Raw genomic sequence first — 52415 nt, 5'->3', positions numbered from 1 at the left:
TTAACCTGAACTCGGTTTAAGAGATAGCTAACAAATTGAAATATCGATAAAATTTTTTATAATATATCTCTAGCTTGATAGTTTTTCTTAATTCAAGGCAAATTTCGCGTCAATAGCTGGTCTATTGCAAGTAAATTTAACGCAGAAGTAAGGAAAAATAGCTGCTAGAGAAGCATTTGTTAAGCCGAGCTCAGGTTACTTAGCTTCTAGCGCTTGCTCAGCTAATGCTAGTTTTTCTCGCTCTGCTTTAGAAATGTAACGAGGCTTGTTACTTGTATGTAATTTAGCGTTCGCTTTTTTTTGTTTCTTTTTTAAAGTGTCGTTAATTTTCTTTTTACGGTTCATTATTTATTCTTTAAGTGGGTAGCTGTTAATTAGGTCAAGTAAATTAAACCCTGTTGATTAAATGGCTGTAAAGCAAGTTTGCTGCTATTATGCGCTCATTCACTTTCCCTTGAAAGTTTTTACTTTAATTAAAACCTAACGGTAAGTATTACATCTAACTTGAACACTACAGAGGCACTATCTTGAGCGTAACAACTAATAATGGCAAATCTCCATTAGCTTTTTCTTCATTAAACTTACATAAAGATTTGTTGAAAAACTTAACATCGCTTGGCTATCAAGAAATGACCCCAATTCAAGCGCAAAGCTTACCAGAAATGCTGGTAGGAAAAGACGTCATTGCACAAGCCAAAACTGGCTCAGGAAAAACCGCCGCTTTTGGCTTAGCACTGTTAGAAAAATTGCAAGTAAAGCGCTTTAGAATTCAGTCAATGGTGCTATGTCCAACGCGTGAATTAGCTGATCAAGTGGCAACAGAAATTCGTAAATTGGCTCGTGCGGTACATAACATTAAAGTGCTAGCGCTTTGTGGCGGCACACCATTTGGCCCACAAATTGGCTCATTAGAGCATGGTGCTCATATTATTGTGGGTACTCCCGGCAGAATTGAAGAACATGTAATTAAAGGCACATTGAAATTAGACGACTTAAACTTACTGGTACTTGATGAAGCAGACCGTATGTTAGAAATGGGTTTTGAGGCTGCATTAGACAACATTATTGAGCGCACACCACTTGACCGCCAAACACTATTATTTAGCGCTACTTTTCCAAAGCAAATACAAGCGATCAGTGAAAGCATCATGACAGACCCAGTGATGGTGCAAGTCAGTGCAAGTGAAGATCAGTCTAATATCAGCCAACAGTTTTATGCCATTGAAAATGAAATAGAAAGATTTGAAGCACTCCGTTTACTCTTGTTAACAAACCCTGTTGAATCAACAGTGATATTTTGTAACACTAAAAAAGAAACCCAAGCCGTATGCAATAATTTGCATGATGACGGTTTTAGCGTATTAGCCCTTCATGGTGATTTAGAGCAGAGAGACAGAGATCAAACCCTATTACGTTTTGCCAATAAAAGCGCAGCTATTCTTGTTGCAACAGACGTTGCTGCCCGTGGGTTAGATATTGACTCTTTAGACTTAGTAGTGAACTACCATATTGCCCACGACAGTGAGGTGCATATTCATCGTATTGGTCGTACTGGGCGTGCAGGAGCGCAAGGAAAAGCCATTTCTTTATTTAGTGATAAAGAACGCTACAAAGTAGGGTTAATTGAAGATACGCTTGACCAAGTTATTAAGCCTCAATTATTACCTTCAACAGAGGTGTTGAATAATGCTAGAACACAAGCCAAAATGTCGACTATTCAAATTGATGGCGGCAAAAAGCAGAAAGTTAGACCAGGTGATATTTTGGGAGCATTAACATCAAAAAGTACTGACCCTAAAAATGGCGGAGCTGAGGTGCAAGGAAAAGAGGTAGGCAAAATTAATGTGCTAGACAATAAATCGTATGTTGCTGTAAATAAAAAAGTATTAAAAGCCGCATTAAAAAAATTATCAACAGGTAAAATGAAAGGGCGTACATATAAAGTACGTCACCTAACTGTTTAAGTACATACCAAGACAAGTAATGAGACAAATAGTCGAATAATAAGTTATATATTTTGCGCAAACATTACCAACAACTACTAAAACAAAAAGTGCTTTGTGAAGACAAAGCACAATCTATTGCTGTTGACGAACTAGACAAGCTAGCAACGCAGTTAATTGCCACACAAAATAATGCTCAAACCCCATCCGCTAATGTGTTCACTCAATATCTATCACAAAAAGTGCAGGACAAAAGCAACTCGATACTTAAAGGTTTATATTTTTATGGCAGAGTAGGGCGCGGCAAAACCATGTTGATGGACTTATTTTATCAAAATATTCCAATAAAACAGAAAAAACGAATACACTTTCATCGCTTTATGGAAAGCGTGCACCAACAGTTAAACGAACTGTCTATGCAACGGTCGTCTATGCAACAGTCAGCACAAGGGGAACGCCTGAATAACAATCCATTAACTCACATAGCGAGTACGTGGGCGGCTAACCTTAAATTGTTATGTTTCGATGAGTTTTTTGTTAATGATATTGGTGATGCAATGCTGCTTGCAGGCTTGTTTGAAACCTTATTTTCGCAAGGCGTAATTTTAGTTTTTACTTCTAACTGCCAACCTGAACAGCTTTACCGTAATGGTTTGCAACGTGAACGATTTGTACCAACCATCGCCTTGATAAATCACTATTGCCAAGTAATTTCGGTTGACGGTGATACAGACCATCGGTTAACAAATATTGCTGACCAAGCCTATAAAAACTATTATTTTACTCAACAAAATGGTGAAAAATTATTAACTGATCGATTTCAAGCCTTACGCGAAAGCGCCACACCGCATTTAGTTGAAGAAAAATCAAACTGTATTGTGGTGAATAATAGAGAACTGAGTTATTTAGCAAAAACCCCTAGGCATATTTGGTTTGATTTTTATGCACTGTGTTCTGGGCCAAGAAGCCAACGCGACTATATCCACATTGCAGATAAGTTTGACACCGTACTGATAAGCAATGTGCCGCAGTTTTCTGGAAATTTGATACCCGCTGTGTTTTCAGGCATTGAAGATGGCTACCAACGCAGCGGTGTTTTAATGGGCGAATTACGACATTTAGACGATGAAGCGCGTCGTTTTATTGCCTTGGTTGATGAATTTTATGATAGAAAAATACAATTGATTATCAGCGCAGATGTTGATATTACGCAACTGTACCAAGGAAAACAGTTAAGTTTTGAATTTCAGCGCTGTCAGTCTCGATTGTTCGAGATGCAAAGTTTTTAATGCATGCTCACCAATAATTGGTTTTTTACACTAAATAGTAGGTTTTTGATAAGCAATAGTTGTTGAGCGTTTAGTATCCTATTGATAAATAAGGTATTAAAAGTGGCATTGTATTTGTAGTAGCTTATTCAATTAACATTTTCAGCAAACATTTATAAAAGGTTGCCACCATGAAACATAAAGCTAAATTAACATTACTTCCCAATACGCTAATAGCGGCATCTTTGTTCTCGCTATTTTCAACTACAGTGGTATATGCCAACAACACGTGTGATGTTGACCTAAAAGCAGGTATGACGGTTGATGAATCAAAATTAGTATTCTTTGAATCTAAAAATAAGCAAAACACGCTTTATAGCATCGACAATAACGATAAGTTAACAGTACGTGGTAAAACTATTACGTTAAACTCAACTCAGCAAGCGTTAGTAAAGCAATATACGAGTCGAATTCGCACTACAATACCACAAGCAAGGCAAGTAGCTATTGAAGGTGTTGATATCGCAATAGAGGGCGTTAACCTAGCTTTTAATGAATTATTAGGTGAAGGCAATGATGCAAGTGTTGGTTTAACTGAAGAATTATCGGCAATAAAGAGTGAATTAGCAGAAAAATTCACCATAAAACACGGTTTTACTCTAGGAGAAAATGGCTTAGAAGATAAAGAGCTACTGGGCGATGATTTTGAACAACGTATTCAAACAGCGGTAGAAAAAGCCGTGGTAAATTCAATGGGTATGTTAATGATGTCATTAGGACAACAAATGTTTTCAGGTGGTGACACCCAGGATTTTGAAACCCGTATGGAAAACTTTGGTGAAAATGTTGAACGTGAAATGGAATTAAGAACTAAAAAAATAGAAGAAAAAGCTAACAGTTTATGTGCTGCTGTAGTTGACATTGACCAACTTGAAGAACAGTTAAAATCGAGCGTTTCCCCTTTAGCTGATATTAATGTTATAACGGTTAAGCAATTTAGCGAAAGTAATTTACATAATAAAAAATTAATGTAATTAACCTGATGTGATGGTTAATTAGCATGACATAAGCGATAAAGGCTCAGTAATGTTATCATTAACGAGCCTTTTTATTTTCCTACTTTTACTCGGTCAAACATGCACGCTGTTCACCAATTACATCAATTTAGAAAAAGCCTTAGTACAACAACCTATAAAGCGAGAGGCCAACGTGTAAAACGTTGTGACTTATGTCGTTTAGCTAAACAATATTGTATTTGCGCTATTGCACCTCAACATAATACGGTAAAAACTAATGCAGGTTTTCTTCTGTTAATGTATGACACTGAAGTATTAAAACCCAGTAATACAGGTAAATTAATAGCAGATCTAATTCCCGACACTTTTGCCTTTTTATGGTCTAGAACAACCAAAAATGAAGAATTACTCACATTACTGAATGATGAAAAATGGCAGCCATTTGTTGTATTTCCGCAAGAATATGCAGACAACCAACGGCAAGTTTTTACCCAAGAGGTAGTTTGTACTCAGGGCAAAAGGCCGTTATTTATTATGCTTGATGGTAGCTGGCGTGAAGCAAAAAAAATGTTTCGTAAAAGTCCTTATCTAGATAAATTTCCTCTTGTTTCTTTTGATCCTAAAAAGTCATTGCACAGCAAAGAATTGATGAATTATGAACGCTGTTCGCCTGTGGGGCAAGACTCACGTTATACCGTTAGAAAAACCGCGTTAGAACATCAGTTTTCTACGGCTGAAGTTGCAGCAAGAGTGCTTGAAATGTCGGGAGAACAGAGTAATGGTCATTTACTCGATTTATGGTTTGACGTTTTTAATTACCAATACCAAAAAAGTGTTTGCCAGCGCAATAAAGGTAATGAAAATGCGGTTGAAAATTATGAAAGATTTTTAAGAGAAAAAGGGTTTTAATTTGGCGTTATGAATTGCTTTGTATAACTCAATCTAGGTTAGAATTTACTCTGACACAGCGCAATAAATTACGCCCTACAAAGGTAGGTTAGAATTTATTCTGACACAGCGCAATAAATTACGCCCTACATTTTTGTATGAACCAATGTAGGTTAGAATTTATTCTGACACAGCGCAATAAATTACGCTCTACATTTTTGTATGAACCAATGTAGGTTAGAATTTATTCTGACACAGCGCAATAAATTACGCCCTACATTTTTGTATGAACCAATGTAGGTTAGAATTTATTCTGACATGGCGCAATGAATTACGCCCTACATTTTTGTATGAACCAATGTAGGTTAGAATTTATTCTGACATGGCGCAATGAATTACGCCCTACAAAGGTAGGTTAGAATTTATTCTGACACAGCGCAATAAATTACGCCCTACATTGGTTGATCTTATAAATTATGCCTTAATTCACACTATTTCATACTAATCGTTGTATGAATATCTGTACCGTCTTGGTGATCAGGTTCAAACCAACGTGCAGTCACTGATTTAGTATAAGTCCAAAAACTAATTACTTGCTTACCGTTAGGCCCTAAATCACCTAATTTAGAACCACGAGAGCCAGTGAAACTAAAGAACGCAACAGGTACAGGAATAGGTACATTAATACCTACTTGCCCTACATCAATATCATTCTCAAATTTTCTAGCGTTCCAACCAGAAGAGGTAAATAATGAGGTACCATTACCATTAGGATTAGCATTAATTATGTCAATTGCTTCATCCAGCGTTTCTGCTTCAAGCACACATAAAGCAGGGCCAAAAATTTCTTGCGTATAAATATCCATATCAGTCGTTACATCAGTAAACAAAGTAGGACCAACAAAATTACCGTTTGGATATCCATCTACTTGGCAATCTCTACCATCAACCAACAAGGTTGCACCTTGTTTAACGCCAGAGTCTAACAAACTAATAATACGCGCTTTAGCTTGAGGAGATACCACTGGGCCTAAATCAGCATCGCGCTGCGTACCAGGGCCAACTTTCATTTGTTTGGCACGCTCTACAATTTCAGGTAACCAGTTACGGCTTTCACCTACTAAAATAGTGACAGGGTTTGCCATACAACGCTGTCCTGCAGCACCAAAAGCAGAACCCAGTAAATCATTTATAGCACGGTCTTTATTAGCATCAGGCATAATAACCATATGGTTTTTAGCACCCATCATAGACTGTGCGCGTTTACCAAACTTGCTTGCATGGTTATATACATGCGTACCAACGTTTGTTGAACCAATAAAAGAAACCGCTTTAACTTCATCTGCTTCTATTAACTGATTAACCACATCAGGGCCACCGTGCACAACGTTCAATACGCCAGCAGGAATACCCGCTTTAAGCGCTAGCTCAACCAGTAAAATAGTTGACGAAGGATCTTGCTCTGATGGTTTTAAAACAAAAGTATTACCACAAGCAATGGCAGGCGGAAACATAAAAGACGGTAACATTAACGGAAAGTTAAAAGCGGTAATACCAACACCCACACCAAGTGGTTTATTCAACGTATAAGTATCTACACCTGTTGCCGCATTGTTTGCCATTTCACCTAATTGTAAACGTGTAATTGAACAAGCATTTTCAATGGCTTCTAAAGAACGTCCCACTTCGCCTTCTGCATCGGGAAGTGTTTTACCGTGCTCTAAAGTAACTAATTCAGCTAACTCTTGGGTATGCTCTCTAACGAGTTGTTGAAAGTTAAGCATAATACGCATACGGTTTGTTAAAGAAACCTTAGACCACGTTTTAAACGCTTCTGCAGCACTAGCAACAGCAGACGCCACCTCTTCTTTTGTTGCCATAGGCACACGCGCTACAACTTCTTGTGTTGCAGGGTTTAAAACATCCAACCAAGTATCGGTAGTTGAGCGAATTTTTTCACCATTGATGATTAATGGAATTTCTTTAACAGACATGACAGACCCTTTGTATAAGTAATATATTTAATTTATAAAGTTAAGACTAAAATAGTCCTTTAGTTTTGATTGAGCAATACGCATAAATGCAACGCACATTGCATTTATGCAAAATTAATAATGTGTGCTATGCTAAAGCCATGAACTGGGATGATATTAAATTATTTTTAGAAGTGGCGCGTAGCGAGCGTTTATCTATTGCTGCAAAACGCTTAATGATAGATGCTTCAACACTATCTCGTCGTTTACATAAACTAGAAGAAAGTTTAGCAACTAAGCTTTTTGAGCGCACCATCGATGGTCATGTTCTCACGCATGATGGTACAAAATTGTTACAATTTGCACGACGAATGGAACTTGACGCAGGGCAAGCATTTGATGAAATTAAAGAGCATAAATATTTAAATAGTGGCCGAGTACGAATTGGCGTAACTGAAGCTTTTGGTAGTTTTTTTATTGCACCGCATTTAACTGATCTCAAACAAAACTACCCAAATATTCAAATAGAGCTAGTGCATTTTGCTCGTGACGTAAAAATAAGTCGCAATGAGGCTGATATTGCTATAGCGGTTGAAAAACCAAAAAACACCTCAACTATTATTGCTAAATTGTGCGACTACCAATTGCAATTATATGGGCATGCAAATTATCTTCAACAAATAAAAAATGAAGTAAATATTAGAGACTTGTCAAAGTATCAGTGGGTTAGTTATGTAGACAATTTACTATTTACTGAGCAACTATCTTATTTAAAAGAATTAAATGCCGATATTAAACCCAGTTTTCAAAGTACAAGTATTACTAGCCAATTTAGCGCCATAAAAAGTGGCTTAGGTATTGGAATTTTACCTTGCTTTTTGGCCGAGCAAGATGCTAGCTTAGTAAAGCTTTGTAAGAATGAAATCAAACTGGTGCGTAGCTTTTATTTAGTAACGCACCCTGAAAGCAAACGTATATCTCAAGTAGAAACCGTTTGGCAATATTTAAAGGTATTAGCATCTCAGAAAAAACAACTGCTTATGCCCAAATGATGAATTATTAGTGAAAAATAAATTAGCACAGGTGAATATGAACAACTTAAATCAACCATTAAATGACACAGAAAACAAAACGGTAAATAAAGCCATATGGCCTCTTGTTATTGTTATTATTTTATTGGTAATTGCTATAGTTGTTGCATGGCAATTTACTGGCGAAAAGGCCAAGCCTGTGGTTATTAACGAACCTAAGACAGTAGAGGTGATTGAACCAGAGCCTGAAAAAGTGGTTGAAGTTTCAGAACCTGAAATTGAAGAAGCGCCAATAGCAGAAATTATTGAGGAAGAAGTGCTTCCACCAAAAGAGCCATTACCCACATTAGATGAAAGCGATGCTTGGTTAAAAATAAAACTTCCTGAACTTACTTGGCGAAAAGAGTTACTCGCTCTGATTATTGACGATGACATGATCCGCCGTTTTGTTGTGTTCACCGATAACTTTTCTCAGGGAACAGTTGCCTACGAACATAGCCCATTTGTTCTCCCCAGTATTAAGTTTACACCTCAAAAAGGAGATACAACACAGGCAGAAACACAAAAGGTTTTACAGTGGAACGAAGAGTCGAGCAAACGTTTCAGCTTGTATATAGACCTACTGCGCTCCATGGACAGCGACAGCTTAGTTCAATGGTATTTAGAGGTAAAACCATTGATTGACGAAGCTTATAGTGAGCTAGGTTACGATGATGATTTTACTAACACATTACAAAGTGCCATTACGCGGGTTTTAGATATGGAACTGCCAAAATCGTCAATGGAACTTGTACAACCCAGTGTTATGTATAAATTTGCTAACCCTCAGCTTGAAGCGTTGCCTGATTCAGACAAGTTATTATTGCGTTTAGGCAAAGATAATTTATTAGTAATAAAGTCTATTTTATTAGAGCTACATGAAAAATTAGCCAAACAAAAAAATGGGATTAATTAACTAAATAAAAACGGGCAATAAATTACCCCCTACACCTTATCGTTGTGTGTGAAAGCAAATGTAGGTTGGACTTCAGTCGGGCAATAAATTACCCCCCTACATTGGGGTGAGAGTCAATGTAGGTTGGACTTCAGTCCGACAAAAAATACCCCCTACACCTTACCGTTGTGTGTGAAAGTAAAATGTAGGTTGGACTTCAGTCCGACAAAAATTCCCCCTACACCCTACCGTTGTGTGTGAGAGCAAAATGTAGGTTGGACTTCAGTCCGACAAAAATCCCCTCTACACCCTATCGTTGTGTGTGAAAGCAAAATGTAGGTTGGACTTCAGTCCGACAAAAATTCCCCCTACACCCTACCGTTGGGGGTGAAAGCAAATGTAGCTTGGACTTCAGTCCGACAAAAAATCCCCTCTACACCTTACCGTTGGGGGTGAAAGCAAAATGTAGGTTAGACTTCAGTCCGACAAAAAAGGCTTTAAAATATTTTGCTTTTTGTATGAAAAATACCCATACAGTAGAGCGCTTGTGTAAAATTGCCAACTAGTACTTGCATACCTAGCGTTGATTAGCGATAATTCGCGCCAATTGAGCAGCAAACATATTGCCTCGTTGTTCAATTCATTATGGTGACCCTTTTGGTCCCCTCGCAATGATACTCTGTGAACTCGGCCAGGTCCGGAAGGAAGCAACCGCAGCAGACGACTCATGTGCCGAGGTGTGGCTATCAGGGTTGCCACCCAATCTTTATTATCTTAAACCAAACCACCATTTGCTCTTAATGTTTGCCCATTGATCCATCCACCTTCTTTGCTGGTAAGAAAAGCAACCGTATTGGCAATATCTCCTGGTTCAGCTAAACGTTCTAATGGGCTCATTTTAGCTAATTGTTCAATTTGCTCGTTTGATTTTCCTACAAAAAATAAATCAGTTGCGGTTGGACCCGGTGCAACCGCATTAACTGTAATAGACCGACCACGTAATTCTTTTGCAAAAATAGCTGTCATTGCCTCAACTGCCGCTTTTGTTGCAGCATAAATGGCATAGGTTGGTAAGTTAATACCAAGTACGGAAGTAGAAAAATTAACAATACGCCCACCTTCTTTTAACCGATTAGAGGCTTCTCGTAAGGTATTAAATGTACCTTGAAAGTTAACAGCAACTGTTTTTTCAAAGGTGTTGTCGCTGCATTGCGCTATTGACGACAAAAGCATGATACCTGCAGAATTAACCAATACATCAGGTGAACCAAAGGTAGACTCTGTTAGATCAAAAAGCCTCGTAACATCAAGCGCTTTTGACACATCTGCTTTAATCGCTACTGCTTTTCCTCCTGCCTGTTTAATTTGTTCCACCACATTTAATGCAGCTTTGTCATTATTAGAAAAATTAACTACCACTGAAAAACCATCGGTAGCTAAACGCATTGCAACGGCTGCGCCAATTCCTCTAGAAGCGCCAGTTACAATTGCAATAGGTTGAATAGTTAACATAATGTATTTCATGATTTGATAATGATAAATAATATCTTATACCTACAGCGTTTATTTGTTACTACACAAGCCTTTACAATTATTGCCTAATTCTATAGTTATATAAATTTAACTTACAACTAGCTTCTAGATTAATGTACATTAACACCCATATTTTATAAGGGGTCTATTGATGAATAATAACAAATCTTATAATGAACTAGCCCAATTAATTAACAAATACTCTCAATGTGATGGCATACATACAACTAAGATAGAAGGGTTACACTGCTATAAAATGTCAGCACCCAATAATAGGTTACCTGTGGTATATAAACCCTCTATTTATGTGGTTGCCCAAGGGAATAAACAGGTATTACTCAACCAAGAAGTATTTCAATATACTCAGGGCAACTACTTGGCCGTATCTGTTGATCTACCCTTAATAGGTGAGGTAACCAAAGCAAGCATAAGTAAACCTTACTTATGCGCACAAATTGATATTGACATGCAAATAATGACCGAACTCGCCCTAAAACTACAAGCAAAAGATGAATTACCCTATAAAACTGAAAAAGGTATTTTTGTAGGAAGTATTAATGAAAGGCTAATTAATTGTATTATGCGTTTAGTGCAGTTATTAGACACCCCCAAAGATATTCCTTATTTGTCATCTATTATTAAACAAGAAATACATTATCACCTGCTTAGTGGCCCCCATGGTTCATCAATTATTCAAACATACTTGCACGGTAGCAATATGCATCGCATAGCAAAAATAATTGACATAATGAAGTCAGATATTGCTAAACCAATTAGCGTAGAAGCACTAGCAACAATAATTAACATGAGTACATCAAATTTTTATAATCAATTTAAAAAAGCAACAGGCTTTAGTCCATTGCAATACTTAAAGCGTTTACGGTTAACCCAAGCACGACAAATAATGTTGTTTAATAATACCGATGCCACAAACACTGCGTATTTAGTTGGCTACGAGAGTCCATCACAATTTAGTCGTGAATATGCACGACTATTTGGCTTACCACCACAAAAAGAAATAAAAGAATTTAGAAAATTAATCACTAGCTAATTATAACCAAAACATCAAATAACATAACGCTTAACAAGGACGTTTAACAAAAATATAATCCAATTGGTATTCTATGCTATATGCGTTAGAGTTATACCCGTATAGTTACGTTTGTGATCTTGTTGTGCGTAGGAAAAATAAATCAGGGCAAGGCGCTTGATTGAGTAAGAACAGGCTATTAAGGGTTGTTCGTAAAGCGTACCTACATATAAACCAGCACAAATGGGCAATAGTTTACTGAATTTGCTATGATTGCTATTCAACACAAAATAAAGGATTATTTATGAATATTCAACACCACGGCGCGGTGAACGGCGTAACAGGTTCATGCCATCAATTACACCTTAGCGATAACTACTCCATTTTAATTGACTGTGGGCTGTTTCAAGGCGCAGAGCAAGGCAAAGAAAACGATGTTGCCAACAATGAAGACAATTTATCTATTAATTTTGACATTAGCACGGTACAAGCCTTAATTGTAACACATTGCCATATTGACCATGTTGGGCGCATTCCTTACTTACTTGCCGCAGGATTTAGAGGGGCAATTTACGCCACAGAAGCTACCGCAGCTTTATTACCTTTAGTTATTGAAGATGCGTTAAAGGTAGGAGTAACCCGAAATAAATCCATTATAGATGCCTGTTTAAAATTATTGAAAAGGCAAATAGTGTTTTTACCTTATAAGCAGTGGCATAAAATAAATTTAGAAAATAGCGGCATAGAAACCAAAATAAAATTTCAAATAGCAGGGCACATTCTTGGCTCTGCTTATGTTGAAATAGAGTTAAATACGCCAGAAAGTCAAAACCGTAAACATCGAATTGTTTTCTCAGGTGATCTAGGTGCCCCTTATGCACCGCTTTTACCTGCACCTAAAAGCCCATACCGTGCCGACACCTTAATAATAGAGTCAACCTATGGCGATAAAAATCATCAACACCGTAAAAACCGTACAAAACAATTACAATCCATTATTTAAAAGGCAGTTGCCGACAATGGCGTTGTGCTCATTCCCGCGTTTAGTATTGGCAGAACACAAGAGCTATTATATGAGCTTGAAAAAATAATTCACCAACAACAAAAATACCTACATAAACAGGCGCACAACAAAGCCAGCATGTGGCAAAATATCGACATTATTGTTGACTCACCCATGGCTGCAAAATTTACAGAACAATACAAGCACTTTAAAACCCTATGGGACAACGAAGCAAAACGCGTGTTAAGCGCAGGGCGGCACCCATTAAATTTTGAGCCGCTTTATACAGTTAATAGTCACCAAGAACACCTAAACACAATAGAGTATTTAGCTAAAGCAAGGCATTTTTCAAACCCCAAACCAGCCATAGTGATAGCGGCCAGTGGTATGTGCAGCGGTGGTAGAATAGTAAATTATTTAAAACAGTTTTTAAGTGACAGCACTGCAGACGTATTATTTGTGGGGTATCAAGCACAAGGAACGTTAGGGCGAGATATTCAACATTACGGAGCGCCATCAACCGTATCAGGTAAACAGGGCTATGTTTTTATTGACGGTAAAAAGGTAGAGATAAAAGCAAATATTCACAGCATTAGCGGTTACTCAGCCCATGCAGACCAAAACGGACTCATCAATTTTGTAAAACGTATGCGCCATAAACCATCGCACATAAAAATAGTGCATGGCGATAATGATGCTAAACAAGCATTAGCTGAAAAGTATCAACAATTATTACCTAACGCTAAAATAGAAATTCCATAAAAAATCTTCACCTAACTAGTCTCACTAATAACTTATGGTTATTTGTTTTCATAAAATTACCTACTTTAAATCTGCAATAAAACTGTAATAAAGTGAAATCTCTAGTATAATCGGCGGCGCTGTATATATGGGTAGTATATTGTAATTAAAACTACAAAGATTGAATCAGCATTGAAACACTAAAATCTAACATTTTGTTTGCCTGAATACTTGGCTAAATGTTCACTTAGATACTTGATTACAATTTGATACAAGTTCGATTACAAATGGCAACAAGCTTGTGTTGGATCATAACCACTTATGTTGAGTAGAATAAAATAAAACAGAAACAGCTCATAACGACTAAATATAAGCATAGGGATGCAGTTTATCCCAAAAGTAATAATTAGTATTTAAGTTTGTACGAGCAATAACAGTTAACAGGAACGTTACGGACCTTAACATGTATATATTTGCTATTGCATTTACCACTTTTTTCATTGCCTTCTTAACAATAAAATTTTTTAAACCCGTCGCGGTTGAAATGGGCTTAGTTGACAAGCCCAACGAAAGAAAACAACACTCAGGCCATATTCCACTTATTGGTGGTATTTCAATATTTATGGCGGTGCTTGCCGCTAGCTTGCTTTGGTTGCCAGACACCCTTGAATTACGCATGTATTTAATTGCCTCATCTATGATGGTATTTATTGGCGCATTAGACGACAGGTTCGATTTACGCGTACGTATACGTATTGTTGGGCAAATTATTGTTGCCAGTTTAATGATATACGGTGTGGGTGGTTATGTTTCTAATTTAGGTAATTTATTTAACTTGGGTAACGTAACCTTGGGGTCAATGGGTATACTATTTACCTACGTAGCTATTATAGTGGTGATTAATGCATATAACATGATGGACGGTATAGACGGCCTAATTGGCAGCCTTAGTATTAACACCTTTACCGCCATTGCTATTTTATTTATTATGAGCGGGCAAACAGCTTATTTAAGTTACCCACTTATTATAGCAACGGCCATAATGCCGTATTTAATGTTTAACTTAGGTGTGTTTGATAAATTCTTTGGTGAAGAAACCAAAAAAATATTTATGGGTGACGCAGGCAGCATGTTTGTGGGGTTAAGCGTTATTTGGTTATTAACCATGGGAACACAAGGCGAACAAGCCTCGTTTAGGCCAGTAACCGCACTATGGATATGTGCTATCCCCTTAATGGATATGCTAGCCGTTGTTTTCAGGCGCTATAAAAAAGGTAAGTCACCTTTTAAGCCTGACAGAGACCACCTACACCATATACTACAACGTACTGGTTTAAGCTCAAAGCAAACACTAGTGCTTATTTCCACCATCGCTGTAGTATTTTCAGGGATAGGCCTGTTAGGAGAATATTTTGCTATTGCTGAATCAATTATGTTAATAAGCTTTATAACACTATTTATGCTTTATAATTTAATTATTAAGGCAATAACAAAATAATATTACAATTTTTAACTGAATTTTGTATAACCGCTTGCAATACCGCTGTATTCATAGAAATACGGCAAGATTAGTAGAAAATGAACGTTAATTTTTTTAATCAAGGGCATTACTATGCCTTGATTTGAACTTGATATAAGTTGAAAGGTTAATTTTTAAACGTTTTGCTCAGGTATATGTAAGAAATAATTAACTTTTATGTTGATTAATAAAAAATATAACGTTAATATCTTTTTGAAACAATTTGGTTGCAGGTGATGTTTTGTTTTACGTTGTATGGTTATATGTTGCGTAAAGTTCAGTTTGAAGCAGATTTTCAACAGGTATTGTTTCAGGTTTTAACTATGAATAGAGTGTTTCAACGGTTAATGTTATTTGTCGAAAAAACATGACATAGGTCATATTGACAGGTATTGTTTATCCGTAAAACATGATAATGTTGTAAACCGAAAAACAGGATTAAAATTTACTCATATGTCGGCATATGCAGTATTCAAATAATATTTAAGTGAATAGGAACACTATAATGGTTAATAAAACTAAATTTTATAAAACAAAAGTAGCACTAGCAGTAGTACTAAGCTTAGGCTTAGCTGCATGTGGTGACTCAGATGGCGATGAAGGTAGTACGTCAACTTCCGTTTCTGATGCAACACAGAATAGCACAAGCGAACAACATGCCCTTACTGGTACTGTTAGCGGTAAAGTACAAGATACTAATGGTCGTCCAGTTGCTGGCGCAATGGTTTACTTTATGGGTAAAGAAACTACCACCGACGCTGGCGGTAACTACGTTTTTGCTGATGTGCTAGTGACTAACCTTAATGGTAATAATGATAACGGTACTGGTAACGAAGCAGATGAAATTCCTTCGTCGTTAACTGTAACTATTACTGGTCCTGCAGGTTATCTTTCTGCTGTTGTTAACGTTACACCTCAAGCGGTAGTTAATAATACAGGTACTAATACTGCTAATGGTGGTAGCGCAGATGTAACAGCATCAACTTTCATAGATGGTTTCGCAGCTGAAGCAGGTGTTGCTGTAATTGCTGAAGAAAACTCAATGGTTACAGGTTACTTACGTATAGGTAATGCTACCCCTGCAGCTGGTGAAACAGTTTATTTAGACTTTACAGGTTATTCACCAGCTAATACTACTTTAGCAGGTTCTGCTGGTGGTACTGCTGGTGCAGCAGTAACATTAACTCCAGGTGAGTACAGTGCAGTAACAGCTGCAGATGGTTCTTTCACTTTTGAAAATGTTCCAGCTGACTCTACTTTTGTATTAGGTGTTAAAGGTAAAACAATTTCAACTGCTGATACAGATGCAACTACAAACGGTTCATTTATTGGTGTAATTGGTACTGATGGTACAATTGCTGTTGCAACTCCTTTCGAACAAGATGAAAACTTTGTTGGTACATTCGAAGTTATCGATAATGAATTCGCAGTAGAAGAAGATGTTAAATATGCTCCTTGGGTTGCTTCAGTAAATGGCGTATTAAATCCAACGGTTGGTATTCTTGATGGCGGCGTAACTTACGGTGACCTTAATGACGGTATCAACAAAGAAGTTGTTATTAATTTCAGTGAAGCGTTAGATACAGCTACATTTGATTCAGCTAAAGTTAAAGTTGCAGAAACTGGTGCTCAATATTTACCACAAACATCTACATTAAGTGCTGATGGTTTGTCTTTAACTGTAGTTTTTGATACAGAATTAGCGCCAGGTACTAAATTTACAGTGTTTATTGATCAAGCATCTTCAATTGATGATGAAGGTAATGCATTAAACATTACGCGTGATATTACTAACGCAGCAACTGCAACTAATGCAGCACCATATGTTGATGGTAGTAATACTACTATTGTTTATGATGACTTAAGCCCAATTACGACTAAAGCTAAATACATCGAAGTTAATCTTTGTACTTACATCGATGGTTCTACTGGTGTTGAAGGTGCTACTGCAGCTCAAGTATTTGACGAAAGCACATCAGCCGATGGTACTACGGCTGGTTTACAAGCATACTCAGATGCATTCCGTGATGCTGAAAACTCAGAAGATAACGGTGATGCGGATGCAACAGATATCGCACAATTAAATGGTCAAGTAGTAGCGACATCAACTAAATTAAAAGCGTTAGGTGATGCAGTGTTAAGTGTTATCGGCGCTGGCGAAACTATTGATGATGTAGATGCTGATTTCCCATGGGTTACAGTATTCACAGGTACTGCGTCTAAATACTCAATCAACAAAGTAACACAAGATGTTGCTGATGCTGCTGTAGCTGCTAATACAGTGTTTACTGCAACTGCTGCAACTAAAGCTGATGGTGCAGATCACGGTGTTGATGCGTCTAAAGACGGTGATACAATCAAAGTTACCTTTATGGATGACTTTAACGTTGCTGCAGCATCTGAAACAGTTACTTTAATTGATGCTTTACCTCCAGTAACAGTATTACAAGAAAACTATAACTTGTACTCACTTGGTGGTTATGCACAAATCTTAAGTACTGCGGGCGAAGACGATTACGGTAATGGTGGTGAAATCTCTAATGATGGTACTTCAGCAACTGCGGGTAACCCATTAATCTGGATTCAACCTCGTCATTTACAACAAAAAGGCACTAATAATGCTGCTCCATCTCGTGATGCAACTAATACATATGGTTCATTATTAGACTTGTCTGGACGTTTAGATGCAAATGAAACAGCAACAGATATGGATACTAGTACTTTTATTCTAGGTCGTCCTACTTATGATGCTACTGGTTATGCTGCTTGGGCTGCTGTACCTGTAACTAACGAAATTGGTATCGATTTCTCTGAAGATGTTGCATTAACAACTGCTGCTCCATCACCAACAGGTATTTCAACTGGTCTTTCTGGTTATGTTGCTAATAACAATGTTGCAGAAGATGTTGATGGTAATGTATTGTTAACTTCTCCTCTAGTTGGTGTTAACGCAAACGCTGACTTAGTACAAGTTACTGTTGCTAATATCATGACATTAGCAAATACAGATAACACTGGTTTCCTAGATTTTGCTGATGCGGTACGTGATACTTCTGATGCAGAAAACGTGGCAAATGCTGCAACCAATGCTAAAGTTATTTTCCGTGATGCTATGCCTCCGTTAATGACAAGCGCTGGCTGGGATGGTAGTAACCTAACTATGGTGTTTAACGAAGCTGTTTCTATTCCTACAGCGACTACAGTTCAATTAACTCACCCTGTTTCAGGTGCGGATATTACTGTTAACTTAAACCCAGCAGTTTCAGCAACAAGTAACACTGGTTTTACAATGTCAGCTGATAACAAAACTGTTACAGTTAATACAACAGGTGTAGCGGGTATCTCTGCAATCTTCGCGGGTGATACGACAGCTAATGTTCCTGCAGAAGATGAATATTACTACGATGATGGCGGCAACAGCACAGCTGATGACCAACATGCTATCATTCGTTGGGATAACATCAACGATGCTAACGGTAACGATTGGGATACATTCACAACAGCTGCTGCTGATGCTGATGGTAACGGTGCTTTATTCACTGGTTATGCTGCACGTTATCAAGTTGAAGCGCCTCAATTCTTGGCTGTTAACGAGCTTGGTGCTTTCACAGTATCACCTCAAAATATCATTGGCTTAAGTGCTAATGGTGTTGCGGATGCAGATGGTGACTTCGTGTTAACTCTTGACTTTAGCCACCCAATTGACGTGACTAATGCAACAGGTATCGATGCAAATAATGATGGTATAATTCAAGAAAATGAATTAGCTGCTTTATTCTACTTAGATATTGATGGTGATAACACTCAAGTTGCACTTGGTGCGGATGGCTTAGATGCTACTGCAGCTGATAAGAGCGATAATGAAACGATTGAAACAGGTTTAGATGACATTACATTGTCTAACAACAATCAACGTATCACTATCTCTATTAACCGTGATAACACTGAATTTGTTGTAGGTACTGCATACATCCGTATGTTCCCAGGTTCTCCAATAACAAGTTCATACATTGTTACTGAAACAATTGTACAAGACTTTAACATCCGTAACTAATTCGGACTTAAGTTAAAAAATGATGAAAAGAGAGGCTAATGCCTCTCTTTTTTTGTCTAAAAATAAGTACAAATTCAGTTACAAATTTAATAATAAAATAGGTTGCCAAGTTTTAAGTAACTTGGATAATAGTTTTTTTAATGGTTATAAGAGATTAGTATGCGTAAAATATTAGCGATTTTTATTATAGTATTAGCAAGTTACCTTGCTTTCGATAAGTTTACCAGTGATGACAGTACAGCAGATGTTCCTGAAAAAGGGATTTCTGCAGGTAATGTGCAGCGGAGTGTGAAATCAAGTGATAAACGAGTAAAACCTGAACCATTGTATGAAATAGAAGAAAACAGCATCCCCGAAACTGAAGTAATCAATAGTGACTCTATTGAAGGGGTTTACGCGGCTGCGTTAGATCAAAAAGATGTAAAAGCAAATTTGCGTTTTACTTTTAAAAACGATGGTACTTTTATTGATTACCGTGATATGACTTTCCCAAAATCAATAGCTGGGGAAACAACAGGAACATATTCTATTGATGGAGCTTTGTTAACTTTACATTATACAGATACCCGTGATACTGAAGTGTTTAAATTTCCACAAGCAAAGATGTCTTTACACAAAGACGGCACATTAAGAACAGGTGCTGTAGTATTAACAAAGCAATAAGTTTGATATATGACGAATTTTGCTAAAAAATTCTATTTAGTACTGTTTACCTTGGCTTTATTTTTTTTAAATATATGTCTAGTTGCAAGCGCAACAGAGCAAATAGAAGAAAAGACAACTGACAATGTAACTAAAAGTGTTACTGCAAGTGCTGGTGAAAGTGTAGTTGAAGATAAACCTTTCACCATGACGCAAACAGTTAATAATAATGAGCTGATGTCACTGAAGTTAACTGCTGAACTGGGTGATCCTATTGCGATTTATAACCTTGCTCACAGCTATCATCACGGCACGTATTCTGAGGTAGATTTAGCGCAGGCAAAAAATTGGTATGAAAAAGCAGCGACCACCGATAGTCCATCAGTTCGTTATAAAATTGGCCGAATGTTTGAATCAGGTGTTATTTTTAAGAAAGATATAAATAAGGCAGTTGAACACTATATCTTTGCAGCTGAAGCTGGTGATATTAATGCGCAAGCAAATTTAGGGGCTTTATATTTAGCAAAAAAGTTACCTAAAAACTTAGCGAAAAAAAATAGCATTAAACAAGGAATACGTTGGAGTGAAAAAGCAGCAGAACAAAATTCTGTACAAGCGCAAGTTAACCTTGCAATGACATATCAAAAAGGCTTACTAGATAAGGTTGATGTTAACAAAGCTATATACTGGTTTAAGGCGGCTGCAGCTAATAATGACGCTTTTTCCCAATATCAATTGGGTTTATATTATTACCATAGTAAAAACTATAAAGAAGCGTTTTATTGGTTTGATTTGGCCAGTGAGCTTCATAATAAAGAAGCGATGTTATACCTCTCAATGATGTTCGATAAAGGCTTAGGTGTGGATAAAAATAGAGAAAAATCTATAGCATTGCTGAAAGCTGCGGCAGCTCAAGGGAGTGAAAAAGCGAAAGCAGTTCTAAAACAATTATCTAGAAAATAAATAATTAAAAAAAGGGCGATGACAAATAAGAATCAATCTACTTGTTTGTCATCGCCCTTTTTTGATCTTAATGATCTGACTCCTTGGGATTTATGACACTATCCCTTTTTAATAACAGTTCAAATCTTATTTTCTATTGATAGTTTATACTCTGCAATGATAGGTTTTTCGTATTCTTTATTCTTTTAGTTCTGCACTAATATTAGTTAAGTATTAGCTCAGTATATTAGTTAGGGGATAAAATGCTTGTTAAATTTAGTGTCTACGGCAGTATTTGAATTGACTAAAGAGCCCCCTAAAAAGTTACATAAAAAAATCCAGTGAAATCAATCACTGGATTTTATCGTACCAATATTGTACCAACCAATTGATCAAACTAAAAGTTGCTTAACCGTTCAAGATTAAGCAACTGTTGCTCTTGTCATTAGTAAAAACCTTACTTAGTTCAACTTACGGCGTGCTAATAAACCGCCTAGTAATACTAGTGATAACCAACCAAAAGAACCACCATCACTACCTTCTTCAGTAATGGTGACAGTTGTTGTTGAACCAGTACCTGTTTCAGTTTTTTCTTGAGGTTCTTCAACCGTAATATTAAAAGTACGGCTAGTAACATTATCAAGGCTATCAGTAACAGTTAAGGTAACTCTGTTTGTTAATTCAAATGAAGGAAAACCAGATAAAGTAACGGTACCATCACCATTATCAGCAAAGCTCATCCAAGCTGGTAATCCCGCTGCAGTAATAGTAGGGATGCCAGTACCTTGCTCAACTTGTGTTTTAATAGTTAAATTTAACGACTCATTTACAGGAACCACTATATTTGATGTAGTTAAAAATACAGGTACTTTAATTACGTCAATGGTTAGTGTTTTGTCGAAGGTGTTCGCAAATGAGTCAGTTACTCTAACGGTAATATCATGTGTTTCATTGTTATTAGCATTCAAACGGTTACCACCGTCGGCCACTACCACATATATAATACCGTCATTATTTATGTCTGATAAAATAAAACGGCCATCGGCATCGTCTAATAATTCATAGGTAAAGGTATCACCCACATCAGGGTCAATGGTATTCAATGTTCCCACTGCAGTGCCATTAGCCGCGCCCTCTAGCACACTGTCATCACTTTCAACTACTTGCCCGTTTATAAATGCCCAAGCAAAAACACCAGGGTGATTAATGTTAGACTTGGTTGCAATATTAGTGGTATTAAAATCTTGATTAAAATTAACCAAATCGCCAGCACTCCAACCTAAAAGTTCTCCGTTGGCCCAACCAACATTTTCATAACGGTATTCAACAACAAAGTTACCAGAGCCAATATCATGAAAGCGTAACTGGGCAGCAGTTAAGGTATCAGTTCCAACGGGGCCACAACATCTACCTACATCATCAAAGGTAATGGTAACAATATCATTGATAGCATCTAGGTGATAAAACACATCATTGGTTCCCGTTGAAGTACCACCCGTTGAAGCGGCGCCAGCCCCTTGATCAGCTGTTGACATATCACCTTGGTGTACGATAAAAAATGGCTTTGTTGGCTGGATCCAACCTGCTATTTGAGGGCTTATATTATTAAACCCTGTACCAAAGTTTACATGGCCATTAGAACTCACATAAAATTGCGTTGCTGCATTATATGTAGTACCGTAAAAATTAAAGCCTGAGTCCATAACTGAAGACACATCAATAGCTGCAACACCATCATCAGCTTGCGACGCGCCAGCTGGAGCCAAAACGCCAAAATTGCCAGGTCCCCCTACTTCAACTAGGTCATGACCTGCTTCAATAGCAATAGGTAAACCAAGAGTAATATCAGTTGGTGCTGATGCTGCTATTGCAGTCGTTGAGGTGAATGACAAAAAAGCTAGCGATACAGTTAAAGCGCTTTGAGTAAGCCCTTTAATAATTTTATTATTCATATTCCATTAAACCTTTTTCTTAGAAATTTATAGTTGATTAAACCGTTACTTAACATTAATGTAATTAGTGTTGATGAGGTAACCATTTTATTGTTCTTAAACTATTTATCATACTACCTTAATCGGTAGAAAGTAGAAAGTAGAAAAGAGGTAAATAGTAAAAAAGGGGGCGGCGACAAATAAGAACAAACTCATTTGTCACCGCCCCCTTTTTAGTGCGTTTTACCGCTTTACTTTCTAAAACAATTAAAGCACTTCACCATAAAAGACTTCGCCCAAATAGACATGATTTTTTAACAGCGTATAAATCGCATTTCGATTGAACGCTTTGCCGCCTTTTAGCTTTCCGTTTTGGGTTTGCCATTGCTTAGTTTTGATACCGCGCACATTCGAATCCTTCAGCATTTCAGTAACTGACTCTTCATTGGCGTTGGGAGCCAATAAATTCTGCACAGGCCATAAACTGTGCACTGACTGAATCAAAAGGATTACGATTATCTTTTTCTACAGACGAGCGAGAGTAGATAGCGCAGCGTTTAATGGCTAATTGTTCAATGTCATTAGGGAGCATTGATATGAAATTAGCTCTTATTAGACTGTTGCACAGCCTTCCATGCAGAAAATTCAGAGGGGCACAAACCATAACGAGCTAACACGCCTTCATGCAATCGTCTCAACTCTTCTACAATTAAAGCTTGTAGATCATTTTGCTCAGCAGCAGGGATTTCTGTTTTTATTACTTGCTGAATAAGAGTAAATGGATCTTGTTCAGGACTAGTCACAACCAGATGAATAGTTTGCTTGATAAAGTCTCGCCAAGTCAGGCGTAATAGATCTGGCTCTGCCAAATCTTGCTTTATCGCCAAGTACTCTTGCGTTGAACGCTCATAAGCCCAAACATAAAGGTCGCGCAATAATTCGACTTGAGTCATTTCATAAATGCTCAAGGTAGCCCTACTATATGCTTGCTCTGGTACGTCGAGAAAAGTTAACGGACATAGGTTAGCGCGAAATAGTGGCAGGTTCGCAGTCAAGCGGGATGTGCGTTTATTAATATCAGCAAACGGCTGCAAATAAGGTATGTGCACCATCATAAAAAAAGATTGCTCAAAAGCATCGCTAATCTGGCTAGCTTTGTTAAGCAAAACATCAAGCGCATCTTCTATTTGCACCAAGGCTGACAATGGACGGTAGACACTCTTGCCAATATCTACAGCATGTTGGCGAATTCGACCTTCATCAGCGGGGTTTGGTAGCAAGTTTTCCGACAATGCGCTGTGTAAATTCATTATGGTGTAACGGTTGAATTCAGCCGTATCGATATTTTCCACCAATAACTCAATAGCCGATTTATGGTTTAGAATCATTTGTGTATCAATGGTAGCCTTACCCTGTGCGGACTTTCCATGCTCTATAAGCTCACGTGTATCTAAGCGAGAATAGGTGTTTCCTTCCAAATGGCTTGATGCCCATGACAAATCTATCAACAACCGATTCAAAATAGCGCGAGAGGTCGATGGAATATTTGCACCAAAATAGCGTCGCCCTCTGCCATCTCCTCGTGCAATTACCAACCCATCTTCAACCAACTTAGCAACTTGTCGCTGCGCTGAACGTCTGGCTATATCGCTACGCTCTGTTAAAAGTAATTGCCGATAAAATAACCGCTGGTACCTTGTAAGCCACAAGATTAATCTTGTTTTTGAAAGTATAAAAACTCATTAAGGCGAATGTGCCTTTAATGAGTTTTCTTTGTTATTTAAGCCTTTTTTACCTTTTAGTGCGTTTTATCGTTTACTTTCTAAAGCAATTAAAGCACTTCACCATGTCGGTCAATCGCAATAACTTGGTCGCCATTAGGATCTTGGTTTTCATCATCGTTCAACAACCAAGGCATCATGCATTCTCTATCGGTAATGATCGGGTCGAAGTCCGACTTAGCCCGACAAGAAGCAATAAATTATGTCTACAGGTAGGTTGCAATGTAGGGCGGACTTCAGTCCGACAAAAGGGCTTTCCTGAGCGAAGTGCATAGGCACATAAATATAATACCTAACTATACTTAAGATGAATTATAATTGACTAATAGAAGGAGGATTTAGCTAGTTAAATTGATATTATTAAAACGTTCATGCTATATTAAAAGTTAATAATAGTTGCCTTAAACGCATTAGGGTAAACAATATTTTACTAGAGGTTTTTATGTCAAGCAAACTCACAATTTTATCTTTGCGTTACTTTGCCAATCTATTGAGTATTGCGCGTAAGGAGAAAGGCTTGTCTATCGATGAATTGCGATCTCGTGTAGGGGTTTCAAAACCCACCATCATAAAAATTTTACAAGGGGATGGTGGCGTGGCTATTGAGACATATTTTGAGGCCGCGTCAATTCTAGGTATCCCGTTATTTGATTCGGATGATGGGCGTTTGTCTGGGCGCGTTAAAGAGTCTGAGAAGTTATTGTCTTTATTACCGTCGAGAATAAGAAAAAAGGAGATGAAACTAGATGACAACTTCTGAATGTTTTGTCTGGAAATGGTTAACGGGTGAATCTGAGCCTGTAGTAGCAGGTAGACTTGTTCAAAATGAGGAGGGTCAGCAGGTCTTCACATATGGTAGGAGTTACCTCGAACACCCTAATGCAGAGCCGATATATGCAGATGAATTACCTTTGACTAGGGGGGTTCAAACTCCGTTTATTGGTTTGTCTGAATTTGCTTGTATTAGGGATGCGTCGCCTGATGCGTGGGGGTGAAAAAAAATATATAGCTAAATTCTCAACATCTACTGATTCTTATAATGTTGTGAAATCTGAATATATTGCGATGAAACTGGCTAAATTGTCAGGTATAGATGTAGCAGATGTGGAGTTAGGTTCGGTTTTGGGACGTGACTATTTGTTAGTTACACGGTTCGATAGAGAGTTAATTTCTTCGGGGGCGTGGGCTAGACGAAGTATTGTTTCTGCTTTGACTGTTCTAGAATTGCATGAGCGATGGGCAAAGGAGGCCTCATATTTGGACTTGATAGAGAAGCTCAAAACTAACGGTACTGTTTTTAAAACTCAGTCTATGGAGTTGTTTCGTCGCATTGTGTTTAATGTATTGATTGGTAACACAGATGATCATGCAAGAAATCATGCATTCTTTATTACACCTGGGGGGCAATTAGAACTAACTCCTGCTTATGATTTGTGTCCTCAGCCCAGAGCGGGTGGAGAGGCAACTCATGGCATGTTGATCACTGAGAATAAGCGCTTTTCGCGTTTGTCTGATGTTTTATCGACTTGTGAAAATTATGGATTAAAAGAACAAAAGGCTAAGTCTGAGATAGAGCGCATGGTTCAAGTTGTGGCTGGTGCCTACCAAAATTTGGCTGTTAAATGTTCTTTGGATGTTGCAACCCGAAATATGTTGTGGCGAGGTGCAGTATTAAATCGTGACATATTCTATGGTGGTTTTGAATATTTAAATGAGCAAGTGAAGATTAATTAGCACTAAAGGTAAGTACCGTTATCGCTGGAAAATTAAGGACAGAGTAATTTTAAAATAGATAAAGGGGATTAAGTTCCCCTTTATCTATTTATCTAAAACAATTAAAGCACTTCACCATGTTGGTCAATCGCAATAACTTGGTCGCCATTACATCCTTAATGTTATGTATATCAAATGCGATACGGTCAAGAAATAAAGGTGAAGAAAATAGGGATCTAAATAAGTTTTTTAAAATATTTATGATATGATAACCTATCATAAATGATAGGTTATTGATTGATGGTTTGGAAAGTTGCTTTTTACACTAGTGCTGAAGATGAAATATTAGCTATGCCACCTAAGATTCAAGCTCGAATGATTAAGCTACTTGAATTAATTGAGTTGCATGGTGCAAATTTAGGTCCACCTCATACAGAATCTATGGGGGATGGCCTTTTTGAAATAAGAGCGAAAGGGAAAGAAGGTATTGGTCGAGGATTATTTTGTTATTTAAAAGGCAAAAACATTCTCGTGTTAAGGGCTTTTGTCAAAAAATCAAATAAGACACCTAAAAAAGAAATTGAGTTGGCTCGTAATCGAATGAAAGAGGTGAAGTAATGAGTTTATCTAAATTAAAAAAGAAGGCATTTCAGAATCCAGAAGTAAAAGAAGCTTATAATGATCTTGGTGCTGAATTCGAACTTATTAGCTCTCTGATTACAATGAGAGAACAATCTGGACTAACACAAGATGAAGTTGCTGAAAAGATGGGCACTAAGTCACCTAATGTTTCCCGTTTGGAGTCAGGAAGATCAAACCCAAGTCTTAAAACATTAGTTAGTTACGCACATGCATGTGGGTTCAAATTAAACTTAGCTTTTAAGCACTGTTAAGTATTAGGCGACAATTAAAAAGAGGTCGGTAAAAAGGGGCGGAGGCAAATAGGAATTAAGTCATTTCCTAGTTACTACACTTCTAGTTTCAAAGGTCGAACTGGAAAAATTGCGCGATTAAAATCCCGCCCACATCATGCATTTTAACCGTAGGCGGAAACAAGTCACCGTCTACGGTTAAATTATTTACAGCACCTCACCATGTTGGTCAATCGCAATAACTTGGTCGCCATTAGGATCTTGGTTTTCGCCATCTTCTAATATCCAAGGCATCATACATTCTCTGTCTGTTATACATGGGTCTGTAAGCGCATTGAGAAACGACACTAAATCTTCAATGTCTTGTTCAGTTAAATCCAGCTCTGAACCTTCAAAGTTGTCACTGGCTATGGCTTTTTGTGCATACTCTACAACCATGTCTAGGTTTTGCATACCTGGCTGGCTGATCACTATATTGTTAAACTGTTCAATTGATTGTTTGGCATTAACCGAATGTTTTACTGAATCTGTTAGGTTTTCGTATGCGCCTGAATGCATCCATGGGCCTGTATGAGCAACGTTTAATAAGCTGGGGGTTCTAAAGGCGAATTTATCACTTTCTTGTTTTGTTTCTCTATAACGGCCATAATCTTCATGGCCAGATGCACCATCACCTTTACCATGTCCCAATTGAGGAGCTGCTATGTTATGAAATTGCTCGTCGGTAAAAAAATCGCCTGAATGACAAGAAACACAGCCTGCACCGCCTTCATCTTTACTTTGATAAAATAAAATAGCACCGCGTTTAGCTGAGTCATTTAGTGCTGTTGTATCGCCTTTTATATAGCTCAACCATGGGTTATTGGTAAACACTTGTGATAATTCATACTGTGCAAGAGCAAACGAAATATTTTGCTCAGTGATAAGTTGTTCAGCATTTGCTTCGGGCTGACGAAAGGCTTCTTTAAATTTGTCTAACCAAAAAGAATGATCGTTTAATTCGCCTTGGGCTTCACCATAACCGCCAAGTCGTTTAGCTAAATATTCTCTTATTGTTTGGTTGTCTTTTGTTAGGTGGTTAAAGCCTTTCATTTCTTCGTTAGACGTTATAGGAAAACGTGCTTGAGCTTGTGTTAATGTGCCTCCAGCTTTAGGGTCTGCTATACCATAACTTGAATCAGGTGTACGAATACCTAAGCCATCATTGCCATTTTTACCTGGTGTTTTTCCCATGCTTTCTACACGACCATCATGAAATAAAACATTATCCCAGCCTGCAATATTAAAAGTTGTGGGGGCATTTCGTGGTACATTGGGGCCGCCATCATAGGCAAATGAGTTACTGTCATGAAACCTGCCAGCACCTAATAAATCGGGCAGTTCTGCGCCAACACCAACAGGTAAACATAAATTATCACCACCGCCCAGCATAGGGTGGTGACAAGAAACACAGGCAGAGTCTCGGTCGCCACCTAACGATTTTGAATAAAATAAATGTTTACCTAGCTGAACAACATCACTATTTACATCAGGAATATCTCGGTCAGTAAAGTGATTTCCCGTTAATTTGTTTGCTTTAATCAGGGTATTAAGTGTGGTGTCTAGGGTGTTAACTGGTTGATCAGGTGTTGCTTCTGAATTTTTATTATCGTCTGAATTACAGGCAGTTAAAAGCAGAATGAACAAAAGGTAGTAAATATTACGCATAAGAATCCTATTTATGTGTTTTTGATGTGGTTAGTCACTTTGTTTTGAGGTTTTTTTAGTCACAAAGCATTTTTTTTGTAAGTATACATTTACTAAACACAATATCAATTAATTTGAATAAAACAGCTCACTTTTCATTAGGTTTATTCATAGCATGTGTATTATTGAAACAATCCCAAAACAGGCTATTTGTAGTTTTTTGTAACCAAGCATGGTTAGCCTTGATATTTATACTGAATCTGTATTTGAACTCCCGTATAATGCCGCAAAAATTATCGTTAGTAATGCATATATTTATTTAGGGAATAAACAATGAAAAACTTTGCTTTAATTGGTGCAGCTGGTTATATAGCACCTCGTCATATGAAAGCTATTAAAGAAACCAATAATAGTTTGGTTGCAGCATTAGACAAAAATGACTCGGTTGGTATTATTGATAGTTACTTTCCTGAAGCAGACTTTTTCACTGAGTATGAGCGCTTTGACCGCCATATTGATCTATTGAAACGTAAAGGCACGCAAATTGATTATGTGAGTATTGCTACGCCTAACTATTTGCATGATTCTCATATTCGTTTTGCTTTGCGTAATAATGCCCACGCCATTTGTGAAAAACCATTAGTGCTTAACCCGCATAATATTGATGCGTTACAAGTAGTGCAAGAAGAAACAGGCAAGCAGGTGTATAACATTCTACAATTACGTTTACATCAAAGCATTATTGATTTAAAAGCCTTTGTTGCCGCTGAAGTGGCGAAAAATCCTAACAAAGTATTCGACGTTGATTTAACCTATTTAACCAGTCGTGGTCATTGGTATTTTACTTCATGGAAGGGCGATGACAATAAATCAGGCGGTATAGCCACCAATATTGGCGTACATTTTTATGATATGTTGGGTTGGGTTTTTGGCGATTTAGTTAAAAATGAAGCACATTTAAAAGAGGCCAGTGCCAATGCGGGCTATTTAGAATTTAAACACGCAAGAGTACGTTGGTTTTTATCGGTTAATTATGACTATATTCCTGATGACGTAAAAGCTGTAGGACAAAGAACTTATCGTTCTATTACGGTAGACGGTAACGAAATAGAATTTTCAGGTGGTTTTACTGATCTTCATACCAAAAGTTATGAGCATATTTTAACAGGCGGTGGTTTTGGTTTAGAAGAAGCCCGTAAGAGTATTGAAATTGTTAGCGATATTCGTAACCAAGCCATTGTAACTAATGCGTCTGATGTTCATCCTTTTGTGAGTAAAGTGACTGGCTAAGCTAGTTTGTTATATATGGATTAATTTAGTGGCAAGTTTATTGATAGGAAAAACAGATGACTGATTATTACCAACATGAAACGGCTATTGTTGACGACGGTGCAACCATAGGCGCAGATTCGCGCGTGTGGCATTTTACTCATGTTTGCGCTGAGGCAGTAATAGGCAAAGGCGTTTCACTTGGGCAAAATGTGTTTGTGGGCAATAAGGTCACTATTGGTGACAAATGTAAAATACAAAATAATGTTTCAGTGTACGATAATGTACATTTAGAAGCCGAAGTGTTTTGTGGCCCAAGTATGGTATTTACTAATGTGTATAATCCTCGTTCAGGGGTAACACGTAAAGACGAATATCGCGATACCTTGGTTAAAAAAGGTGTTACGTTAGGTGCTAATTGCACCATTGTGTGTGGTGTTACATTGGGTGAGTATGCCTTTGTTGGTGCAGGTGCTGTTATTAATAAAGACGTAAAACCTTATGCATTAATGGTTGGCGTACCCGCTAAACAAATAGGTTGGATGAGTGAATATGGCGAGCAACTCGATTTACCTATAAAAGGTGAAGGAAGTATTATTTGTGAGCATACGGGTGACCAGTATCAGTTGAAAAATGACCAATTAGTGAAAATTTCAGAAAAGTAATTCAGGAAAGTAATTCAGGAAAGAAAGTAATGCAATTTATTGATCTTAAAACACAGTATCAACATTTAAAAACTAAAATAGACCAACGCATTGCCGATGTACTCAACCATGGTCATTATATTATGGGGCCAGAGGTGCAAGCGTTAGAGCAGGCCCTTGCTGACTATGTTGGGGTAAAGCATGTGGTGACTTGTGCTAATGGTACTGATGCACTTTCATTAGCGTTAATGGTGCTTGATATTAAAGCAGGAGATGCAGTTTTTTGCCCAACCTTTACTTTTTTTGCAACGGCTGAAGTAATTTCTTTTGCGCATGCTACGCCAATATTTGTTGATTCTAACGAACAAACTTTTAATATTTGCCCTAGCGATCTTGAAAAGCAAATTCAACAGGTTATTCAAGAAGGTAAACTTAAAGCCAAGGCAATTATTGCCGTTGATTTGTTTGGCTTACCCGCTAATTACCCTGAAATTGAAGCCATTGCGAAAAAATATAATTTAAAGTTAATTGAAGACGCAGCACAAGGCTTTGGTGGATCAATTACGGATAACAAAGGTAATACTAAAAAAGCAGGTAGTTTTGGCGATATGGCCACAACCAGTTTTTTTCCTGCTAAACCTTTAGGGTGTTATGGCGATGGCGGCGCTGTTTTTACTAATAATGATGACTACGCTGACTTGCTCCGTTCATACCGTGTACACGGTAAAGGGAGTGATAAATATGACAATGTTCGTATTGGTATGAATAGCCGATTAGACACGATTCAAGCGGCTATTTTGTTAGAAAAGCTGGCGGTATTTCCGCAAGAGCTTATTAATCGAAATAAAGCAGCAGCACGCTATAATAATGAACTTGCAAGTTTATATAGAACACCGCAGGTACCCGCTGGATATGAAAGCGCTTGGGCGCAATATACGGTGCTCAGTGAAAATCGTGAGCAAGCAATGGCCGCGTATAAAGCGAAAGGCATTCCAACGGCGATATACTATGCAACGTGTATGCATCAACAAACCGTTTATGCTGACTTAGGTCATCAAAAAGGTGATTTTCCTGTGGCTGAAAAGCTGTGTACTCAAGTGTTCAGTTTACCAATGCATCCTTATCTTTAAAATGTTTTCCGTTTTGTATTGTTAGCGCTAGAAAAACAATAAATTAATACTGTTAATTAATACTATTTTTAGTTGAACCAAAATTAGTTAAGCCAAAAAAGTTAAATAAGTTGATGAATGGATAACAAACTTTTAAATAAAATAGTCCATGTTTTTTTTGGTGCCGCGTTAATTCAAGGTGCTAATATTATTTTATATATGGTATTAGCTCGTTTAATGCCAACCGAAGCGTTTGCTACTTATCGACAATTGTTTTTGATTCAAGCCATTGTTTCGGCAATGTCATTTTCTGCCATTCCAACAGCCTTACTTTATTTTTGTAATGAGTCAAAATCGATGCGAGTAAAATGGAATTATATTAAAAGCATTTGCATTTTAGTATTGCTACTTGGCTTAGTTATCGCGATGGTTATTTTCTTTGCGCGTGAAACTATTGCCTTGGCGTTTTCAAACATAAAACTAGCTGAGTCGTTGAAAGCGTTTGCTTTTGTGCCTTTAGCGACAATGTTTGTGAGTATGTTAGCCTCTGTATTTATTGTAATTGACAAAACAGCTATTCAAATTAAAGTAGCGGGTTTCATCGCCATAGTAAAAGTTGTTCCGGTGATTGTTGTTGCTTTTGTTTATAACAATTTCCAAGCTATTTTATGGTCTACGGTATTAACACATATTGTGGTTGGGCTTTTTTCTGTTTTACTGATTAGGTATTTAGGAAAATGTTATCCATTTAAACCCACAGTTTTTCGGCTGTTTATACCTAGGCTGTGCTTGTATTCTTTCCCGTTACTTCTCGCGAGTAGTGCCAGTATTTTAGGCTTAAAGATTGACCATTTAATTGTTTCTTCTTTGTTAGGTACCACTATTTATGCACTCTATACAGTGGGCGCATTTGAAATACCTATTTTTAGCTTAATTCAAAGTAGTATTAGTGCAGTATTAATTCCTCAAATAACCCGTGACATAAAAAATAAAGACTATATACAAGCGCAAACATTATGGAAAACGGTTAGTTATAAATCTGCTTTATTGAGTTTTCCCATCGCAATATTATTTATAGTTGAAGCAGAATATATTGTTACTTTACTCTTTAGTGAAAAATATCGTGCAGCGTCACCCATTTTTGCCCTGTTTAGCTCGTTAGCGGTAATAAGAGTTATGGCATTTGGTTTGGGCTTAAGGGCAATGGGAAAAACCAATGTTGAGTTTTATTGTACCTTAGTTTATTTAGTTTCTAGTGGTATTGGTGCTTATTTTTTTACTAAACATTTAGGCATGCATGGTGCTGCAATATGGGTTGTTATTAATACAATAGCTTATATTATTTTGTTAGCCTTAGTTACAGCTAAAGTCTCTGAATATAATTTGAACTTATGGCATATATACCCAGTTAAACTTTTGTTAATGGCTTTCTTTATGTTGTTTATCGTATGGTGTATTAGGTTAAAAAATGCGAATGAACACTTGTGTTTTATAATGTCCTTGGCTGAAATTATTATATTTTGGTGCTTTGGAGTGATGTTGTTAGATAAAAATAGGCTTAAGAAAAATAATAGATAGGCGTGGATACGGTTATTTTACCAACGTGGTGTTGTATAATAATGTTGTTATTGCAGGTAATCCTGCCAAGGTTATTAAACACAGCCAAAGCTCAATAAATCACTAAACTAGTTAATAAAAAGATAAGTAGATAAAAAATGAATATTTCTGTTATTTTACACGCGTATTATTTAGACGATACTCGTGTGATCAGGCATTGTGAATGGCTTAGCAAAAATGGCAAAACAGTGACAGTTTTTTGTTTAAATAAGGGAGGAGAGAGTAAAGAAGACGTTGTTAATGGGGTTGTTATTAAGCGTGCTCCTGTTTCGCGGTCAAAGTCTAAAACTAAGTTGTCTTATTTTATTGAATATTTTTTATTTTTCTTTTTTAGTTTTTATCAATCAACCAAAGCGTTAATTGTAGATAAACCCGATTTATATATTATTAATAACATGCCTAATGCGCTTGTATTTACTGCGTTAATTCCAAGAATTTTTGGGGTACCCGTTTTACTTGATGTGCATGATTTAATGCCTGAATTGTGCGAAATTGTTTTTTCAGGTAAAGAGAGTTTTTTAAAAAAAGTATTGCTGTTAGAAGAGCGACTGAGTTTTAACTTTGCTACCCATTTAATGACAGTGAGTAAACCTGTTGTTCGCCTTTTGAGTACACGCTGTAAAAAGAAATTTCATATCACACATAATTCACCTTCTAATTTTTCAGAAAATAATAATGAACTTGAAGGTGCGCCAAAAATAGTTTTTCATGGAAATATACATGAACGTTACGGCATTCAACGAATACTTGAGCCGCTTAATAACTTAGCGGCGAATGGGTGTTCATTTGTTTTTCATATTCATGGTAAAGGCCCTTATGTAAATGAGTTAAATCATTTAATTAAGGACCATAACTATATTAAGTTTCACGGTGAATTTGTTCCCCATGAGGTACCCAATATTCTACAAGGGGCTGCGTTAGGCGTTATTATGAATTACCCTAACCGATCGAATGATTTTGCATTGCCCGTTAAAATGCTTGAATACATTGCGAACAATGTTGCGGTTATCTGCCCTAAATTACCTGTTATTCAAGAATATTTTACCGAAGATTCGGTTTTTTATTTTAATGATAATAGTGATTTGCAAAGTGTTATTGAACTTGCTCTGAGCAATGAACAACTTAGACGAGACAAAGCGCAAGTGGCTTTTCAAAAGTATACTGAAATAGCTTGGGAAAATGAAAAGCATGATTATTTAACCTTTATTGAAGCGTGTAATGAAAATTAGTTATTCTCAAGATAGAGCCATTCTTTTATATGTGGTTTACTTTGCTGTTTTTGTTGACGCTATTTTTGGTGCATTAACGTTAGCAAATTATGACTTTATCAAGTTAAGTTTAGTGTATCGCTTGGTTATTCTGATTACGTTTGTGGTGTTAATTTTTAAAACCAATAATTTTTTTTCAAATTACATAAAATTGATTTTACTGCTGTGGGTTGGCAGTTTGTTCAACTTAGCTTCAACAGGGCGTATTGCAGAACTTTTTTTAGATATTCAAATTTTTGTAAAAGTGCTTTTTCCTTTTGCTGTTTTTTTTATTTTGTATCATCAGTTCAAGCATAAAGATTATTGTTTGATGATCTGCAAAGGTTTATCTCTTTTTGGTTTTGTCGCAGGTATACTTTTTTTATTTTCCATTTTAACGGGCATTGGCTTTCAAAATTATAGTGCTGATCTTTTCGGTATTAGCTCTTTTTTCTTTGCGGGTAACGATATAGGCATAGCGTTGGTGTTATCATTGTGTTTTTCTTGGTTTTTATTTCTTACAACACCTAATAAATACTACTTTTTTGCTATTCTTTTTACCAGTTTAGCTTTGGTTTTACTGGGTACTAGAACAGGCATACTGGGTGCTGCTATTGTTGACACTATTTATATAAGTATTTTTCTTTTTAGAAAATATCCTAATCGTTATTTTCACAAAAGTATGTTATTTCAAAAGCTCATCATTAGTGTGTTTTTGTCTGTCATTTTATTTTTTATTATCAGTTTTGTATTAGAAAATTTAGACATGTTTTCTCTTCAATTAGAACGCTTTGGCGATGTTGCCGAAGGCCATAACCCCAGAGCAATATTAATAGAGCAGGGCATGAAATATATTAATCAAAGACCTTTAATTGAAGGTTTATTGGGGTCAGGAACCTATTACCAACTTGAATTAGCTAAGGGGCTGATGAGCACAGTGCAAGGCACATTAGATTTTCATACCTACAGGGCTTCGTTTGAACACGATATTTATGATATTCATGCTTTGTATGGTAAAGGATTAGGCGGTGTTATTTTACTTGCGCATTGGTTCTTTTTATTATTTTCCATTGTATTATTTATAAAAAATAGATGTTTATTCTCCTTAACCTTAAGTATTTCTTTAGGGCTTGTTTTTATTATTGGTAATTTATCAGGTCATGGTATAACAAGTGCCCAAGTAGGTACTTTACTAGGTTCTATCTATTTTTTAAATTGCACGTATAAACGAGGTTTCTTTGAAAAACATTAATATATTTCACATATCTCCTTTTCCTTATTACACAGGAGGAATAGATACTTGGTTATATAGCTTTTTAACCATTAATGAAAAAGAACATACTTATAATGTTACGCTATATTGTACTGGAGAAGTACAGCCTGAAAAAGAAGCTGCATTTGATATTACCCATTTTAAGCATGTTAATATTATCTATTTATCTACCTATCCTGGCTTTGGCCTGATGCCCTTATGGGCAATAAAATACTTGTTTAGTTTTATGGCTAAAAAAAGCGGAGAAAATGCTGATTTAAGTTTAGCGTTAGGCACGGTTCCTGTGCTATTGCCCTTATTTATTATGAAAAAATTTAGCCTATTAAAAGGCGATGTGTATTGTTCAGTACGGGGGCAAATAGCGCAAGACGGCATAGACTTGAAAAAACCTAAATTTCTTTGTTGGGCTTTAAAGACCTTAGAAGGTTTTTTACTGAAAAGGGTCGATAAAGTATTTGTTAATGGGGAAGATACTAAAGTTTATTTACAGCGTTTTTATCAGCTTGATAGTACCGTTATTGCCAATGGTTTTGATGATGAAAAACTGAATACGGTAAAAGTACCTGAAAATATTCCACCAACATTAGCAGAGGAAATTTCCAATAAAAAAGTGTTGTTACATGTTGGTACATTACGTCCTATTAAAGGCATTGATTATATTTTAAGTGCGTATGCTGAACTAAATGATGAAGCAAAAAATAAATCGTTACTTATTTTTGTAGGCAAGGGACAAGAAGCCTTTTATAAAAATATTGCAAAAAACTTAGGTGTTAACGTTTACTTTTTAGGCGAAAAAAGCAACCCGCTTGACTACATAATGTTAGCTGATGCGGTTATTAATGTTTCAGGCGGTAGCGGGGTTAGCAATTCACTTTTAGAAGCGCTGGCCATGGGTAAACCTGTTATTGCTTGGGATAATTTAACGTTTTCACAGGTTATGGATGAGAAGTCAGGCGTGCTATGCAAAACTCATGATGTGCAGTCACTTGCGTGTGGCTTTGCAAAAATTATTAATGGTGAACATTTTGACCAAGCATTAGTTAAGGCTAGTGTTAAGCCTTATTATTGGTCAAGCATTTGGTATAAATGGAAGCAGTATTTAACATAGGAGCATGTAATGACTAAAAAAGTGCTTGTAGTAACTAATATGTACCCTAATAAAAAATCTCCTGCGGCGGGTGTTTTTGTTAGAAAAATGACTCAGCAATTACAAGAGAATATAGACTTTTCTGTTGCGCTATGGGTTATACCCAATGTGTCGAATAAATTGATTGCTTATTGTCTTTTTTATTTAGGTTTTATTTTTAAGTTATTAATTTTTAGGCCAAAAATTGTTTATTGTCATTTTGTTTCTCATACTGGTTTATTAGGTGTTTTGGCTAAAACCCTATTAGGGTGTAAATTGGTACTTAATTGTCACGGATCTGATGTGATGAATTCAATTCATAGCAATAAGTTTAAGTTTAAATTAAATAATTACTTATTTAGCTGTGCTGATAAAATAATAGTTCCTTCTGTATTCTTGCACTCGGTTGTGCATAAACATTTTGCTGTGTTAAATAGAAAAATGTTTATTTATCCCTCGGGTGGTATTTTTATCCCGCATAACCAAATAAAAAAAAATGATGATAGCCAACAAACCGGCGTTATAAAAATTGGTTATGTAGGTAGGTTAATCGAGTCTAAGGGCATTAATGTGCTAACGGCAGCATTGTCAAAATTGAACAATGTTGAGTTACTTGTTGCAGGCAGTGGGGATATTTCATTACTCAAAAATAATATTACCCCACAGGTTAAATTAACCTATTTAGGCGAGGTGCCTCAGCATAAACTCCATGATATGTATGAGCAAATTGATCTATTAGTTTTTCCTACATTGTTACAAGAGAGTTTAGGGTTGACCCCTCTAGAGGCTATGGCGTTTTCCGTGCCTGTTATTGGTTCTAATATTGGTGCGGTATCTGAATATGTTATTAACAATAAAACAGGGTTTCTTGTAACGCCAGGCGGTGTTGATGAATTAGCTTCGGCCATAATTAAATTTACAAAAATGACCACAGACGAAACAGAAGTATTAAAGACTAATGCTAGAAATATGGCTAAAAAGTACGATGAAGAAAATATTAGGCACGCCTTAGCTGAATTAATAAATAATCTTGCTTAAGCTATGATAAATGCACTTAGCAAAGAGAAAATCAAAGCGACAAAACAACTTTTTAACGGTAAACTATTTAACTTGAATTTGTAAGTAAACACCTTGTTTGCGCTCAAAGTTTCGAACATACATGATTAATACTAGTTTCATTAATTAAGTGAGCTATTTTATACGTAGAAAAAATTGCCAAAAATAAGGCATTTATTTCAATAACTAGTTGTTCTAATTATTAAATAAATAACGGTGTAGTTGGTGATTTTAGCAAGTAGAAATGATCACATAGTTAGTGAGGTTGGTATAAAAACCAATTTTAAAGATTTAAGGATTAGAATGACTAACAAAATAACCAAAGCGGTAATACCTGTTGCTGGATTAGGTACACGCATGTTACCTGCCACTAAAGCAATCCCTAAAGAAATGTTACCCATAGTAGATAAACCGTTAATTCAATATATTGTTGATGAATGTGTTGCTGCGGGTATTAAAGAAATTGTATTGGTTACACATTCTTCTAAAAATGCCATTGAAAATCATTTTGATAAGTCGTTTGAGCTTGAAACCACGTTAGAAAAACGGGTAAAACGTCAGTTACTTGATGAAATTCAGGCCATTTGTCCTAAAGATGTTACCATTTTGCATGTTCGCCAAGGTGAAGCAAAAGGGCTTGGGCATGCGGTATTAAAAGCGCGTCCTATTATTGGCAACGAGCCATTTGTTGTGGTATTGCCTGATGTTATTTTAGATGATTCAAGTGCTGATTTAAAAACAGAAAACTTGGCTGCCATGTTAGCTAGGTACCATGATGTTGGTGGCTATAGTCAAATTATGGTTGAGCCAGTACCAATGGAAAAAGTAAGTAGTTACGGTGTGGTTGATTGTGCAGGTTATGAGTTGACTGCTGGGGAGTCTCAACCAATGACGGCCATTGTAGAAAAACCCCCTGTAGAAGAAGCACCTTCCAATTTAGCGGTAGTGGGTCGTTATGTATTGTCTGAAAAAATTTGGGATTTATTACGTTTAACACCACCAGGTGCAGGTGATGAAATTCAGTTAACTGATGCTATTGCTATGCTGATGGAAAAAGAAACGGTAGAAGCCTTTCACATGACAGGTAAATCTCATGATTGTGGTTCAAAACTAGGTTATATGAAGGCCAATGTTGAATATGCATTACGCCATAGTGAATTGGGTGATGAATTTTCTGAGTATTTAAAAACACTTTCGTTAAAATAGTTATTTAAGTGAAATGATAATGGCTGTGAAAGCAGTCATTAGTAAACTCGTTATTAAAGTTGCTTCTGCGTAAGAAAGTATTTATTAACAGAGCCATTCCTAATAAGTTTGAGCTCGGCTTAATAAATGTTTCTCTAGCTGCTATTTCTCCTGACTTCATCGTTAAATTTACTTGCGATAACTCCCTGTTGGCGTGAAATTTGCTCTGTTTAATTTACGAATGAAAGTAGAAGAACTATCAAGCTAGAGTGTGATTTGAAAAACATTACCAATAGTTTCAAATAGTTAAAAGTCTCTTAAACCGAGTTCAGGTTAATAAGGTAAGGAAAAGAAAAGTATGGAACTCTTCAATGAAACTATTCAAAAAAGTGCAGTGTTGGCTAAAAAACGTTCCATTTGTGCACTTTTTGATATTCCAACCAATAGAGCTGATGATTTTTCAGTAAGCGCTGCTGATTTATATCTTGATTATTCAAAACAAAATATTACTAATACTGAATTAACCCAGTTAATTACTTGGGCTAATGAGAATAACTTATCTAAAAAAATAGCTGCTATGTTTAACGGGGAAAAGATAAACAATACCGAACAACGTGCTGTTTTACATACAGTATTAAGGGCACCCGAACAGATAAAAAAACAAATATTAGGTAACGAGGCTGAGCAAGTAAAACAAACAGAAGTGCGTATGGCACAAATTGTTGATGATGTGCATGCAGGAAAACTAGCCAGCATTACAGGTGAAAAATTTACTGATGTATTAGCTGTTGGTATTGGAGGCTCTTATTATGGTATTAAAGTTGGTTTAAGCGCGCTACAGCATTATCACAAAGAAGGATTAACAGTGCATATGCTTGCCAATGTTGATGGTGCAGCGGTTACAGAAAAACTTGAAAAGTTAAACCCTGCCACAACACTTGTGGTGATTATTTCTAAAACATTTACTACCCAAGAAACTTTATTAAATGCTAATACAATAAAGCAATGGATGCTAGCCAAGCTAAAAAATGAGAAAGCAATAGCAACTCATTTTTTTGCTATTAGTAGTCATGTTGAAAAAGCGCAAGCCTTTGGTTTACGGGCAAGCCATATTCTTCCTATGTGGGATTGGGTAGGAGGCCGTTTTTCATTATGGTCTGCCGTGGGGTTGCCACTTGCTTTGGCTATAGGTAATGATTACTTTACAGCTTTAAAAGCTGGCGCTTATGAAATGGACAAACATTTTCAGACCGCTGATTTTTCTCAAAATATGCCCGTGCTTATGGCATTAATTGGTATATGGAATCGTAATGGCCTTAATTATTCTAATTTAGCTGTACTCCCATATGATCATTCTTTAAGAGCGCTGCCAGGCTATTTACAACAAACCGATATGGAAAGTAATGGTAAGTCGGTATCTAAATACGGTGAAAAACTTTATTGGCAAACCGCTCCTATTGTTTTTGGGCAAGAGGGCACAAATGGGCAACATGCTTTTATGCAATTAATGCATCAAAGTGATGAGATTATTCCAACTGATTTTATTGTTGCTTTAAAGGGAACTAATTCGTTAGTTGAGCATCATAAGGTATTAGTCGCTAATTGTTTTGCGCAAAGTGAAGCGTTAATGCAAGGAAAAAGTTTAGTGCAAGTAGAATGTGAACTAGCTGAACAAGGTGTTTCATCACAGCAAAATACCTTGTTAGCGCCTCATAAAACCATGAAAGGAAATACTCCCAGCAATACCTTATTAATGCCATTATTAACGCCTAAGTGTTTAGGTGCTCTTTTAGCGCTTTATGAACATAAAATTTTTGTTCAAGGTGTGTTATGGCAGGTAAACTCTTATGATCAATGGGGGGTTGAATTAGGAAAACAATTAGGTAAGCAAGTACTAGCTTTTATGGATAACAGGGCCGTGGAACATACTATGTCAGCATCAAGCATTAAATTAATTGAAGCTTTTTTGCAAAAACATTAGTCCCTTTTTTCTTATTAATATTTAGCGTAGAATACGCCTCGATAAGAGTGATTTAAAGCTTATTTATTGATGTAAAAATACAGGCACAAGATTGTATATGAATATTTTAGTTGTTGATGACAAAAGAAGTGTTAGAGAATATATCAGTCAGTTGTTAACGCCGCTTGGTTATAATGTTAGCACTGCGGTTAATGGTTTAGATGGTTTTGAAAAAGCACAGAAGAACGCTTTTGAGCTTTATATTATTGATCACTTAATGCCATTAATGAATGGTGTTACGTTAAGCAAAAATCTTAAACAAACCCCTGTTTGCGCTCACACGCCTATATTGTTTATGACCACAACAGATAAAGCGAGTGTTGAAAGCTTACCAGAAGCTAGCTTATTTAATAATATATTAACTAAACCATTGAATGAGGAAGCGTTTGTCTCGTCGGTAAGTGGCTTACTACGTAACAGAGATTCTTCAAAGTTGGCATAAAGGCATCGTGTTTTAATTCCTCCAGAATCATGCTTTTTGGTGAGGGTATGGGTATATATCTTTGTAAAATTGTTTTATGCTTTGTCACTATTAATTTTTGAAAAAATATAAGCATAGTAATGAATGAACAACAATTAACACAATTAAAAGCTGCCATAAAAACTATTCCCAATTATCCTATTGACGGCATTTTATTTCGCGATGTCACTAGCTTATTAGAAAACGCTGAAGCGTTTGCCTTAGCTATTAGTTTATTAACTAAAAAATATAAAAACCAAGGGTTTACTAAAATTGTTGGTACAGAAGCGCGTGGCTTTATATTTGGTGCACCTTTAGCTTTAGCATTGGGTATTGGTTTTATTCCTGTTCGTAAACCTGGAAAACTTCCCAGAAAAACTTTTTCACAAGCCTACCAACTTGAGTATGGCGAAGATATTTTAGAAATACATCAAGATGCGTTAACTGCAGATGACAAAGTATTAATTATTGATGACTTGTTGGCGACAGGTGGCACGATAGAAGCGACAACTAAGCTAATACGATGTGTGGGGGCAGAAGTAAAAGACGCGGGTTTTATTATTTCGCTACCTGATTTAGGGGGTGAAAAACGACTTGAAACAATGGGGTTAACTCCTTATTCACTTGTTCAATATGAAGGTGAATAATACCAATTTAATTTACGTAGCCATGGAAACAATTAATTGTGAGAAACACATAAATGAGTTATCAAGTTTTAGCAAGAAAATGGCGTCCTAAATGCTTTGAAGAGCTAATGGGGCAAGAGCATGTGGTAACTGTGCTTGTTAATGCGTTAACCCAGCAGCGTTTACATCATGCTTATTTGTTTACGGGAACACGCGGCGTAGGTAAAACCACCATTGCCCGCATATTTGCTAAAAGTTTAAATTGTGAAACAGGCATTACCGCGACACCTTGTGGGCAATGCGATGTTTGTTTGGAAATTGATCAAGGCAGATTTGTTGATCTACTTGAGATAGACGCGGCATCAAAAACCAAAGTAGATGACACGAAAGAAATTCTTGATAACGTACAATATGCGCCAACACGAGGTCGTTATAAAGTCTATTTGATAGATGAAGTGCACATGCTTTCACGTCATAGTTTTAATGCGTTATTAAAAACATTAGAAGAACCACCTGAACACGTTAAGTTTATTTTAGCAACAACGGATCCTCAAAAATTACCTGTTACTGTACTGTCGCGTTGTTTACAGTTCCATTTAAAAGCGCTGACGGTAAACCAAATTGAAACTAAGCTGACTGAAATTTTAGCCAGTGAGCAGGTTACCCATGCTAGTGGCACATTAACACTGCTTGCCAAAGCAGCACGTGGAAGTATGCGTGACTCGTTAAGCCTAACCGACCAAGCAATAGCACAAGGACAGGGTAATATAACCTTGTCTAATATTCAGCAAATGCTAGGTGGCATCGATCAAAATTGGGTGTATAAAATTGTTATCGCATTACTTAAGCAAGAGGGCGAAAATTTAATGACCCTTTCACAAGAAATTGCCAGTTATGCGCCTAGCTATAGTCGATTATTTGCGGAGTTGATCCAATTATTTCATCAAATAGCAATATTACAAGTGGTTGATCAACATTTTGATTTACTGCCTGAACATGCTCAATTACTGAAAAAGTTTAGTCAGGCGATGTCACCAGAAGATGTGCAGTTGTATTATCAAATTTGTGTTAATGGCCGTAAAGACTTACCTTATGCGTCTGACGAACAAGCCGCTTTTGATATGACATTATTGCGTTTGTTTGCTTTTAAACCAATGCAGCGAGAGTCACTGCCAGAATCAATACGCGTGTCAGCAAGTGAGCCAGCAGAGCTAGCAACAGTAGATTTAGATATCAACTTAAGCATGTCAGGTGGTTCAGGGGTAGATAATGCTGATGAAATTGCTGATGAGTTACCAACAGAACAAGCGTTAGCACAACAAGCAGCGCATATTGAACAGCAAGCAGCGAGTTTTCAAGCAGAAGTTGAGAGTCAAACACCGTTTCAAAGGCAAGAACAATCGTTTACTCAATCAGAGCAACATGATTATGAACAAGTGCCCAATTTTGCAGTAGAAGAAAATTCACTTTTTGCTGAGGAAGAAACACCACAAAATATTGATGCACCGCAAATAAAGCCAATTGAAGAGACTACTTTTGATAGCCCCGTAAATAAGGTACTTGCAACAAGGAATATGCTGCGAAGTCGTAAAAAACAATTGGCGCAACAGGGAAAAAAGTCAAGTGACGCCATCGCGCGTCCTGAACATGTAACTGAATCTAGCAATGAATCTAGTAGTGAAACACAAACGGAACCTGAGGTAGTCACTTTACCTAAACCTGAACAACCTTATCAGGCTGAAAACATTGATCCTGCCACTATTCATAAAGCGAATCAGGTTGATGAGTGGGCGCATATGATTGACTCAATGGAGTTAACCGCAAGGTTAAGGCAACTGGCAATACATGCCACAATTGACGCAAACTCTACCAGTGATAATTTAATTTTGTGCTTAAACCAAGCAACCAAACATTTATATACTGACATTGCGCAACAGCAACTGCAGCAAAGTATCAGTGAATATTTATCACGTGAGATAGAAGTTAGTATCAATATAGTAGAACAAACGATTGCAGATCCTTATCAAATTCAATCGCATATTAATGATAAACGCTATGATTATGCAAAAGAAGTTTTAAATAATGATGAAGTAGTGCAAGGACTAATACAAACATGCCAAGCAACTTTGGACGATGACAGTATTTCAGCACTTTAAAAGCTTAGCAAAGTTTAGTTTACTTAACTGACTTAGGTTTAAATAACATTTTATACTGTTGCTTCGGCATCATATTGGTATACTATCGGCAACAAATTTACTTAATCTCAACTCGGTTAGAGTAGTTTAAAGTTAACTTACTGGAGGAATATAATGATGAAAGGTGGTATGGGCAATTTAATGAAGCAAGCCCAACAAATGCAGGCTAAAATGCAAAAGGCTCAAGAAGAGTTAGCCAATATGGAAGTTGTGGGTGAATCTGGCGCTGGTATGGTTAAAGTAACCATGACAGGTAGCCATAATGTACGTAAAGTTGAGCTTGATGAAAGCTTAATGGAAGATGACAAAGACATGATTGAAGATTTACTAGCTGCAGCGGTAAATGACGCAGTACGTCGTGTTGAAGAACAAAATAAAGACAAAATGGGTGCGTTAACGGGCGGTATGCAATTACCCCCAGGCATGAAAATGCCGTTTTAGTAGCTCATTTTAGTATTTATGTGTTTAAGCATTTCAGGGCAAGACACATTAACTATAAAAAGCCGACTTTATGTCGGTTTTTTTAGGCGCACTAAAAACGTTTTATTGACCGTTTGTATGCCCGCTGTAATCTTTCCATGCTTTGTTTACCCATAATAACAGTTAACACACCGCCAAGTACTAAAAATGATGATGTTATCAATTCGATATTAATTGTTTCGTTAGAAAAAATCACACCTCCAATGGCCGCTATTACGGGAACCGACAATTGAATTATTGCCGCATGCTTTACGGTTAATCCCGAAAGGGCAGAGTACCATATAGCGTAGCCTAAGCCCGATGTCACCGTACCTGAAATAATTGCAAGGAGAATTCCTTGATTAGATAACTCAATATTTGACAAAGTTAATAACATGAGTAAACCAATAAAGGGTAGTGTTCTTAAAAAATTATTCGTGGTATCAACAAGCGGAGTTTTTGACCCCCTTCCAGCTAGGGTATAAAAACCCCATGCAATGCCTGAAATAGCCATTAATAAAAATCCAGTCAATGAAGGAGCGCTTGCACTGGGCATTAATAAAATAATCAGCCCGATAAAGGCAATGATCAAACCCAACCACTCAGCTAAAAGTAGTTTTTTACCTTTGAATATGTCAGATAAGATCATGGTGACTTGCACTGATCCAAATAAAATCAAAGCCCCTGTACCTGTATCTAAACTGATATAGGCATAGGAAAAAGCACCTGCATAGATAAATAGAAAAAGGGCAGAAAGCCAGCTGCCTGCTTTTATATTGATTATTTTTTGTGGGCTTTTATGTACGTTAATAGAAATTAATAAGAGTAGAAAAATAGCGCCTGAAAAAAGCCTAATTGAGGTAAAGCTCGCCGCATCAATTATATTGTCATTTAATGCTAGTCGACATAAAACAGAGTTTCCTGCAAACGCTAACAGCGCTAAGACAGTTAATAAAATTGTTTTAAACATTTGTCACTATCGTACCTTGTTATTTTCTACAATGTAAATCAACTTATTAGTTTTTAAGTTTGTTAGGGAACCAATAAAACAATTAATTCTTTAGGTCCATGTGCACCATACGCTAAAGTTTGTTGAATATCTGCTGTTTTTGATGGACCCGAGGCTAAAATAATATTGGTAGGCATTTTATTTTGCCATTGTTGAGCTTTAATCAGTGAGTCAAAATCTTGATAAAGTGTTTTTTCCTCAACCACTACTATGTGCACAGGGGGAACTAATGAAAGGCTTCTTGGTTCTTCAGTTGTTGGCCATAAAACAATAGTGCCAGTTGCCGCAATAGCAGAATGTGCACTAGTAATACTGACAGGTGACTCATTAAATAAGCGGTCTTTATTTGCTGGGTCAGATAAATTGAAGTCATAATATTGTATTGAAATAGTATTTTCTGCTGAGTTGTTATTCGTTAATTCAAGCAAATAGTTTTCAAGAGGGCTGGCTTTACCACCAAGCAAGCGGGTTATGCCACGTGTTGTTAATACTTTTCTGATCATCGTTGGTATTTCTTGTGGTTCAAGCATAATAACTTCAGCGTGGTTTGCTTCAAGTAAACTTATAAATTGCTTTTTTTGCTCTGCTTTACTTAAAGCAGGGTATTGATAAGCGAATTCTTTTGGCAGCTTTGTGTAGTCAGCGCCGCCTACTTGCTCTTTCAACTTAGCTAAAATATTATTTCTACTTGTCTGGCTTGGTGTTTTATTTTGGGTAGACACGTTAATTTCCTCTTAGCTTTGTTGCTTTTTTAATTGCTTATTTTGTGCTTGATGTGCTTTTACTCGCTCATGTAATGTTTTTGGGGCGAGTTTTGGCGCAGAGCGAACACTGGTCCATACACCTATTTTAGCTGGCATTAATTTACGTAATCGTGTAGCAAACCACATTGATGAGTTATAAATAAAAGCGTGTTTGTGCATCAGCTGCCACACAAACCAAATACTGGCTTCAACTTTTTTACGGCCACTACCTTCACCTTTCATTATTTGTTTATGACCATCAGTATTTGCGGGTTTGTTACTTTCACTTCGTAAACGCAATAATAACTTGGGAATAGGAATTTTCACGGGGCACACTTCACCACAAGCACCACATAAAGAAGATGCTGTGGGTAAACTATTGGTTGCTTCAAGCCCTAACATATGTGGCGAAACTATTTTTCCTATTGGGCCAGGGTAAACCGTTCCGTAGGCGTGTCCGCCAATACGAGTATATACAGGGCAGTGGTTCATACAAGCACCACAGCGTATACATTGTAGAGTTTGGCGCATTTCTTCGTCAGCAAATGCCTGACTTCTACCGTTATCAAGTAAAACTAAGTGAACTTCTTTGGGGCCGTCTTTCTCGCCATTTTTTCGAGGAGAGCTTATCATATTGAAATAGGTTGAAATGATCTGCCCAGTTGCGCTGCGCGTTAGCAAACTTAGTAGTGGTGGTACGTCATCGAGAAACTCAACCACTTTTTCTATACCCGTAATGGCAATGTGTAAATCAGGCACTGTTGTACACATTCTGCCATTACCTTCATTTTCTACTAGGCATAAGGTACCTGTTTCAGCAACGGCAAAGTTAACTCCTGTAATACCTACATCGGCATGACAAAACTTTTCACGTAGAACACGTCTACCTTCACCAATTAAGGCATCTACATCAGTAGTATGTTTAAAGCCTTCAATTTTATCGGCAAATAAATCAGCGACTTGCTTTTTGTTTTGATGAATAGCTGGCATGATAATATGTGAAGGATGTTCATGGGCAAGTTGTACTATGTATTCGCCCATGTCAGATTCTAGACACTCAATATCTCTGTCTTCTAAATAGTCGTTCAATGATGTTTCTTCAGACACCATTGATTTCCCCTTAACAACAGTTTTTCCATTTTTGTCTTGAATCAATGTTGCAATTATTTCGTTTGCTTGGGTGATAGTTTCAGCCCAATGTACTCGTATGCCATTTGCCTCAAGGTTTTGTTCTAATTGTTCAAGTAATGTTGGTAGCTTTAATAAACAGCGTTGTTTTATCAGTTTGCATTGTTCGCGCAATGTTTCAAGCTCATCTTCGTTTGACAAGGCAACTTTACGCTTGTCCATGAGGTAATCCATTGCACCACGGAAGTTACTTCTTAGTTCGTTATTACTTAAATCACGGCTAACGTTGACTCTAAATTCGCTGGCAGATTTAGCATATTTACTTTCATTTGGATCGTACTTATTTTCTTTGGGACTGTTTTGCTTAGGTACGTGTTGTTGAACGGTCATTTTTCAGTCCCTTCTTTTTGAGAAGCTTTATTTTGGGTTCTTTTCAGTAAATAGCTGGCAATGTGTTCACCACGTAACGATTTTTTTTGAAATTCAAGTGCCCCATCTATATTAGTCATACAGCCCCAGTCAGCACTGATATAACGAACCACATCCGCATCAAGTAAATTGGCGGTTTTATCTTTAACCATAGCGGCTGATATATCACCATGTTTCACGGCAAAAGTACCACCAAAGCCACAGCATTCACTTTCATATTTATGAGTAATTAATTCAACATGCTCAAGCTGCTCTATTAGGTTTTTCCCTGTAATATGTACGCCCATTTCCCTGCGGGCAGCGCAAGATGTGTGTAATGCCACTTTTTCTGGCTTACCTTGGTCAGTGAGCTTAATCTTTAATACCTTGATCAGAAATTCAGTAAATTCAAAAATTCGATCGCAAAATGCTTGTATGCTGGGATCATCTTTTAATAGCTCTGGATAATGATGGCGCATCATGCCGCCACAAGAGCCTGAAATGATAACAATAGGTATATCAAGAGGAAACTGTGCTACTTGTGCTAATGCAACCGCTTTAGCTTCATCTTGATAACCAGAATTATAGGCAGGTTGGCCACAGCAAGTTTGCCCTTGAGGAAAAATAACTTCAATGCCTTGTTGCTCTAACAAGGTAATGGCATCAATGCCTGAATCGGGATAAAGCGTATCAGCTAAACAAGTACCATATAAGTAAACTTGCTTTGGTTTTTCTGGGTAATATCTTAAATGTTGAGTATTTAACGCGGTCATTCGGAAATTGGTCCAAGTATTTTCAGTTATTGTTAACTTAACCTTATTTTTATTGTTAATATATGTGTTGCTTATTAATTTATTGTTTCTTAAAACGGTGTAATGTATGTTGATTGCAAATGAATTATCACTTTTTGCTTTAGTTGTTGAGGCTAAATCTTTTAATAAAGCCGCTGAATTAGCTGAAATGTCAACGCCAGCATTAAGTAAGCGTATTTCAAAACTAGAAGCAGACTTAGGTGTACAGTTACTTTATAGAACAACTCGGCGCTTGAGTTTAACCGAGGCAGGTACAAATTTATATCAACATGCAAAAACAGTGAACGGACAAGTTTCTCAAGCGTTGGCTGAATTAAGCCATTACAGTGAAACCATTAGTGGGCATATTAAATTAACGGTGCCGACTATTTCTGGTGAATTACTGTTAGCTGAAATTATTGCTGAATTTTGCCAAAAATATCCAGATATTAGCGTTGATCTACGACTTGAAAATCAATTTATTGATATGGTCAAAGAGGGTATCGATCTTGCCATTAGAACAGGAGTACTTGAAGATTCTAGCTTAATCGCTAAACCTTTACTGACATCGCATTGGGTGGTGTGCTGTTCGCCTAAGTACCTAGAAAGTAATGGCGAACCTTTGACACCTAATGCATTATCTAGCCATAATTGTTTGGCCTATACTTACCAAGATCAAGGGGCATATGATTGGCGTTTTACCAATGAAAAAGTGCAATATAACGTCAGAATATCTGGTAGTTTATCTACTAATAATGCACAGGCACTGCGTAAAGCGGCATTGGCAGGATATGGTATTGCTTATATTCCACGATGTAGTGTTTACGAAGATCTCCAAGCTGGGGATTTAGTTGAATTAATGCCTGAATATAAACCAAGAACGTTAGGAGTATATGCTGTTTATCCTTATACCAAATACCTTCCCAATAAAATAAGACTATTGATTGAACATATTAAGCAAGGGTATGAAGATTTAAAACATTACTTTTAAAATCTAGACCAATACTGTGCAATATTGGTCTAGCAGAAGTTTGTTTAAGATATGCACACGTATTATGCGATACCCGCTGATTTTCGTAAATCATCAGCTTTATCAGTTTTTTCCCAACTAAATGCAGTAAAAGTATCATCTCCAACTGTCATTTCAAAGGGTTCACGTCCAAAATGACCATAAGCAGCAGTTTGCTGATACATAGGGTGTAATAAATCAAGCATTTTAGTAATACCATAAGGGCGTAAATCAAAATGTTCACGTACAAGTTCAACTAAACGTTCTTCACTCACTTTTCCTGTACCAAAAGTATCAATAGAAATAGAGGTTGGTTCTGCAACACCAATTGCATAAGATACTTGAATCTCACAACGATCAGCTAAACCAGCAGCAACAATGTTTTTGGCTACATAACGGCCAGCATAAGCAGCGCTACGGTCTACTTTTGATGGATCTTTACCAGAAAAAGCCCCTCCACCATGACGCGCCATGCCACCATAGGTATCAACAATGATTTTTCTACCCGTTAAACCGCAATCACCAACTGGACCACCAATAACAAAACGTCCTGTTGGATTGATATGATATTTAGTATTTTCTGTTAACAACTCAGCAGGGAGAACATGCCTAATAATATTTTCCATTACAGCATCTACTAAGTCTTCTTGTTTGATATCAGGGTTATGCTGAGTTGAAAGAACAACTGTATCAATGGCAATAGGTTTATTATCTTCGTAGATAAATGTGACTTGTGATTTGGCATCTGGTCGTAACCAAGGAAGAATACCTGATTTACGCGCTTCTGCTTGTCGTTCAACTAAACGGTGAGAATAGTATATAGGTGCAGGCATTAAGGTTTCAGTTTCATTCGTTGCGTAACCAAACATTAAACCTTGATCTCCAGCACCTTGATCTTCAGGTTTTGAACGATCAACCCCTTGAGCAATTTCTGGGGATTGTTGACCAATTAAATTCATAATGCCGCAAGTTTCACCATCGAAACCAACATCTGATGATGTGTAACCAATATTACTAATCACATTACGTGTAAGTGTTTCTAAATCAACCCAAGCGTTTGTGCTTACTTCACCTGAAATAATTGCAACACCAGTTTTAACCATGGTTTCACAAGCTACACGTGCAAATTTATCTTTAGCAATAATAGCATCTAATACCGCATCAGAAATTTGATCGGCAATTTTATCTGGATGACCTTCTGAAACAGACTCAGAAGTGAAAAAGTGTGTAGACATAAATCCTCAACTGCTAAATTTTGATGTTAATATTTCTTTATTGATATACACAATCTATTTAAATTAAATAGTTTATAAAAGTGCTTATCAACATTAATACATAATGTGCAGAGTTTACCTTGATAAGTTCAAACTATCTAGTTTTTTTACGCCTAGACGTCTAAATGGCTTTAAGTTTATGTAAATCTTAATTTTGAATAATATAGTTTAATAAAGAAATCAATGTAAATTATACTCGCGTTATTAATATAGGAAGCAAGATATTAAAACAGTGGTTCTATAAATGATGAAGATGAATTCTTATTTATTAGGTGAGGTTCTTCCAAGGTGCCGCAGTAAACCGTAGTCCTGAACACCGTGTGTTCAGGGCGGAAGTATCATGCTAACCGTAGGCTTCCCGATACGAGCCGGGCTTGCTCAATAGCTAATAATCAACATCCTAAGGTAAAACTTATCGGCTCAGGGACATAGTCACTTACAAACACCCCAGAAGATTTTTCATTATAACTGAATTTTAACGTAGGATAAGCTTTTTTTAACTGGTTTGATTTGTTTGCTCAATATTTAACATTTTATTATTTGTCTTATCTTATATAAGCTATAAGTATAACATGACAAGTAATATTAAAAATTAAGGCTAATAGATAATAATTAGTCAGTTTGACTGTAAAAACATCAACTTTTATAAGGTTTGTATGAATGCTAAGCAATTAAACAAATATTACGTTTTTTTTACAAAAAAGAGTTGACGACAGCATATAAATCTCTACAATGCGCTCCAGTTCCAAGGGGTTCAGCCAAAAAGCTTAATCAACTGGATGTTTTGATAAGTTATCTCGCTACTTATTTAAGTAGATAAGCTAACTTAACGTTTCAAAATGAAAAACGTGGGAGTTTGAAAAAAACTTTCAAATAAATTCAAAAAAACGTTGACATCAAAACTCGGAAGCGTATGATACGCATCCTGCTTCGGGGCTACAGCAACGAAGTCAGGGTTAATACCGAAGTAACGAACGAATGCGATTCTTACTTGCCTTCTTTAGAAGGTGTTCTTTAACAATTAGTTATCATGCAATTTGTGTGAATACTCACATTAACTTGTTTTTACATAGTTCAACTCTTTCGAGAGAAGAACAAAAAAAACGCTTTAATGAATGATGTTCACATAAATGAATACTTTTCTTCGGAAAAGTAATACTTATATATGTAATGCGTATCAAACTTGTTTTGATACACGACAGAATTCATTGAGCAGATGTTCACTTTTGTGACATCACAAACGATTTTTAATTGAAGAGTTTGATCA

The 52415-nt window shown here is 36.8% G+C and carries 43 protein-coding genes, 2 other RNA genes and 1 pseudogene; 32 read left to right on the top strand and 14 right to left on the bottom strand.

The window, feature by feature from the left end:
* Positions 1-195: 195 nt before the first annotated feature.
* Positions 196-345: a DUF2986 domain-containing protein gene (locus ACE1OF_RS13430; protein WP_448895154.1), complete on the bottom strand. Its 150-nt coding sequence runs from the start codon at positions 343-345 to the stop codon at positions 196-198.
* A gap of 182 nt (positions 346-527) precedes the next feature.
* Here ACE1OF_RS13430 and dbpA point away from each other — a divergent pair, with 182 nt between their 5' ends.
* The 4 genes from dbpA to ACE1OF_RS13410 all read left to right on the top strand — a co-directional run bounded on the left by dbpA (position 528) and on the right by ACE1OF_RS13410 (position 5136).
* The gene (dbpA, locus tag ACE1OF_RS13425; RefSeq protein ID WP_448895153.1) at positions 528-1964 is read left to right on the top strand and encodes an ATP-dependent RNA helicase DbpA; all 1437 of its coding nucleotides are present in this window, start codon (positions 528-530) and stop codon (positions 1962-1964) included.
* A gap of 53 nt (positions 1965-2017) precedes the next feature.
* Positions 2018-3232 (top strand): cell division protein ZapE, encoded by a 1215-nt coding sequence (gene zapE / locus ACE1OF_RS13420; RefSeq protein ID WP_448895152.1) that lies wholly within the window; start codon positions 2018-2020, stop codon positions 3230-3232.
* Positions 3233-3402: 170 nt separating this feature from the next.
* Positions 3403-4245, top strand: a complete 843-nt coding sequence (locus ACE1OF_RS13415) for a DUF2884 family protein (protein WP_448895151.1) — start codon at positions 3403-3405, stop codon at positions 4243-4245.
* 102 nt (positions 4246-4347) lie between these two features.
* Positions 4348-5136 carry a tRNA-uridine aminocarboxypropyltransferase gene (locus tag ACE1OF_RS13410; RefSeq protein WP_448895150.1) on the top strand — a complete coding sequence of 263 codons (789 nt, stop codon included), beginning with the start codon at positions 4348-4350 and terminating at the stop codon, positions 5134-5136.
* 470 nt (positions 5137-5606) lie between these two features.
* On the opposite strand, the gene ACE1OF_RS13405 is transcribed toward ACE1OF_RS13410, so the two are convergent.
* Positions 5607-7109: a CoA-acylating methylmalonate-semialdehyde dehydrogenase gene (locus ACE1OF_RS13405; RefSeq protein WP_448895149.1), complete on the bottom strand. Its 1503-nt coding sequence runs from the start codon at positions 7107-7109 to the stop codon at positions 5607-5609.
* Positions 7110-7195: 86 nt separating this feature from the next.
* Between ACE1OF_RS13405 and ACE1OF_RS13400 the strand changes: the two genes are divergently transcribed.
* The 3 genes from ACE1OF_RS13400 (at position 7196) to ffs (ending at position 9805) form a co-directional block, all read left to right on the top strand.
* On the top strand, positions 7196-8140 hold the full coding sequence (locus ACE1OF_RS13400) for a LysR family transcriptional regulator (protein WP_448895148.1): 945 nt from the start codon (positions 7196-7198) through the stop codon (positions 8138-8140).
* 10 nt (positions 8141-8150) lie between these two features.
* The gene (locus tag ACE1OF_RS13395) at positions 8151-9074 is read left to right on the top strand and encodes a DUF3014 domain-containing protein (protein WP_448895147.1); all 924 of its coding nucleotides are present in this window, start codon (positions 8151-8153) and stop codon (positions 9072-9074) included.
* A gap of 634 nt (positions 9075-9708) precedes the next feature.
* An RNA gene (gene ffs, locus ACE1OF_RS13390) (signal recognition particle sRNA small type) lies at positions 9709-9805 on the top strand.
* A 22-nt stretch (positions 9806-9827) separates the two neighbouring features.
* On the opposite strand, the gene ACE1OF_RS13385 is transcribed toward ffs, so the two are convergent.
* Positions 9828-10565 carry an SDR family oxidoreductase gene (locus ACE1OF_RS13385; protein WP_448895146.1) on the bottom strand — a complete coding sequence of 246 codons (738 nt, stop codon included), beginning with the start codon at positions 10563-10565 and terminating at the stop codon, positions 9828-9830.
* Positions 10566-10737: 172 nt separating this feature from the next.
* Here ACE1OF_RS13385 and ACE1OF_RS13380 point away from each other — a divergent pair, with 172 nt between their 5' ends.
* From ACE1OF_RS13380 to ACE1OF_RS13355, 6 genes and pseudogenes are all read left to right on the top strand, one after another.
* Complete coding sequence (locus ACE1OF_RS13380) at positions 10738-11637, top strand: AraC family transcriptional regulator N-terminal domain-containing protein (RefSeq protein ID WP_448895145.1); 900 nt, start codon at positions 10738-10740, stop codon at positions 11635-11637.
* A gap of 283 nt (positions 11638-11920) precedes the next feature.
* Positions 11921-13381 (top strand): annotated as a pseudogene (locus ACE1OF_RS13375) (MBL fold metallo-hydrolase RNA specificity domain-containing protein).
* A gap of 442 nt (positions 13382-13823) precedes the next feature.
* Positions 13824-14858 carry a UDP-N-acetylglucosamine--undecaprenyl-phosphate N-acetylglucosaminephosphotransferase gene (gene wecA, locus ACE1OF_RS13370; protein WP_448895143.1) on the top strand — a complete coding sequence of 345 codons (1035 nt, stop codon included), beginning with the start codon at positions 13824-13826 and terminating at the stop codon, positions 14856-14858.
* A gap of 526 nt (positions 14859-15384) precedes the next feature.
* Entirely contained in the window at positions 15385-18933 is a 3549-nt protein-coding gene (locus ACE1OF_RS13365) for a beta strand repeat-containing protein (protein ID WP_448895141.1), read from the top strand.
* A gap of 159 nt (positions 18934-19092) precedes the next feature.
* Positions 19093-19596 (top strand): lipocalin family protein, encoded by a 504-nt coding sequence (locus ACE1OF_RS13360; protein ID WP_448895139.1) that lies wholly within the window; start codon positions 19093-19095, stop codon positions 19594-19596.
* A 9-nt stretch (positions 19597-19605) separates the two neighbouring features.
* The gene (locus tag ACE1OF_RS13355) at positions 19606-20538 is read left to right on the top strand and encodes a tetratricopeptide repeat protein (RefSeq protein WP_448895137.1); all 933 of its coding nucleotides are present in this window, start codon (positions 19606-19608) and stop codon (positions 20536-20538) included.
* Between the two features lie 440 nt (positions 20539-20978).
* Here the strand turns inward: ACE1OF_RS13355 and ACE1OF_RS13350 are convergent, their stop codons facing one another.
* The 4 genes from ACE1OF_RS13350 to ACE1OF_RS13335 all read right to left on the bottom strand — a co-directional run bounded on the left by ACE1OF_RS13350 (position 20979) and on the right by ACE1OF_RS13335 (position 24157).
* The gene (locus ACE1OF_RS13350; protein WP_448895135.1) at positions 20979-22469 is read right to left on the bottom strand and encodes a cadherin repeat domain-containing protein; all 1491 of its coding nucleotides are present in this window, start codon (positions 22467-22469) and stop codon (positions 20979-20981) included.
* 246 nt (positions 22470-22715) lie between these two features.
* Positions 22716-22910 carry a hypothetical protein gene (locus ACE1OF_RS13345; RefSeq protein WP_448895133.1) on the bottom strand — a complete coding sequence of 65 codons (195 nt, stop codon included), beginning with the start codon at positions 22908-22910 and terminating at the stop codon, positions 22716-22718.
* Positions 22891-23040 carry a hypothetical protein gene (locus ACE1OF_RS13340; RefSeq protein ID WP_448895131.1) on the bottom strand — a complete coding sequence of 50 codons (150 nt, stop codon included), beginning with the start codon at positions 23038-23040 and terminating at the stop codon, positions 22891-22893. Before ACE1OF_RS13340 ends, ACE1OF_RS13345 begins: the two co-directional genes overlap by 20 nt.
* Positions 23041-23050: 10 nt before the next feature.
* The gene (locus tag ACE1OF_RS13335) at positions 23051-24157 is read right to left on the bottom strand and encodes a Fic family protein (RefSeq protein ID WP_448895129.1); all 1107 of its coding nucleotides are present in this window, start codon (positions 24155-24157) and stop codon (positions 23051-23053) included.
* 514 nt (positions 24158-24671) lie between these two features.
* Between ACE1OF_RS13335 and ACE1OF_RS13330 the strand changes: the two genes are divergently transcribed.
* The 4 genes from ACE1OF_RS13330 to ACE1OF_RS13315 all read left to right on the top strand — a co-directional run bounded on the left by ACE1OF_RS13330 (position 24672) and on the right by ACE1OF_RS13315 (position 26835).
* On the top strand, positions 24672-24989 hold the full coding sequence (locus ACE1OF_RS13330) for a helix-turn-helix transcriptional regulator (RefSeq protein ID WP_448895127.1): 318 nt from the start codon (positions 24672-24674) through the stop codon (positions 24987-24989).
* A gap of 221 nt (positions 24990-25210) precedes the next feature.
* A complete protein-coding gene (locus ACE1OF_RS13325) occupies positions 25211-25963 on the top strand; it encodes a type II toxin-antitoxin system HipA family toxin (protein WP_448895125.1) in 753 nt (250 codons plus the stop codon).
* A gap of 279 nt (positions 25964-26242) precedes the next feature.
* Entirely contained in the window at positions 26243-26560 is a 318-nt protein-coding gene (locus tag ACE1OF_RS13320) for a type II toxin-antitoxin system RelE/ParE family toxin (RefSeq protein WP_242288207.1), read from the top strand.
* Positions 26560-26835 (top strand): helix-turn-helix domain-containing protein, encoded by a 276-nt coding sequence (locus ACE1OF_RS13315; RefSeq protein WP_242287720.1) that lies wholly within the window; start codon positions 26560-26562, stop codon positions 26833-26835. The genes ACE1OF_RS13320 and ACE1OF_RS13315 overlap by 1 nt, the downstream gene beginning before the upstream one ends.
* A 186-nt stretch (positions 26836-27021) precedes the next feature.
* On the opposite strand, the gene ACE1OF_RS13310 is transcribed toward ACE1OF_RS13315, so the two are convergent.
* Entirely contained in the window at positions 27022-28521 is a 1500-nt protein-coding gene (locus ACE1OF_RS13310) for a cytochrome-c peroxidase (RefSeq protein ID WP_448895122.1), read from the bottom strand.
* A 312-nt stretch (positions 28522-28833) separates the two neighbouring features.
* Here ACE1OF_RS13310 and ACE1OF_RS13305 point away from each other — a divergent pair, with 312 nt between their 5' ends.
* The 14 genes from ACE1OF_RS13305 to ACE1OF_RS13240 all read left to right on the top strand — a co-directional run bounded on the left by ACE1OF_RS13305 (position 28834) and on the right by ACE1OF_RS13240 (position 44768).
* A complete protein-coding gene (locus tag ACE1OF_RS13305) occupies positions 28834-29790 on the top strand; it encodes a Gfo/Idh/MocA family protein (protein ID WP_448895120.1) in 957 nt (318 codons plus the stop codon).
* Positions 29791-29846: 56 nt separating this feature from the next.
* Positions 29847-30434: an acyltransferase gene (locus tag ACE1OF_RS13300; RefSeq protein ID WP_448895118.1), complete on the top strand. Its 588-nt coding sequence runs from the start codon at positions 29847-29849 to the stop codon at positions 30432-30434.
* 29 nt (positions 30435-30463) lie between these two features.
* Positions 30464-31543, top strand: coding sequence for a DegT/DnrJ/EryC1/StrS family aminotransferase (locus tag ACE1OF_RS13295; RefSeq protein ID WP_448895116.1), 1080 nt, complete (start codon positions 30464-30466; stop codon positions 31541-31543).
* A 117-nt stretch (positions 31544-31660) separates the two neighbouring features.
* Positions 31661-33100, top strand: coding sequence for a lipopolysaccharide biosynthesis protein (locus ACE1OF_RS13290; protein WP_448895114.1), 1440 nt, complete (start codon positions 31661-31663; stop codon positions 33098-33100).
* 137 nt (positions 33101-33237) lie between these two features.
* Complete coding sequence (locus ACE1OF_RS13285; protein WP_448895112.1) at positions 33238-34368, top strand: glycosyltransferase; 1131 nt, start codon at positions 33238-33240, stop codon at positions 34366-34368.
* Complete coding sequence (locus ACE1OF_RS13280) at positions 34358-35638, top strand: O-antigen ligase family protein (RefSeq protein WP_448895110.1); 1281 nt, start codon at positions 34358-34360, stop codon at positions 35636-35638. Before ACE1OF_RS13285 ends, ACE1OF_RS13280 begins: the two co-directional genes overlap by 11 nt.
* Positions 35625-36767, top strand: coding sequence for a glycosyltransferase (locus ACE1OF_RS13275; protein ID WP_448895108.1), 1143 nt, complete (start codon positions 35625-35627; stop codon positions 36765-36767). Before ACE1OF_RS13280 ends, ACE1OF_RS13275 begins: the two co-directional genes overlap by 14 nt.
* A 9-nt stretch (positions 36768-36776) precedes the next feature.
* Positions 36777-37823, top strand: coding sequence for a glycosyltransferase family 4 protein (locus ACE1OF_RS13270; RefSeq protein ID WP_448895106.1), 1047 nt, complete (start codon positions 36777-36779; stop codon positions 37821-37823).
* Positions 37824-38144: 321 nt separating this feature from the next.
* The gene (galU, locus tag ACE1OF_RS13265) at positions 38145-39047 is read left to right on the top strand and encodes a UTP--glucose-1-phosphate uridylyltransferase GalU (protein ID WP_448895104.1); all 903 of its coding nucleotides are present in this window, start codon (positions 38145-38147) and stop codon (positions 39045-39047) included.
* Between the two features lie 337 nt (positions 39048-39384).
* Positions 39385-41007 carry a glucose-6-phosphate isomerase gene (gene pgi / locus ACE1OF_RS13260; protein WP_448895102.1) on the top strand — a complete coding sequence of 541 codons (1623 nt, stop codon included), beginning with the start codon at positions 39385-39387 and terminating at the stop codon, positions 41005-41007.
* Positions 41008-41104: 97 nt separating this feature from the next.
* Positions 41105-41488 (top strand): response regulator, encoded by a 384-nt coding sequence (locus tag ACE1OF_RS13255; RefSeq protein ID WP_448895100.1) that lies wholly within the window; start codon positions 41105-41107, stop codon positions 41486-41488.
* A gap of 113 nt (positions 41489-41601) precedes the next feature.
* The gene (apt, locus tag ACE1OF_RS13250) at positions 41602-42153 is read left to right on the top strand and encodes an adenine phosphoribosyltransferase (RefSeq protein ID WP_448895156.1); all 552 of its coding nucleotides are present in this window, start codon (positions 41602-41604) and stop codon (positions 42151-42153) included.
* A gap of 53 nt (positions 42154-42206) precedes the next feature.
* A complete protein-coding gene (gene dnaX, locus ACE1OF_RS13245; protein WP_448895098.1) occupies positions 42207-44288 on the top strand; it encodes a DNA polymerase III subunit gamma/tau in 2082 nt (693 codons plus the stop codon).
* 150 nt (positions 44289-44438) lie between these two features.
* Positions 44439-44768 carry a YbaB/EbfC family nucleoid-associated protein gene (locus tag ACE1OF_RS13240; protein WP_448895155.1) on the top strand — a complete coding sequence of 110 codons (330 nt, stop codon included), beginning with the start codon at positions 44439-44441 and terminating at the stop codon, positions 44766-44768.
* A 91-nt stretch (positions 44769-44859) separates the two neighbouring features.
* On the opposite strand, the gene ACE1OF_RS13235 is transcribed toward ACE1OF_RS13240, so the two are convergent.
* From ACE1OF_RS13235 to ACE1OF_RS13220, 4 genes are all read right to left on the bottom strand, one after another.
* A complete protein-coding gene (locus ACE1OF_RS13235) occupies positions 44860-45756 on the bottom strand; it encodes a DMT family transporter (RefSeq protein ID WP_448895096.1) in 897 nt (298 codons plus the stop codon).
* 62 nt (positions 45757-45818) lie between these two features.
* A complete protein-coding gene (locus tag ACE1OF_RS13230) occupies positions 45819-46517 on the bottom strand; it encodes a LutC/YkgG family protein (protein ID WP_448895094.1) in 699 nt (232 codons plus the stop codon).
* Positions 46518-46529: 12 nt separating this feature from the next.
* Positions 46530-48056: a LutB/LldF family L-lactate oxidation iron-sulfur protein gene (locus ACE1OF_RS13225; RefSeq protein WP_448895092.1), complete on the bottom strand. Its 1527-nt coding sequence runs from the start codon at positions 48054-48056 to the stop codon at positions 46530-46532.
* Positions 48053-48847 (bottom strand): (Fe-S)-binding protein, encoded by a 795-nt coding sequence (locus tag ACE1OF_RS13220; RefSeq protein WP_448895090.1) that lies wholly within the window; start codon positions 48845-48847, stop codon positions 48053-48055. Before ACE1OF_RS13220 ends, ACE1OF_RS13225 begins: the two co-directional genes overlap by 4 nt.
* 106 nt (positions 48848-48953) lie before the next feature.
* Here ACE1OF_RS13220 and ACE1OF_RS13215 point away from each other — a divergent pair, with 106 nt between their 5' ends.
* Positions 48954-49856: a LysR family transcriptional regulator gene (locus ACE1OF_RS13215; protein ID WP_448895088.1), complete on the top strand. Its 903-nt coding sequence runs from the start codon at positions 48954-48956 to the stop codon at positions 49854-49856.
* A 62-nt stretch (positions 49857-49918) separates the two neighbouring features.
* Here the strand turns inward: ACE1OF_RS13215 and metK are convergent, their stop codons facing one another.
* Positions 49919-51109 carry a methionine adenosyltransferase gene (gene metK / locus ACE1OF_RS13210; protein WP_448895087.1) on the bottom strand — a complete coding sequence of 397 codons (1191 nt, stop codon included), beginning with the start codon at positions 51107-51109 and terminating at the stop codon, positions 49919-49921.
* 315 nt (positions 51110-51424) lie between these two features.
* A non-coding RNA gene (ssrS, locus tag ACE1OF_RS13205) (6S RNA) lies at positions 51425-51605 on the bottom strand.
* Positions 51606-52415: the final 810 nt, after the last annotated feature.

This window comes from Colwellia sp. E150_009 (assembly GCF_053543955.1).
Note: the sequence above shows the minus strand (reverse complement) of the source record. Positions and strands in the feature narration are given on the sequence as shown.

Coding starts and splice junctions, on each gene's coding strand:
- ACE1OF_RS13430 (WP_448895154.1), bottom strand. CDS start 345: ATGAACCGTAAAAAGAAAATTAACGACACTTTAAAAAAGAAACAAAAA.
- ACE1OF_RS13415 (WP_448895151.1), top strand. CDS start 3,403: ATGAAACATAAAGCTAAATTAACATTACTTCCCAATACGCTAATAGCG.
- ACE1OF_RS13410 (WP_448895150.1), top strand. CDS start 4,348: ATGCACGCTGTTCACCAATTACATCAATTTAGAAAAAGCCTTAGTACA.
- ACE1OF_RS13405 (WP_448895149.1), bottom strand. CDS start 7,109: ATGTCTGTTAAAGAAATTCCATTAATCATCAATGGTGAAAAAATTCGC.
- ACE1OF_RS13400 (WP_448895148.1), top strand. CDS start 7,196: ATGCAACGCACATTGCATTTATGCAAAATTAATAATGTGTGCTATGCT.
- ACE1OF_RS13385 (WP_448895146.1), bottom strand. CDS start 10,565: ATGTTAACTATTCAACCTATTGCAATTGTAACTGGCGCTTCTAGAGGA.
- ACE1OF_RS13380 (WP_448895145.1), top strand. CDS start 10,738: ATGAATAATAACAAATCTTATAATGAACTAGCCCAATTAATTAACAAA.
- wecA (WP_448895143.1), top strand. CDS start 13,824: ATGTATATATTTGCTATTGCATTTACCACTTTTTTCATTGCCTTCTTA.
- ACE1OF_RS13365 (WP_448895141.1), top strand. CDS start 15,385: ATGGTTAATAAAACTAAATTTTATAAAACAAAAGTAGCACTAGCAGTA.
- ACE1OF_RS13360 (WP_448895139.1), top strand. CDS start 19,093: ATGCGTAAAATATTAGCGATTTTTATTATAGTATTAGCAAGTTACCTT.
- ACE1OF_RS13355 (WP_448895137.1), top strand. CDS start 19,606: ATGACGAATTTTGCTAAAAAATTCTATTTAGTACTGTTTACCTTGGCT.
- ACE1OF_RS13350 (WP_448895135.1), bottom strand. CDS start 22,469: ATGAATAATAAAATTATTAAAGGGCTTACTCAAAGCGCTTTAACTGTA.
- ACE1OF_RS13340 (WP_448895131.1), bottom strand. CDS start 23,040: ATGCTCCCTAATGACATTGAACAATTAGCCATTAAACGCTGCGCTATC.
- ACE1OF_RS13330 (WP_448895127.1), top strand. CDS start 24,672: ATGTCAAGCAAACTCACAATTTTATCTTTGCGTTACTTTGCCAATCTA.
- ACE1OF_RS13325 (WP_448895125.1), top strand. CDS start 25,211: ATGCGTGGGGGTGAAAAAAAATATATAGCTAAATTCTCAACATCTACT.
- ACE1OF_RS13320 (WP_242288207.1), top strand. CDS start 26,243: ATGGTTTGGAAAGTTGCTTTTTACACTAGTGCTGAAGATGAAATATTA.
- ACE1OF_RS13315 (WP_242287720.1), top strand. CDS start 26,560: ATGAGTTTATCTAAATTAAAAAAGAAGGCATTTCAGAATCCAGAAGTA.
- ACE1OF_RS13310 (WP_448895122.1), bottom strand. CDS start 28,521: ATGCGTAATATTTACTACCTTTTGTTCATTCTGCTTTTAACTGCCTGT.
- ACE1OF_RS13305 (WP_448895120.1), top strand. CDS start 28,834: ATGAAAAACTTTGCTTTAATTGGTGCAGCTGGTTATATAGCACCTCGT.
- ACE1OF_RS13300 (WP_448895118.1), top strand. CDS start 29,847: ATGACTGATTATTACCAACATGAAACGGCTATTGTTGACGACGGTGCA.
- ACE1OF_RS13295 (WP_448895116.1), top strand. CDS start 30,464: ATGCAATTTATTGATCTTAAAACACAGTATCAACATTTAAAAACTAAA.
- ACE1OF_RS13290 (WP_448895114.1), top strand. CDS start 31,661: ATGGATAACAAACTTTTAAATAAAATAGTCCATGTTTTTTTTGGTGCC.
- ACE1OF_RS13285 (WP_448895112.1), top strand. CDS start 33,238: ATGAATATTTCTGTTATTTTACACGCGTATTATTTAGACGATACTCGT.
- ACE1OF_RS13280 (WP_448895110.1), top strand. CDS start 34,358: ATGAAAATTAGTTATTCTCAAGATAGAGCCATTCTTTTATATGTGGTT.
- ACE1OF_RS13270 (WP_448895106.1), top strand. CDS start 36,777: ATGACTAAAAAAGTGCTTGTAGTAACTAATATGTACCCTAATAAAAAA.
- galU (WP_448895104.1), top strand. CDS start 38,145: ATGACTAACAAAATAACCAAAGCGGTAATACCTGTTGCTGGATTAGGT.
- pgi (WP_448895102.1), top strand. CDS start 39,385: ATGGAACTCTTCAATGAAACTATTCAAAAAAGTGCAGTGTTGGCTAAA.
- ACE1OF_RS13255 (WP_448895100.1), top strand. CDS start 41,105: ATGAATATTTTAGTTGTTGATGACAAAAGAAGTGTTAGAGAATATATC.
- dnaX (WP_448895098.1), top strand. CDS start 42,207: ATGAGTTATCAAGTTTTAGCAAGAAAATGGCGTCCTAAATGCTTTGAA.
- ACE1OF_RS13235 (WP_448895096.1), bottom strand. CDS start 45,756: ATGTTTAAAACAATTTTATTAACTGTCTTAGCGCTGTTAGCGTTTGCA.
- ACE1OF_RS13225 (WP_448895092.1), bottom strand. CDS start 48,056: ATGACCGTTCAACAACACGTACCTAAGCAAAACAGTCCCAAAGAAAAT.
- ACE1OF_RS13220 (WP_448895090.1), bottom strand. CDS start 48,847: ATGACCGCGTTAAATACTCAACATTTAAGATATTACCCAGAAAAACCA.
- ACE1OF_RS13215 (WP_448895088.1), top strand. CDS start 48,954: ATGTTGATTGCAAATGAATTATCACTTTTTGCTTTAGTTGTTGAGGCT.
- metK (WP_448895087.1), bottom strand. CDS start 51,109: ATGTCTACACACTTTTTCACTTCTGAGTCTGTTTCAGAAGGTCATCCA.